The 57,671-nt window shown below is 45.2% G+C and carries 54 protein-coding genes and 1 tRNA gene (1 of these 55 only partly in view); 21 read left to right on the forward strand and 34 right to left on the reverse strand.

Features of this window, described 5'->3' with window-relative positions; all coding sequences use genetic code 11:
* Positions 1 to 49 precede the first annotated feature (49 nt).
* The 5 genes from D0C36_RS08005 to D0C36_RS08025 all read left to right on the forward strand — a co-directional run bounded on the left by D0C36_RS08005 (position 50) and on the right by D0C36_RS08025 (position 5,537).
* The gene (locus D0C36_RS08005; protein WP_117391017.1) at positions 50 to 1,288 is read left to right on the forward strand and encodes a hypothetical protein; all 1,239 of its coding nucleotides are present in this window, start codon (positions 50 to 52) and stop codon (positions 1,286 to 1,288) included.
* 4 nt (positions 1,289 to 1,292) lie between these two features.
* Entirely contained in the window at positions 1,293 to 1,715 is a 423-nt protein-coding gene (locus tag D0C36_RS08010; protein ID WP_117391018.1) for a QcrA and Rieske domain-containing protein, read from the forward strand.
* Between the two features lie 10 nt (positions 1,716 to 1,725).
* The gene (locus tag D0C36_RS08015) at positions 1,726 to 2,787 is read left to right on the forward strand and encodes an imelysin family protein (RefSeq protein ID WP_117391019.1); all 1,062 of its coding nucleotides are present in this window, start codon (positions 1,726 to 1,728) and stop codon (positions 2,785 to 2,787) included.
* A 34-nt stretch (positions 2,788 to 2,821) separates the two neighbouring features.
* Entirely contained in the window at positions 2,822 to 4,216 is a 1,395-nt protein-coding gene (locus tag D0C36_RS08020; RefSeq protein ID WP_117391020.1) for a di-heme oxidoreductase family protein, read from the forward strand.
* 130 nt (positions 4,217 to 4,346) lie between these two features.
* On the forward strand, positions 4,347 to 5,537 hold the full coding sequence (locus D0C36_RS08025) for a fibrobacter succinogenes major paralogous domain-containing protein (protein WP_117391021.1): 1,191 nt from the start codon (positions 4,347 to 4,349) through the stop codon (positions 5,535 to 5,537).
* Between the two features lie 37 nt (positions 5,538 to 5,574).
* Here D0C36_RS08025 and D0C36_RS08030 read toward each other — a convergent pair whose 3' ends face one another.
* Complete coding sequence (locus D0C36_RS08030) at positions 5,575 to 8,208, reverse strand: glycoside hydrolase family 2 protein (protein ID WP_117391022.1); 2,634 nt, start codon at positions 8,206 to 8,208, stop codon at positions 5,575 to 5,577.
* Between the two features lie 98 nt (positions 8,209 to 8,306).
* Positions 8,307 to 9,296: a hypothetical protein gene (locus tag D0C36_RS08035; protein WP_117391023.1), complete on the reverse strand. Its 990-nt coding sequence runs from the start codon at positions 9,294 to 9,296 to the stop codon at positions 8,307 to 8,309.
* 91 nt (positions 9,297 to 9,387) lie between these two features.
* Here D0C36_RS08035 and D0C36_RS08040 point away from each other — a divergent pair, with 91 nt between their 5' ends.
* Positions 9,388 to 10,335, forward strand: coding sequence for a glycoside hydrolase family 43 protein (locus tag D0C36_RS08040; RefSeq protein ID WP_233524448.1), 948 nt, complete (start codon positions 9,388 to 9,390; stop codon positions 10,333 to 10,335).
* Positions 10,336 to 10,415: 80 nt separating this feature from the next.
* Here the strand turns inward: D0C36_RS08040 and D0C36_RS08045 are convergent, their stop codons facing one another.
* Positions 10,416 to 10,946 carry a hypothetical protein gene (locus tag D0C36_RS08045; protein ID WP_117391025.1) on the reverse strand — a complete coding sequence of 177 codons (531 nt, stop codon included), beginning with the start codon at positions 10,944 to 10,946 and terminating at the stop codon, positions 10,416 to 10,418.
* A 150-nt stretch (positions 10,947 to 11,096) separates the two neighbouring features.
* Between D0C36_RS08045 and D0C36_RS08050 the strand changes: the two genes are divergently transcribed.
* Together D0C36_RS08050 and D0C36_RS08055 are read left to right on the forward strand one after the other, a co-directional pair.
* Entirely contained in the window at positions 11,097 to 12,026 is a 930-nt protein-coding gene (locus D0C36_RS08050) for a hypothetical protein (RefSeq protein ID WP_117391026.1), read from the forward strand.
* Complete coding sequence (locus D0C36_RS08055; RefSeq protein WP_117391027.1) at positions 12,023 to 12,706, forward strand: ABC transporter ATP-binding protein; 684 nt, start codon at positions 12,023 to 12,025, stop codon at positions 12,704 to 12,706. Before D0C36_RS08050 ends, D0C36_RS08055 begins: the two co-directional genes overlap by 4 nt.
* A 13-nt stretch (positions 12,707 to 12,719) precedes the next feature.
* On the opposite strand, the gene D0C36_RS08060 is transcribed toward D0C36_RS08055, so the two are convergent.
* On the reverse strand, positions 12,720 to 13,400 hold the full coding sequence (locus D0C36_RS08060) for a hypothetical protein (RefSeq protein ID WP_117391028.1): 681 nt from the start codon (positions 13,398 to 13,400) through the stop codon (positions 12,720 to 12,722).
* A complete protein-coding gene (locus D0C36_RS08065) occupies positions 13,397 to 14,026 on the reverse strand; it encodes a TetR/AcrR family transcriptional regulator (protein WP_117391029.1) in 630 nt (209 codons plus the stop codon). Before D0C36_RS08065 ends, D0C36_RS08060 begins: the two co-directional genes overlap by 4 nt.
* 198 nt (positions 14,027 to 14,224) lie before the next feature.
* On the opposite strand from D0C36_RS08065, the gene D0C36_RS08070 reads away from it, so the two are divergent.
* Genes D0C36_RS08070 through D0C36_RS08085 form a run of 4 tightly spaced genes read left to right on the forward strand, consistent with a single transcriptional unit; the run spans position 14,225 to position 15,635 of the window.
* Positions 14,225 to 14,488, forward strand: coding sequence for a hypothetical protein (locus D0C36_RS08070; RefSeq protein WP_117391030.1), 264 nt, complete (start codon positions 14,225 to 14,227; stop codon positions 14,486 to 14,488).
* Between the two features lies 1 nt (position 14,489).
* On the forward strand, positions 14,490 to 14,693 hold the full coding sequence (locus tag D0C36_RS08075) for a hypothetical protein (RefSeq protein WP_117391031.1): 204 nt from the start codon (positions 14,490 to 14,492) through the stop codon (positions 14,691 to 14,693).
* 48 nt (positions 14,694 to 14,741) lie between these two features.
* A complete protein-coding gene (locus tag D0C36_RS08080; protein WP_117391032.1) occupies positions 14,742 to 15,254 on the forward strand; it encodes a hypothetical protein in 513 nt (170 codons plus the stop codon).
* A gap of 21 nt (positions 15,255 to 15,275) precedes the next feature.
* Positions 15,276 to 15,635, forward strand: a complete 360-nt coding sequence (locus tag D0C36_RS08085; RefSeq protein WP_117391033.1) for a hypothetical protein — start codon at positions 15,276 to 15,278, stop codon at positions 15,633 to 15,635.
* Between the two features lie 49 nt (positions 15,636 to 15,684).
* Here D0C36_RS08085 and D0C36_RS08090 read toward each other — a convergent pair whose 3' ends face one another.
* On the reverse strand, positions 15,685 to 16,578 hold the full coding sequence (locus D0C36_RS08090) for an SDR family oxidoreductase (RefSeq protein ID WP_117391034.1): 894 nt from the start codon (positions 16,576 to 16,578) through the stop codon (positions 15,685 to 15,687).
* 70 nt (positions 16,579 to 16,648) lie between these two features.
* On the opposite strand from D0C36_RS08090, the gene D0C36_RS08095 reads away from it, so the two are divergent.
* A complete protein-coding gene (locus D0C36_RS08095; protein ID WP_117391035.1) occupies positions 16,649 to 17,011 on the forward strand; it encodes a winged helix-turn-helix transcriptional regulator in 363 nt (120 codons plus the stop codon).
* Here the strand turns inward: D0C36_RS08095 and D0C36_RS08100 are convergent, their stop codons facing one another.
* The 15 genes from D0C36_RS08100 to D0C36_RS08170 all read right to left on the reverse strand — a co-directional run bounded on the left by D0C36_RS08100 (position 17,012) and on the right by D0C36_RS08170 (position 36,974).
* Positions 17,012 to 17,740 carry an esterase family protein gene (locus D0C36_RS08100; protein WP_117391036.1) on the reverse strand — a complete coding sequence of 243 codons (729 nt, stop codon included), beginning with the start codon at positions 17,738 to 17,740 and terminating at the stop codon, positions 17,012 to 17,014. It lies immediately after the preceding gene.
* 60 nt (positions 17,741 to 17,800) lie between these two features.
* Entirely contained in the window at positions 17,801 to 18,391 is a 591-nt protein-coding gene (locus tag D0C36_RS08105; protein WP_117391037.1) for an SGNH/GDSL hydrolase family protein, read from the reverse strand.
* 140 nt (positions 18,392 to 18,531) lie between these two features.
* A complete protein-coding gene (locus D0C36_RS08110; protein ID WP_147321960.1) occupies positions 18,532 to 18,855 on the reverse strand; it encodes a hypothetical protein in 324 nt (107 codons plus the stop codon).
* Between the two features lie 60 nt (positions 18,856 to 18,915).
* Positions 18,916 to 21,102: an IPT/TIG domain-containing protein gene (locus tag D0C36_RS08115; RefSeq protein WP_117391039.1), complete on the reverse strand. Its 2,187-nt coding sequence runs from the start codon at positions 21,100 to 21,102 to the stop codon at positions 18,916 to 18,918.
* Between the two features lie 20 nt (positions 21,103 to 21,122).
* Entirely contained in the window at positions 21,123 to 24,440 is a 3,318-nt protein-coding gene (locus D0C36_RS08120) for a TonB-dependent receptor (protein WP_233524449.1), read from the reverse strand.
* Positions 24,441 to 24,471: 31 nt separating this feature from the next.
* A complete protein-coding gene (locus D0C36_RS08125) occupies positions 24,472 to 25,476 on the reverse strand; it encodes a fasciclin domain-containing protein (RefSeq protein WP_117391040.1) in 1,005 nt (334 codons plus the stop codon).
* A 4-nt stretch (positions 25,477 to 25,480) separates the two neighbouring features.
* Complete coding sequence (locus D0C36_RS08130; RefSeq protein ID WP_117391041.1) at positions 25,481 to 26,758, reverse strand: fasciclin domain-containing protein; 1,278 nt, start codon at positions 26,756 to 26,758, stop codon at positions 25,481 to 25,483.
* A gap of 13 nt (positions 26,759 to 26,771) precedes the next feature.
* Entirely contained in the window at positions 26,772 to 27,860 is a 1,089-nt protein-coding gene (locus tag D0C36_RS08135) for a fasciclin domain-containing protein (RefSeq protein WP_117391042.1), read from the reverse strand.
* 35 nt (positions 27,861 to 27,895) lie between these two features.
* Complete coding sequence (locus D0C36_RS08140; protein WP_117391403.1) at positions 27,896 to 29,110, reverse strand: hypothetical protein; 1,215 nt, start codon at positions 29,108 to 29,110, stop codon at positions 27,896 to 27,898.
* 32 nt (positions 29,111 to 29,142) lie between these two features.
* Complete coding sequence (locus D0C36_RS08145; protein ID WP_117391043.1) at positions 29,143 to 30,843, reverse strand: DUF4397 domain-containing protein; 1,701 nt, start codon at positions 30,841 to 30,843, stop codon at positions 29,143 to 29,145.
* On the reverse strand, positions 30,843 to 34,274 hold the full coding sequence (locus D0C36_RS08150) for a TonB-dependent receptor (RefSeq protein ID WP_117391044.1): 3,432 nt from the start codon (positions 34,272 to 34,274) through the stop codon (positions 30,843 to 30,845). The genes D0C36_RS08145 and D0C36_RS08150 overlap by 1 nt, the downstream gene beginning before the upstream one ends.
* A gap of 321 nt (positions 34,275 to 34,595) precedes the next feature.
* Positions 34,596 to 35,624, reverse strand: coding sequence for a FecR family protein (locus tag D0C36_RS08155; protein WP_158557092.1), 1,029 nt, complete (start codon positions 35,622 to 35,624; stop codon positions 34,596 to 34,598).
* A gap of 170 nt (positions 35,625 to 35,794) precedes the next feature.
* Positions 35,795 to 36,394 carry an RNA polymerase sigma factor gene (locus D0C36_RS08160; RefSeq protein ID WP_117391046.1) on the reverse strand — a complete coding sequence of 200 codons (600 nt, stop codon included), beginning with the start codon at positions 36,392 to 36,394 and terminating at the stop codon, positions 35,795 to 35,797.
* Positions 36,395 to 36,538: 144 nt separating this feature from the next.
* A complete protein-coding gene (locus D0C36_RS08165) occupies positions 36,539 to 36,817 on the reverse strand; it encodes a hypothetical protein (RefSeq protein ID WP_117391047.1) in 279 nt (92 codons plus the stop codon).
* 83 nt (positions 36,818 to 36,900) lie between these two features.
* A tRNA-Asn gene (locus tag D0C36_RS08170) sits at positions 36,901 to 36,974 on the reverse strand.
* An 86-nt stretch (positions 36,975 to 37,060) separates the two neighbouring features.
* Here D0C36_RS08170 and D0C36_RS08175 point away from each other — a divergent pair.
* Positions 37,061 to 37,975 (forward strand): PfkB family carbohydrate kinase, encoded by a 915-nt coding sequence (locus D0C36_RS08175; RefSeq protein ID WP_117391048.1) that lies wholly within the window; start codon positions 37,061 to 37,063, stop codon positions 37,973 to 37,975.
* A gap of 79 nt (positions 37,976 to 38,054) precedes the next feature.
* On the opposite strand, the gene D0C36_RS08180 is transcribed toward D0C36_RS08175, so the two are convergent.
* From D0C36_RS08180 to D0C36_RS08195, 4 genes are all read right to left on the reverse strand, one after another.
* Positions 38,055 to 39,056, reverse strand: coding sequence for an ABC transporter ATP-binding protein (locus D0C36_RS08180; protein ID WP_117391049.1), 1,002 nt, complete (start codon positions 39,054 to 39,056; stop codon positions 38,055 to 38,057).
* A gap of 128 nt (positions 39,057 to 39,184) precedes the next feature.
* Positions 39,185 to 39,991, reverse strand: coding sequence for a porin family protein (locus tag D0C36_RS08185; protein ID WP_117391050.1), 807 nt, complete (start codon positions 39,989 to 39,991; stop codon positions 39,185 to 39,187).
* 21 nt (positions 39,992 to 40,012) lie between these two features.
* On the reverse strand, positions 40,013 to 40,798 hold the full coding sequence (locus tag D0C36_RS08190) for a hypothetical protein (RefSeq protein WP_117391051.1): 786 nt from the start codon (positions 40,796 to 40,798) through the stop codon (positions 40,013 to 40,015).
* Positions 40,788 to 41,360: an RNA polymerase sigma factor gene (locus tag D0C36_RS08195; RefSeq protein ID WP_317126761.1), complete on the reverse strand. Its 573-nt coding sequence runs from the start codon at positions 41,358 to 41,360 to the stop codon at positions 40,788 to 40,790. The genes D0C36_RS08190 and D0C36_RS08195 overlap by 11 nt, the downstream gene beginning before the upstream one ends.
* A gap of 172 nt (positions 41,361 to 41,532) precedes the next feature.
* Here D0C36_RS08195 and D0C36_RS08200 point away from each other — a divergent pair, with 172 nt between their 5' ends.
* Together D0C36_RS08200 and D0C36_RS08205 are read left to right on the forward strand one after the other, a co-directional pair.
* On the forward strand, positions 41,533 to 42,852 hold the full coding sequence (locus D0C36_RS08200) for a WG repeat-containing protein (RefSeq protein WP_117391052.1): 1,320 nt from the start codon (positions 41,533 to 41,535) through the stop codon (positions 42,850 to 42,852).
* A 53-nt stretch (positions 42,853 to 42,905) separates the two neighbouring features.
* Complete coding sequence (locus D0C36_RS08205) at positions 42,906 to 43,439, forward strand: hypothetical protein (RefSeq protein WP_117391053.1); 534 nt, start codon at positions 42,906 to 42,908, stop codon at positions 43,437 to 43,439.
* Here D0C36_RS08205 and D0C36_RS08210 read toward each other — a convergent pair.
* From D0C36_RS08210 to hemC, 8 genes are all read right to left on the reverse strand, one after another.
* Complete coding sequence (locus tag D0C36_RS08210; protein WP_199501974.1) at positions 43,423 to 43,959, reverse strand: CopD family protein; 537 nt, start codon at positions 43,957 to 43,959, stop codon at positions 43,423 to 43,425. The two genes, D0C36_RS08205 and D0C36_RS08210, sit on opposite strands and share 17 nt — an antisense overlap.
* 116 nt (positions 43,960 to 44,075) lie before the next feature.
* Complete coding sequence (gene hemE / locus D0C36_RS08215; protein ID WP_117391055.1) at positions 44,076 to 45,101, reverse strand: uroporphyrinogen decarboxylase; 1,026 nt, start codon at positions 45,099 to 45,101, stop codon at positions 44,076 to 44,078.
* Positions 45,102 to 45,190: 89 nt separating this feature from the next.
* A complete protein-coding gene (locus tag D0C36_RS08220; protein ID WP_117391056.1) occupies positions 45,191 to 45,712 on the reverse strand; it encodes a tetratricopeptide repeat protein in 522 nt (173 codons plus the stop codon).
* 9 nt (positions 45,713 to 45,721) lie between these two features.
* Positions 45,722 to 46,426 carry a response regulator transcription factor gene (locus D0C36_RS08225; protein ID WP_117391405.1) on the reverse strand — a complete coding sequence of 235 codons (705 nt, stop codon included), beginning with the start codon at positions 46,424 to 46,426 and terminating at the stop codon, positions 45,722 to 45,724.
* 20 nt (positions 46,427 to 46,446) lie between these two features.
* Entirely contained in the window at positions 46,447 to 47,316 is an 870-nt protein-coding gene (locus D0C36_RS08230) for a sensor histidine kinase (protein WP_117391057.1), read from the reverse strand.
* An 85-nt stretch (positions 47,317 to 47,401) separates the two neighbouring features.
* The gene (gene hemL / locus D0C36_RS08235) at positions 47,402 to 48,709 is read right to left on the reverse strand and encodes a glutamate-1-semialdehyde 2,1-aminomutase (protein ID WP_394339839.1); all 1,308 of its coding nucleotides are present in this window, start codon (positions 48,707 to 48,709) and stop codon (positions 47,402 to 47,404) included.
* 133 nt (positions 48,710 to 48,842) lie between these two features.
* Positions 48,843 to 49,814: a porphobilinogen synthase gene (hemB, locus tag D0C36_RS08240; protein WP_117391059.1), complete on the reverse strand. Its 972-nt coding sequence runs from the start codon at positions 49,812 to 49,814 to the stop codon at positions 48,843 to 48,845.
* A 111-nt stretch (positions 49,815 to 49,925) separates the two neighbouring features.
* Positions 49,926 to 51,500, reverse strand: coding sequence for a hydroxymethylbilane synthase (gene hemC, locus D0C36_RS08245; protein WP_117391060.1), 1,575 nt, complete (start codon positions 51,498 to 51,500; stop codon positions 49,926 to 49,928).
* A 171-nt stretch (positions 51,501 to 51,671) separates the two neighbouring features.
* On the opposite strand from hemC, the gene D0C36_RS08250 reads away from it, so the two are divergent.
* Positions 51,672 to 52,532, forward strand: a complete 861-nt coding sequence (locus tag D0C36_RS08250) for an alpha/beta fold hydrolase (protein WP_147321961.1) — start codon at positions 51,672 to 51,674, stop codon at positions 52,530 to 52,532.
* A 10-nt stretch (positions 52,533 to 52,542) separates the two neighbouring features.
* Here D0C36_RS08250 and hemA read toward each other — a convergent pair whose 3' ends face one another.
* Positions 52,543 to 53,766: a glutamyl-tRNA reductase gene (gene hemA, locus D0C36_RS08255; RefSeq protein WP_117391062.1), complete on the reverse strand. Its 1,224-nt coding sequence runs from the start codon at positions 53,764 to 53,766 to the stop codon at positions 52,543 to 52,545.
* A 166-nt stretch (positions 53,767 to 53,932) separates the two neighbouring features.
* Between hemA and D0C36_RS08260 the strand changes: the two genes are divergently transcribed.
* The 4 genes from D0C36_RS08260 to D0C36_RS08275 form a co-directional block, all read left to right on the forward strand.
* Positions 53,933 to 54,304 carry a DoxX family protein gene (locus tag D0C36_RS08260; RefSeq protein WP_117391406.1) on the forward strand — a complete coding sequence of 124 codons (372 nt, stop codon included), beginning with the start codon at positions 53,933 to 53,935 and terminating at the stop codon, positions 54,302 to 54,304.
* A 90-nt stretch (positions 54,305 to 54,394) separates the two neighbouring features.
* A complete protein-coding gene (locus tag D0C36_RS08265; protein WP_117391063.1) occupies positions 54,395 to 55,921 on the forward strand; it encodes a bifunctional GNAT family N-acetyltransferase/carbon-nitrogen hydrolase family protein in 1,527 nt (508 codons plus the stop codon).
* Positions 55,922 to 55,930: 9 nt separating this feature from the next.
* The gene (locus D0C36_RS08270) at positions 55,931 to 56,761 is read left to right on the forward strand and encodes an alpha/beta hydrolase (protein WP_117391064.1); all 831 of its coding nucleotides are present in this window, start codon (positions 55,931 to 55,933) and stop codon (positions 56,759 to 56,761) included.
* Between the two features lie 73 nt (positions 56,762 to 56,834).
* A protein-coding gene (locus D0C36_RS08275) for an MBL fold metallo-hydrolase (RefSeq protein ID WP_117391065.1) crosses the window boundary here: on the forward strand, positions 56,835 to 57,671 show its 5' portion. It continues 165 nt past the right edge of the window; only the first 837 of its 1,002 coding nucleotides appear in the window; it begins with the start codon at positions 56,835 to 56,837; the stop codon falls past the right edge of the window.

Below are 57,671 nucleotides of genomic sequence, written 5' to 3' on the forward strand. Positions count from 1 at the left end.
TATCCATACTTAATCTAAATAAAGATATATTTGCCGGCAAATTTTCCTTATGCAGTTAAAAAAATTTACGCTCGTTATATTTTTATTTTCAGCGTTTTATGTAAGTAAAGTATCCGCGCAGGTACTCACCCAGGAAGACTCATTATCGGCCGGGTTAATTAACAAGCAGCAAGCCACTGTTATCTCCGGTTACGGCGAGGCCAAATACGGAATTGACACCAAACGCAAAAGTGCCGAAGCCAGTCTTAAGCGTGTGGTTTTGTTCCTTGGCCATAAATTCAACAACAAAATTTCATTATTTACCGAGTTAGAGGTTGAAGATGCATTGGTATCACAATCTGGCGAGGGTGTTGCCGGTAAAGGCGGCGTATCGCTCGAGCAGGCATTTTTAAAATTCAACCTAAATCCTAACACATACCTGGTAGCGGGTTTAATTGTACCGCGTATTGGTATCATCAACGAAAACCACCTGCCTACCACCTTCAACGGCGTTGATCGTCCTTTTTTGGAAGAGCAATTAATTCCTTCAACCTGGCGCGAGGTTGGTGTTGGCCTTTACGGGCAGTTCACCCAAATACCCGGCCTTAACTACAGTTTAGCGGTAACCAACGGATTAAACTCTGAAGGCTTTAGCAGCGATGGCGGTATTACCGGCGGCAGGCAATTAGGCCAGGCCAGCAACGGCATGAACCTTGGCGTAACCGGCGCCCTGCTTTACTATGTAGGCGATTTCAGGATCCAGGCATCAGGCTATATTGGTGGCTCTACAGCAAAAGAACAACGCGTTGCAGATAGCCTTCAACTTAACTCGGGCCCATTTGGTAACCCCGTTAGCTTGGGCGAGATGAACGTACAGTATAACAAATCGGGCTTTGCAGTACGCGCCCTGGGTACCATCATCAACATCAAAAATGCATCGGCCATTAACCGTGCTTTTGCCAATAACACCCCCGAGCAAATGTATGGCGGTTACGGCGAGTTAGCTTATGACCTGCTTTACCCTACCCATAAAGGCGAAAAGGCATTTGTGATCTTTGGCCGGTATGAGTATATCAACCTGAGTGCAAAAGTGCCCTCAAATGGGTTGCAGAATAATGCAAACGAGAAGCAGTATATAGTAGGCGGTTTTACCTATAAACCCATCCGTGGCATAGCCATAAAGGCCGATTATGTTCGCCGCATAACGGGCGAGTTTAACCAGGCGCTTATTGTAACGCCTTTCCCTCAGCAGATACCATATTTCAAAAACAACGGCTTTGTTAACCTGGGCGTAGCCTATAATTTTTAAGCAGATGAGTACACGCAGAAGCTTTATCAAATCGGGATGTGCGGCATGTTTATTAACAGCTTCGGGCATGTCATTTCTCGAATCGTGTTCAACCCCACTACCCATGGTAAAAGCCACCGGCTCAAAACCCGGCCAGGTTGAAGTGCCTTTGAGCAGCTTTACCACAGGTAATATGCTGGTAGTGCGCAATAAACAATTAGAGTACGATGTACTGCTGATAAAAAAAGAGCAAAGCTACAAAGCCCTTTATATGCGCTGCACACACGAGGGGGTTGGCCTTACGGCTGCCGCCAATAAAATATTTTGCAGTGCGCACGGCAGCGTGTTTGACCTGGATGGCAACGTGGTAAAAGAGCCCGCCCTGCGCCCGTTAAAAACTTACTCTACAGAGGTAGTTAATGATCAGATAATTATTCATTTAACATAAACCCACATATATGAAAACATCAAAAAAAACGATTGCGCTTGCCTTGCCATTAATGCTGGCTGCATTCTCATGTTCAAAAAACAACAACGATAATAACCCAACCAATAACACACTGCAAGCCGAAGTGCTGGCAAACATTTCTAACAACGTTTGTACTGCATCATACGAAGATATGTATGCTAAAACACAAACTTTATTAGCCTCGGTACAAACTTTAAACACCACTACCACCGATGCCAACCTTGCCACAGCACGCGCTAACTGGAAAGCAGTACGTGTTACCTGGGAGCAATCTGAAGCCTGGCTATTTGGCCCGGTTGAAGCTGACAACATCGACCCACGTATTGATACCTGGCCTATTGACTTTAATGCTTTTAATAATGCCCTTACCGGCACCGACGAACTGAACGATGCTTTTATTAACAAGCTTGATGATGCGGCTAAAGGTTTCCACCCTATTGAGTTTTTATTGTGGGGACAAAACGGCAATAAAACTGCAGCGCAGTTCACCACGCGCGAGAAACAATTTTTAGTGGCGCTTACTCAAAACCTAACTGCGCTTACAAAAGATGTAAGAGATACCTGGACAAATGGCTACAACAAACAGTTAGCTACCGCAGGCAGCGGCTCAACCGAGTTTAGCACCCAAACTTTAGCATTTGTACAAATTGCTGATGGCATGGCCGGCATTTGTGACGAGGTAGCTAACGGCAAAATGAAAGAACCTTTTGATGCACAAGACCCGGGCAAAGAAGAAAGCCCTTTTGCTAAAAACTCAACTATTGATTTTACCAATAACATACAAGGTATTTTGGCTATTTACCAGGGCCGTTTTGCTACTGATGGTAAAGGCATTGAGGATATTGTTCGTGCCAACAACCTATCATTAGATACGGAGATAAAAAGCAAACATGCTGCTGCCATTGCTGCACTGCAGGCTATTGATAAACCTTTTGGCGAAGCTATACTTACCGAGCAATCAAAAGTGCAAAACGCTATGACCAAGGTTAACGATCTTGCCGAAACTATTGATGGTAAACTGAAACCTTACCTACAGCAATACACCAAATAATTATCCCTGCGAAGAGGGAGACCGATTTTTAGACATGAGAAAAACAACGCTCGCTGTACTTTCTATTTTTGTTGTAGTAATGCTGCTGCAATTTGCCTGCCGCAAGGTTGATAGCCTTACCCCTGTTGATAACCCCGACAGTGAATGGCTAAGCGGCGGCAGCCAAACGGCTTTTGACCAGGGCAGTGGTGCTTTTTCTCATGCTTTTTCATCTTTACCTGCAAACCTTGAGCGCATCCACGAAATTGGCGATGCACAGTTCAATGCTACGTTTGTGTCGGCACCGGCGCCATTGAATCCGGGTTTGGGGCCTATATTCAATAATGTTTCCTGCGGATCATGTCACGTGTCTGACGGGCGTGGTAAAGTACCCGGACTGGGCGAGTCGGCAGCAAATATGCTGTTCAGGCTCAGTATCCCCGGCGAGGGTGAACATGGCAACCCAGTGCCGGTTCCGGGTTATGGCGATCAACTGCAAACCCGTGCGTTATTCGGTAAACAGCGCGAGGGCGATGTAACCATCACCTATACCGAAACCGGCTATAAGTTTGCTGATGGTACAAGCTACAGCCTAAGGGCACCAACTTATACGTTTAACAGCCTGTACATGACCATGCCGGGCAATGTTTTGCTATCACCACGTGTAGCAGCCCCTGTTTTTGGGTTAGGTTTGTTAGAAGCGATAGATGAAAATACCATCCTTACCAATGCCGACCCTGATGATAAAGACGGCGACGGCATTAGCGGCAAGGCCAACATTGTTTGGGATGTGTACAGCCAGAAGAAAGTATTGGGCCGTTTTGGTTGGAAGGCCAATCAGCCTAACTTATTACAACAGGTTGCAGCAGCATACAACGGCGACATTGGTATCACCACCTTCCTGTTCCCTAAAGAGAGCAGCGAGGGACAAACCCAGTTTGATAGCGCCCCTAACAGCAAAGGCTATGAGTTAAGCGATAGTCTTTTATACAGCACGCATTTTTATGTGCGCACGCTTGCCGTACCTGTACGTCGCAACGTAACAGATAGTAAGGTGGTTGAGGGTAAGGCTTTGTTCACTTCGGCCGGATGTATCAAATGCCATAAGGCAGATATGCGCACCGGTGTTGATGTAACGCTGCCACAGGTGAGCAATCAGCTTATACACCCTTACACTGACCTTTTGCTGCATGACATGGGTACCGGCCTGGCAGATAACCGCCCCGATTTTTTAGCCGGCGGCACCGAGTGGCGCACCGCTCCGCTTTGGGGCATAGGGCTTACTCAAAAAGTAAACGGCCATACCAACTTTTTGCATGATGGGCGCGCCCGTAACTTAATGGAAGCCATAATGTGGCATGGCGGCGAGGCTTTATCGGCAAAGAACAAAGTGAACAACATGTCTCAGAAACAGCGGGATGCGCTTATCTCATTTGTTGAATCATTATAACTTTCCTAAAAGTTTTACGTAGAAACAGCCCGGAGCATTGCCTCGGGCTGTTTTGTTTGATAACCAGTTTTGTACATTATCTTTGCACCGCCCTAAAACACTGATAATATTGATTTTACAATTACCCTTAATGAAACATATTGCAAAAGCCGCATTTTTGCTGGCTGTTATGGTAGCATTCTCTGCCTGCCAAAAAACTATCGAATACAAACAGCATCAAACCGCGCTGTCTGACTTTACCTTCCCGGCCAAAACTTATGGCGATGCCGATTTTGAGATAACGCCACCAACATCAAACAGCCCCGAGCCATTCACATATACCAGTAGCAACAGCAATGTGGCTATAGTATTTGGTTCTATTATCAAAATAAAGGGTGCCGGCATAACTACTATTACGGCTACTCAAAAGGCATCAGACCAGTTTACGCAAATGGCTATTTCCGGCGATTTTAAGGTAAGTGCGGTTAAAACAACTTTAAGCAATTTTCCTGCTATCAATAAATTAACAACCGATGCAGATTTTACCTTAACTGCCCCTAAAAGTATCAGCAAAGGTGCATTTACCTACACCATAGCCGACCCCACCATTGCAACCATTAAAGGCGATAAGGTAACCATTAAAAAGGCCGGCATAACAACTATAAAAGCAGAACAAGCTGCAAGTGGTAATTATGCTGCCGGTGCTATAGAAGCCACGCTTACTGTTGAGGCCCCTCCTGCCGCCCCCGGCACCATGGTAGATGTTGACGGCAACGTTTATAAAACTATAAAAATAGGTAACCAAACCTGGATGATGGAGAACCTGAAAGTAACCCATTACAGAGACGGATCTGCCATTCCAAAAATTGAAGACAGCGGAGCATGGCGCCTTACTAATGACGGTGCTTATTGCAGCTATGACAACAGTACCACAAATGCAAAAACATACGGCTTGCTTTACAACTGGTTTGCTGTAACAGATGCCAAAAAACTGGCCCCTAAAGGCTGGCACATACCTACACAGGCCGAGTGGCAAGCCCTTTACAATTACATTGGCGGCACACGTGAAGACGGCGAAAAACTGAAAGAAACCGGTACCACGCACTGGGTAGATGGTTTAAGAGGCTCAAATACCACAGGCTTTACCGGCCTTGGCGGCGGCGGGCTTGTATTTAGCAGCACGGGGGTATTTGACAGTAAAGGCTTTGACGCATACTGGTGGACGGCAACCTCAAAAGATGCTACAAACTCCGTTTATGTAGACCTTTACGTTAAAGGATATTTCGAGTTCCAGACAGGTTATATACGATATGGCCTTTCGGTAAGGTGTATTAAAGACTAAACAAGAAGAGCGACCTTATTCAGGTCGCTCTTCTTGTTTAGTTGATATCGGTGATCTGCTCTGTAACGTTCCAGCCGTAAAGTTGTAGCTGCAGTTTATCTTTTACCCCTTGCGGATAATCAATAGTTACTTTCCTGGTTTCGCCCGGCATAATAGATAGATAATTATCGCTTGCAAAAGCAGGTAATACGCGTTGTTTAGTTGTTGTGCTGATCAAAGCCAGTCTATTAAAGAACGCAACGGGCGCATTGGCGGCGTTGCTAATTGTTACTTCAACTTTGCCTGCTGCTGTTTGCTTTGCGGAAACATTCAGCCTGGCTCTTTTCATTTCCTTTAAGCCTGAGTATTCCCCATCGGTATTGGGCAGCCAATAAAAATTAGTGCTTTGCACCTGTTTATTCTCGTTTAATAATTGCAGGTTCAGGAATACGCCGTCTTTTTTGCGCAGGGCATCAACAGCCCGCTTAACAGATTGTATTCTTTGGTACGAAGATGCACCTATCGAAATAAATGCCTGGCTCAGCAGAGAGTCTTTACCTGCCATATCATACGTTTTTATCACCAGCATCAGGTTGTTGGCGTTGCGGAAGCCATTGTTAATAGTAGTTATGTTACCATCAACCGGATTGTAGGCTATGTGTAAAGGTTCTGAGCCGCTCCTTAATCCATACAAACAGGCATTTGCATCCAGGTAGTAATCGTACATCTGCCCGCGTAGTGCTGTCCATGGGTTTTGGGTTTTCCAGATGATAGAACCGGTATACCACTCCCACATGTGCGCGCTGAAGCCTTCCATAAGGGCGCGGTACTGGTCATAGTTCACCAGTTGGGCTTTCATGGCAAAGTCACGTGCATTCTCCGGTTCGCCGTAAGGTTTCAGGAAATCCTGGTAACCTATGTATTTATGATAATCCCACACAGAATCAACCGTTTCTTTCTTACCATCAAAAGTCGGAACTTTCAAATTGGCCGCCGGGATAAAACGCAGCAGCGATTCATAATCGCCCACCCCTACCGAACCAACTTCCGAATTGAAGGGATAGGTTTTGTGCTGCCAAAAGGTATTGATATCCTGTATACCATAAGGGCCGTCGCCGTTGCCACCCTCGGTATTGTACGACATTTGGCTGGAGTTGGAGTAATCGATAAACCATCGTGTGCCATCAAGTTTTGGCATCAGCACATCGCGCAGTTGGGTAAGGATATCATCGGGCGGGGCTATCTCGTTACCACCACACCATATAGCCAGCGATGGATGGTTGCGCACCATTTTGATCTGGTCTGCCGCCGATTCCAACCAAAGCGAATGGTCGTCAGGATATTTACGACGTGTCCACTGGTCGTCCTTCTTAGCGGGGTCCGTCCAGCGGCCATTAGCATCGCCCGACATCCAGAAATCCTGGAAAACCAGCATCCCATATTTATCGCAGGCGGCATAAAACTCCGGTCGCTCAATCATGGCACCACCCCAGATCCTTATTAAGTTCAGGTTCATGTCGCGGTGGTAGCGTACCTCAGCATCGTAACGCGCATCGGTAAAGCGCAGCATGGCGTCAGAAATGATCCAGTTACCGCCTTTTATAAATATCTTTTGCCCGTTAACTGCTATCTGGCGGCTGTGAGTCAGCTCGTTCCATTTGGTATCTATCTGGCGGATGCCTACCTGCACATTGCGCTTGTCTGATACTGCTTTACCACCTATGATAAACTCAAAATCAGACGGATATAAATATTGCTCACCATAACCGTTTGGCCACCAAAGTTTGGGGTTGTTAACCGTAAGCGCAGGCAAGGCCACCTCAGTGGTACTGTTTGCCGCCAGCGTAACAGCTTTAGTTATCACCTGCCCGTTAATGCAGTATTTCAACATCCCTTGTATAGGTTTTAAGGATGTATTCTGCAGCTCGGCAGTGGTTTTAATGATGGCAGCATCCTGCTTTTCTCCTGGCAAACGCACACCCGGCACCAGCGTAACTACATGCGGTTCGTTGATACGCACGGCTCCGGTTTCCTGAATAGTCACCTTGTCCCAGATACCGGTATTGCGGTCGGCGATGGGTTGTATCCAGTCCCAGCCGGCGGTGTATTGCATACCCACGTTGCGGGCAATGGTGCCATCGCCGCCCTGGCCACCGTTTGGTTTGCCCGCCACCGGTGCAGGATGAACTAAAATGGCCAGTCTGTTGTTGCCGTCAGCTCTTAAATATGAGGTGATATTATGTGATTGGCGAAGGAACATCCCATCGCATGCACTCGCCTTTAGTTTTTGCCCGTTGATGTAGATCTCGCAATTGTAATTTACGCCACGCAGGTTAAGGAACACGGCCCTGCCTGCCGCAGGCTTTTTATAATTGAGGTCTTTTACAAACCAGTAAGTGTAATAAGCATTGCCTTTATCATAAATATCCGGGATCTGCCTGCTATTCATCCCGAAAAAGGGATCAGGCATCTTATGGTTGTTCACCAGAGTGGTTAGTACGGTACCCGGCACGGTGGCAGGCATCCAATTGTTGAGATCGTAGCCTGATGTACTTATCTGGCTGCCTGTTGCCTTTACTTCTTCGGCCTTGCTGCATCGCCAGCCGCTGTTTAACTCTGTCTCGCTTTGCGCCCTCAATAAAAACGGAACAAATAACAATACGAATAATAAACGGCAGGCCTTGTTTTTCATAGCAGATCAGTTTTTCGGCCCTAAGATACATGTGAAGGGGTTTTATTTGCAATGAAGGGATGATAAAAGGGCTATGTAAAAGCAATATTACAGGGCAGCTACAGAGTTGCAGACAAGAAGGCCTCATCCGGCGTAAGCACAATGATCTCTTCATCTCCCTGCACGGCGATCTGTTTTGTATGGCGATTGAATGCAATTGCCGGATAATTATCAGAATTGCCCGTCATAGGCGAACTTTCCAGACTGCCCTTTACACCGGTATCCTCGTCAACAACCTCTCCTGTTTGCACATTTATTATTTTGGGGTACTTGTACATATCCCACACGTAACGGCTACTTATAGCGAAGATGTTTCCAAACTCAGATCTTACTTTTACCGGTTCTGATAGCTTATCTGTTTTCAGGTCCCAAACGGCAATATGTTTAGCAGGAAACCAATTATCCTCTTCGTCCTGAACTTCATCAGATGAGCCGACAACTATTGTGCTGTTATCTATAAAAGAGGCCGTGCAATACTCACCGAAAGGTTTGGGTTCAAGCTGAGGATTATCAAGCATTAACGGATTCCTTAAACAGGCTTCAATATCAAACATCACGGTGCGATATATCGGATGCCAAACCCAACCTTTATCGAGCAGGTACTTCCCGCCGGCGCTAACTTCGAGCCTCGAGTGGAAAAAGTCGTCAGGATTCCTGCCGGAGATATTCGTAACCAGTTCTCCTGTTTCTGCATCTTCAAAATCGAGCTGATTATAGGCAACAGGGCAATGGATGAGATAGGTTCTCGCGCCGATAGTTACAAAGGCTGCCGGATACTCGTATGCGTCTGAGCAATAGTATGGCCTGTTGATCTCTCTTAATAATTTCCCGTTTTTAAGTAACAGCTCTTTTGTGCCGAGCCTTTTATAAACGAAAGCATATTCGCCATTGGCTGAGCATATTGCCCGGTCACCAAAATCTGGCGTATATCCAAAATTGGTTCTCTCGCCCTTTAAATTGTAAGCCGCCCCGGATGCCCAATCAACAATCTTATTATCGTGCCAGCAAATGGTTTTTAAGAAACCGGCGAATATTTTGTCTTTCTTCATTTATCAGATAAAGTTCAGGTTCAGTTAAGACTAATATATCTCATTTATTAAAATTATCTACATTTATCGCACAACCAACCAATTACGTACCGTGAAAAAGACTTTAGCCATATTTCTCCTGCTGATATCATCCTCGTTAAGTATTTATGCCCAGGCCCGCAAAACAGGTGATACCATTTTACTGGCCGACCCAACCATATTTGCCGAAAAAGGTGTCTATTACCTGTACGGAACGGGCAGTAAAGACGGATTTTGGGTGTACCGCTCAACCGACCTGAAGAACTGGACAGGCCCCGCAGGCAAACGTGGCGGCCATGCCTTATTAAAGGGCGACAGCTATGGCACCAAAGGCTTTTGGGCTCCGCAGATCTTTAGATACAACAACAAATATGTAATGGCCTACACTGCCGACGAGCATATTGCTATTGCGGAAAGCGATAGCCCGCTGGGGCCATTTGTGCAGAAGAATAAGGTAGCAGTATCCGGCCCGGGCAAGCAGATTGATCCTTTTGTGTTTAAGGACACTGATGGCAAACTGTACCTGTACCACGTACGCCTGCAAAACGGCAACCGCATTTTTGTGGCCCGCATCAATCCAAAAACATGGGATATTGACGAAAGTACCGCCAAAGAATGCCTGCATGCCGAACTGCCCTGGGAGAATACCGAAAACGCACCATGGCCGGTATCAGAAGGGCCAACGGTAATGAAACGCGGCAGTTTATACTATCTTTTCTACTCGGCTAATGATTTTCATAATATCGATTATGCTGTGGGGTATGCTACAGCTGCCTCGCCTTTAGGGCCATGGAAAAAGGCTGAGGACAGCCCAATCATCAGCCGTAAAAATACCGGCGCAAACGGCACCGGCCATGGTGATTTCTTTAAAGATGCCCAAGGGAACTTGCATTATGTTTTGCATACCCATAACACCAACAGCAAAGTAGATCCGCGTAAAACTGCCATTGTATCGGTTAAATTTGTGGGTGGCAAACCTGTGGTTGACAGCAAGAGCTTCCGCTTTTTACAAGTGAAATAATCTGAGAAATAAAAAGAGCTTAGCAGCATTAGCCGCCAAGCTCCGGTCACAATTTATAGATACTGAAATTTAAAGGCGTTTTAGTCGAAAATGAAGTTTGGCGTAAACTTCTGTTTAAAGCTAAGCGTATCAGAAACAGCCCCCGGGTTATCAACAGGTGTGCGGATGATTTTCGCCTCGATCAACCATACGGCCTGGTCGGCGCGGGCTTTTGGTGTGGTGTTGATGCCTTTAACGTAACCATCGGTAATCACCATTGGGATGCTGAAGCATGTAGGGCAGCCGCTTTCAATAGCTACTTTACCGTTAAGCAAGTCTGTTTTGTTCAGCTCAAATTTATCGCCCTGCATTGGGGTTTTGAGGTAAGCCCTTGTAGTTACACCGGCAGTTGCCCTGTGGTACCAAAACAAACGGTAGTCGCCGGGAATGAAATTAGTTTGCGCGCCCAGGTCAGCATGCTCGGTAAACAGGTACTGGCAGTTGCCGCCAATGGGGCACGAGGTGAGGTTTTTATCCTCAATAAAAGGTTTTTCGGTATTGTTTTTTTTACAGGCAGTAACAAGTAATAAAGCGGCAAGCGCCATTACCAAAGGATAAGGTTTTCTTTTCATGGATTTTTGTTTGTGCTTAGTTTATTACCATTACGCAAGTGTAACACGCTATGCAACAAAACCCTGCATTAAGCTTTTGTTAAGAAATTAAGCATACCAACTCTTTGTGTAAAATCAGCCAGGTTTATCATCGAATACTATATTTGGCAAATGAACGGAGCAATGCCTGCCTATTTCGGGTTGCAGTACAAACGGTTGTTAAGATCAATTAAGGATTTTGGCATGAATCCTTACCTTGGGATGGTATTGGCTGCCTTGCTGTTTTTCTGGCTTTCTAAAACCCTGTTTAGCCGTATTGCTTATTTTCAATACTATTATGCCGCCGCCGCGCTGTTCATGGTGCTGCAGTTGAGTGAGACCCGACGCAACGACTTTCTTAAGAACATTTATACCAAAACCAACTACGCCCGCCTGCGCTTATTGGAGAACCTGCTGCTGGTTTTTCCTTTTGTGATTTTCCTGGTGGTACGCGGCTTTTATATTTGTGCTACGGGCGCAATTACGGGCAGTTTAATTTGTTCTTTTTACAACAAGTTTAGCAGGTCGGCCTTTGTTATTCCCTCGCCTTTTTCAAAACAGCCGTTTGAATTTACCACCGGTTTCAGGAAATATTATCCCGCTTTCATTGTGATATATGCTGTCACCGCGATCGCTGTGGTTGTGGGTAACTTTTACCTGGGTGCGTTTTTGGATCTGCTCTGCTGGCTGGTTTGCATGAATTTTTATTCAACCACCGAACCATCATATTATGTTTGGATACATGCGCAATCGCCAAAAGAATTTCTTACCGGAAAGATAAAAACAGCTTTGCGGTATAGTTTTATCAGTAGTTTGCCTTTGGCCATTGTACTTTGTGCCTGCTTCCCGGCAAAGGCCTGGGTAGTGGCAGTAATATGTTTTTGCGGATTACTGTATATGACTGCCGGCGTGCTTTTAAAATATACCGGCTACCCTAAGCAAATTTCCCTGCCCGCTACTATAATAGCGGGTATCGGTATTATTATCCCGCCGTTATTATTATTCGTTATCCCGTTTTTTTATAACCGTGCTATACAAAAATTAACTTCTACACTTAAATGATCAATATCCAATCGCTTTCAAAATATTACGGCAGGCATAAAGTACTGAGCGACATCGACCTCGTTTTTAATAAGGGCGAAGTTTATGGTATTGTTGGAGAAAATGGCGCCGGCAAAACAACCCTGTTTAAATGTATTGCGGGGTTAGAAGATTTTGAAGGCACCATCAGTTATGACGGCAGCACCCTGAAAAATGTAACCGGCTACCTGCCTACAGAATTGTTCTTTTTCTCAAAGATGACCGGCCAAGAGTATCTGCAACTACTGAGCAACGCCCGAAACCTTACCAATACCGACTTTAAAAGCAGCAACATATTCGACCTGCCGCTTAGCGAATACGCCGAAAACTATTCTACCGGTATGAAGAAGAAGCTGGCTTTAACCGGCCTGCTGATCCAAAAGAATGAGGTATTTATTTTAGATGAGCCTTTCAACGGGGTGGATATCCACAGCAATCTTATTATCAAAGAAATCATCGCTAAGCTGAAACAACTCGGTAAGATCGTTATCATGTCGTCGCATATATTTTCAACGCTGAATGATTCATGCGATCATTTGCATTACTTAAAAAACGGCCACATCAAAGCCAGCGTAGCCAAAGGCGGTTTTGAACAGATAGAAGAAGAAATGAAAGGCGAAAGCGTTGGCAGCCGCCTTATTGATCTGTTAAATTTAGATTGAAGCAGCACTCCCCTTAACACGGGAACCACCACTCCATATAATAAAGTTTGCCCTCTTTAATAAATATGTCTATACGCCCATCGGAGATATTGTTCTTGTCCTCGCGCAGCGTTACTACCTGCAGTTTGCCTTCGCCATGTACATTTAGTACACCTATGTTCTTCACCGCAATTGGGAAGAGCTTCTGAAGAGCGGCAAGCGTAGTTTTGCCATTGAGCACCTCTCCGCGATAAGTAATAAAATCGCCATGAGTAAAGCTGATGCGTTCTATCCCAACTTTACCCTTGCTGGTTTCGTAGACTGATCCGTTTTTATAAAAATATCTGGCCTGTGGGTCTACCTTGCCTTCAGGTTCTTCAAAAATGGTAGTACAGGGTTCCAGGTCGCTTAGTAAGCGGGTGCTATCCGGCTTGCCTAATACGGTCTCAAATTGTGCTGTAGTGAAATAGCGTTTCAGTTTGCCGTTGAGGCGTATCTCATTGGCGTCCATTACCTCGTTAAGCGTATCGGCTTTGGGCGCCTGGCTTATCTCGGCGCTGGTATCCGCTTCAGGTGATGGCGATGCCGCAGGTACTACAGCTAAAGTGTCCGTTACTGAATCAGCTTTGGGTTTATCGGCACTACCGCCGCAGGATGCTAACAGTAAAAGCGTAGCAATGCACGCTATGGGCATAAAAGAATAGATTATTTTCATAGATGCGAGTAGATAGATCTGATCAAAAACGAGAGGGATTTTTTGATCTCGGCACGGCCGGCCTCGTCGTTTACATCGATGCCGCAAAAAGTGGTGCCGTTGTACTTAGAAAAAAGATCGAGGTAATAGGTACCCGAAATAATAACTGCCATTGCCGCACGAAACTGCGCCGAGCGCTCGCCGAAATGCGGATCGGTAATGCCTTGCAATAGCAATTCGCCGTTGGCTTCCTGGGCTTCTATCAGCTTTTTAAGCGCGCCGCGTTCTTCACTCAGGCTCCATAGCAGTATCTTTTGAAAGGCCTCATCCCGGTACACATAATCAAACTGCGAAAGCACCATTTCTTCAACAAATGCGGCCCCGCCATTGTTGATAGGAACAGAGGCCTGTTCGCCTTTAACATTGCTCCAGAAATCCTTTAGTTTAATGTATTCGTCTATTAGCTGATCGCGCCCGCCAAAGTAGTTATAGATCAGTTTTTTATCGAGGCCTGCAACTTTTGCTATATCGTTAACTTTAAGCGCAGCAAAACCTTTGGTGGTAAGTATTTCTCCCACCGCAGCCAGGAATTTCTGCCTGGTTTGCTCCCTGTTCCTTACAGCGCCCGTAGTTTCTTCCTTTTCCATTTATCAGTAGTGGCCGTAGCCCAAACGCTGCAAAAGTAGCATTATTGCAGCGTGCAAACACTGCAGCTCTACAGCTAAAATTAAACAAAGAATAAAAAAATAAAAAAGTTTGTCACCATTTGGTGACTATTTTGTTATAACCCTGTGAGCGGGAGCTGAAGCGGCAGATAATCAGTCAATTTGCTAAAACCTTAAACCATGACTAAAACAGCAATTATCAGCAAAAACCCACTGCATTATGTGTATGCATTAATATGGCTTTCGTTATTCACAGCAATGGCCGTTTACATTTTTACGGGCAAAGCCTTTTTGCCCGATGCCAATAATAAAATAAGCGTGGTAGCCATCCTTATAGCATGGGTTGCAGAGTACCTTACCCAAACCGGTACCGGCATACTCGTTTTATTGATAGGCCTTTTTGTGGCTTATAAAACCATCACCGTAAACCAAAAACAATCATAATATGCAAGTAACTTATTTAATACTGGCTTTTACCAGTTTGTACCTGGGTGGTACTTATTTATACTACAGGCATGCCCGTAAAAAAGGTAACGAGTTTAGGTACAAACCGCTCTTTTTGCTGGCGGTAGGCTTATTATTTCTTTTATCACTATACGGCAGCGTTATGCAAAAGCCCTATAACGAGATATTGCCTTTTATAAGATAACTTTTTAGATGCTTTTGGCCCCTGTGGCCAAAAGCAAACCTTAACCTTATGAAGAACAAATTAAGATTAGCCATTGTAAGCCTTGTCATCCAGTTTTTATACGAGGTGGTGATGCGCAGGTATCCCGAATTATTTTTTACCGGCGATGGCTTTGCCGCAGGTGGCAGGATGGTGCTATCTGTATTGAGTCCGCTGAGTACGTTGGGGTTGCTGCCTTTTTTTATCGGTCTTTATAAAAGCAAAAGTTTTGTTGCGATGATGGATGAGGATGAAAAATCATCTACCCGAAATCCTAAAGACGACAGCTGGCTAAAACATCTATTGATAAGGATAGGGGTAGTTTTTGCCATCATCGCGATATTATTTGCAGCATCAACGTTAGATAGTGGTATGGGCAGCGCGTTCCTGGTGGTATATGGCATAGCTTATACGTTGGGCATCGGCTCCATTTTGCTCATCATCGAGGCTGTTGTGCTTTTCGTCAGAAAATCCCCCTATAAAGCATCGTGCAATATTTTCCTGATCGTTATTGCTTTGACGTTTTTATCATCAATGATGTAACACATCGTTAAACCAAACCTTATGAGTTACGATATCCGCCTGCACACCATCCAGACCCGGAACCTGGAAGAAAGTTCTGATAACGAAGATTTTTTTGATGGCGACGATAACCTGCACCCGTTTACCGATAAACAATTTAATTCGCTTAAGAAGAGCATGGCCGGTTACGGTTATGAGATAGTTACAGAACAACCGCAGCAAATAGAATATCGCCATCCCGATTATAACATCACAGCTTTGCTTACACAGCATGCCTTGTACTTTAACTCGGGCTTTGACCAGGATTCGATATTTGAAGCCGGCATGGCAGCATCAGAACTAACCGACACCGGCGAGTTTGCCAAATACGACCCGCAGGCTGATGGCTGGGAAGATGTTTGAGAAAAAGAAAGCCCCACATTGCTATAGGGCTTTCTTTTAAAATCGGAAATTATTCTGCCGCGTATGCTCCTGCAAATCGCTTAGCAAAATCTTCCAGCTTAAGTAATCCTTTGCTAGCAGGTGCGTGTTTCCAGTAATCTTCCTGCATGGTGCCGTTGGCCAGTACATGGCCCATATCGCGGTACAAACCGGCAAAGCTTTCGTTTATGCCTGCCTGCAATAATCCCTGGTAAGCATCCTCATCAGAGAAAGTAACCCATTGCAGATCAGGCTTGCCGATGGCTGCGCCTAATATAGTTGCAATTTCAGTTGGCTGGCGCTCATCGTTTGAGATGTAGGTGATGGTTGCATCCTCAGTAAACGGAGCTAACAATTGCGCTGTGGCTACTTCGGCAATATGATCTGTATCAACCAAAACCAGCTTCTCTTCGGTATTACCAAAGTTGTTGCCGATGATACCTGCATGTTTAATTAAACCTACCATGCTGTACAGGTTATTAAAGAAGTAAGAAGGGCGAAGAATTTTCACCTTTAAACCTTCAACGGCAGTAAGCATTTCTTCCAGGTAACCCAGCGCATCAATAGGGCCTGCGCCTTTGCGCAGGTGCGCACCAATGCTGCTTAGCAATACAATATTCTTAACACCTGCGGTTTGGATGGCAGCTACATAATTATCGGCCACTACGCGCTGAAATTTGGCGTAATCGGCAATGCTGAAATCATTCGGCACCATCAGGTAAACTGCATCGGCACCTTTAAAAGTATCACTTAAGAAACCAACATCCTTTACCGAACCGATGGCGGCTGTCGCGCCCAAGTCTTCTATTGCTTGTTGTTTATTTGTATTGCTGCTGATAACGGTAACCTGGTTACCGGCTTTGATTAAGTTTTGGGTAACCGGCAAGCTGATGTTGCCTAACGACCCGGTGATAACGTATTTCATATTTTGATTTTTGATACACCAAAGGTATATTTGCACTTACTTTTTTACAAGTACTTACCCCAAAGTATGTATGACAGCAATTAAAGAAAACTCAACCTATAACGCCAACCGCGAGATAGTTTTAAACGAATGTCCTGTTACTTATGTGATGAGTAAAATTGGGGGCCACTGGAAACCTATTATTCTGTATCACCTGCTAAGCGGCAGCAAACGCTACAGCGAAATAAAAAAGGCCATGCCCCACATTACCGAGAAAATGCTCATACAGCATTTGAAGCAATTAGAGGCCGATAAACTCCTTATCCGCGAAGCGAAACCCGTGGTGCCACCCTATGTAACCTATACGCTTACAGAAAGCGGCAAGGGCTTACAAACCGTTATCAGCGCTATGGCTGATTGGGCGTTTAAGGATATGGGGAAAGTGAGAATATAATCACAAATACAAACCTACCATCTTGCGCCAACTCCTCGGGGTGTGCGCGTAACCGTTCCAGGTGTAAAATTGGTGGTGCATGCCTTTCCAGCCTAATATCTCGCTAAACTCGTAGTTATCCTGAATAAAGGGGTCGTTCTCACCGATGGCTAAGAGAATATCTAACCCGCGTATCTGCTGCAACTGCTGCTCATCATGCATGTTGGCCATATACTGCCGGGGCATATTAAAATAAATATCCTGGCTGTGGTAGCCATTAAACAGATCGTAGAAGTATTTTACAGAGCGGGTAAGATCATAGCGCCCGCTCATGCAGATAAGTTTATTGAACAGATGGGGATGCTTGAGGGCGATGTTAGCAGCATGATAAGCCCCAAGACTACATCCGGCAACGCCGAAATCACCGTCGGCATTTTTTGTGCGCATCAGCGGCAGCACCTCATTTAAAATATATTCTTCGTATTGTATGTGGCGGTTTATCTTATCCTGCGGGTGCGCCCAGGTGTTGTAGAGGCTTTCGCCATCAATACTATCCACACAAAAAAGCTGCAGGTAACCGTTATTTATTTTATCGGCGAGGGCGGCCACAATGCCCCAGTTCTCGTAATCGAAAAAGCGGCCCAGCCGCGGCGGAAAAAATAACACCACCCGGCCCGAGTGGCCGAAAACAAGTAACTCCATATCCCGGCCCAAACGCTCGCTGTACCACCGGTGATATTCTCTATGCATCGCCACAATTAAATTTAGCGAAATATCTCCGTTTAATGTTAATTAAGGGTGATAATACGGTTAACTATTTAACGCGCTTTTAACGATGCGCGCCCAAAGCGCATAACCTTTTGGGGTAAGATGCAGACCATCGCTATCGTAGTAAGAAGTGTCGGGCTGGCCATCGGCATTCAGCATGGCATCGTAAATATTTATAAAATGCCAGTTAGGCTGGTTGGCGACAATCTCTTCAGAAATGATCTTGTTGGTAAAATGGAATTGCGGTGCCATGTGCCAGCGCGCCATACTTGGCTTAAGCGATATAAAATAACAAGGCAACGCACCAAAGCGCTTTTGCACCCTTGCAGCCAGCTGCTGAAAAAACAGGAAAACCTCTTCGGGGTGGCGGCCATCGCCAAGGTCATTATCTCCGGCGTAGATAATTAATCGCTGAGGCTGGTAACCTTCCATCACCCTGTCAAAAAACCAGGTACATGCCGCCAGTGTAGAACCACCAAAACCGAGATTGACTGGTGCATGATCCGCAAAATCGTTAGCCAAAGTTTGCCACAGCCTGATAGACGAACTGCCATAAAACAAGGTGGCCGGCTGCGATATGAGTTGGCTTCGCTGCTTTTCTAAACGTTTTATGTCGTCCTCGTACCAAAACATGGGTTTGTGTATTTTTTGTTGTAAACAAAAAAAGCCTCTTAGTTACCTAAGAGGCTTTTGGCTCTCCTTATCGGATGTTGTGAAGCAAATTTATAAAAATCAGGCCTTTCCGTGAGCTTTAAAAAACTTTTTATATAACATTACGTACCGTAACCCTTGTAGCCATTATTTCTATGCAGTTCAAACATCCTGGCTTCGCGGGCTATTTGCCTTTTTAACTCACGCGATTTTACACCCAGGAATTTCACTTTAGCCTTTTCGTACTCTGCAAAATAGGCATCTATCTGCTGTGCTAACTGCGAAACAAAATGATCATAATTGGCCTTCATCTCTATCAATTGCCTGCGATGGTCTGCCGCTTTTTCTATATCTTTTGGTGCGCCCCCCCTATCGTTAAGCACATTCTCTAACTGAAGCAGGGCATCTACTAACTGCCTGTGCCTCGTATCACTAATGCCCTGCATTTTATGATTTTTAATTAAAAAAGCAGGCGCGCCCAAAAGCAAACGCCTGCTTTGACGTTGTTATTTCAATATTACTTTACGTATAGCATTGTTTGCACCATCTAATACGTATAAGCTGCCATCTTTACCTATTGCAAGGTCTTCTATGGTAGCAAACTTTGCTTCTGCCAATGTGCCATCGGTAAAGCCATAACTGGCTTTAAGGATAGTTGTTACAGCAGCTGTAGCCGGGTTAACTAAACGTATTGCCCGGTTATTGCGCTCGCCAACCACTAATTGGTTTTCGCTGTTGTATACAAGGCCCCATACACCATCAAACATCGCAGCCCTGCCTATGCCATCTGCATAGCCACCACTACTATATTGGCCGGCAAACAAAGTTGTACTAACACCCGGGATTGTTCTGTGAATACCGGTACCACCATCTAAGCCATTATCTGAGTAATAAATAGTTCCAGCAGCATCAACTGCCGGCCTTGATGCTAACCAAACCGGGCCATTTACTTTTGTATAACTGCCGGTAGGTGTAACCTTGTTCATGCCGGCGCCAAAGCCTGCAAGGCCCACATACATATTTCCGGCTGCGTCCATAGTTATTTTGCCCGGCTGGAAACCACCCGTAAATACCGTATTTTGCCCTGAAGGGGTTATTTTTCTTACTTGCGAAGCACCTTGGTCTGCCACATAAATATTATCCTGGCTATCTATATAAATTCCGTTTGGAGATGAGAAATGTATATCGGTACCATTTGCCTGCAAGTTAGTTATAGTGCCACCCGGAGTTATCTTCTTAACCAACCCTGTACCGGCATCAGTAGCGTAAACGTTATCATGGCTGTCTACCGCAATGCCTTGTAAGCGGCCAAAAACAGAAGTGGTTGGGCCACCGGCAAGCGTTACTACCCCTGCACGTTTAAATATCTGTGGTGAGGTAGTTTCTAAACCACCTACCGCTACTTTCACTATACCTGTACTCAGGTTTACCGGGGCATCAACCACCAACTGGGTCTCAGTGGCCGATTTAACCGAGGTAAGTACATTATTAAAGTAAACTTTATTTTCAGATGCATTGGTGCTGAAACCGGTACCGGTAATGGTCACGGTAGTACCTGCCAAACCATTATCAGGCGTAAGCGACGCTATACCTAAAGTTTGATCTTTAAATGCAGGGCCTGTAGTAGCCTGGTCGTTAACCACTACCCTGATATTACCGGAACCCGTACCACCCGGAATAGTAAGCGTAATTGCTGTTGCTGTTACCGATTTTACAGGCACTTCTACATTATTGATATACACCTTATTCTCATCAAGTACAGTACTGAATATATCACCCTGTATGGTCATCTGCGTGCCTTTAGGGCCGCTTAATGGCGATACCGTATTGATAACCGGCTTGCCAACAACTGTAAAGGTTTGACCGGTTATTTTTTGGCCGTTTATGGTTACAGACAAAGGACCGGTAGCCACCCCATCGGGTGCTAAAACCACTAATTGCTTATCTGTACCTTCAACAACGGCTGCAGTTTTACCATTAAAATCAACCTTATTATTTGCTGCCACGCTTTCAAAACCAATACCTGTAAGTACCACGCGTGTGTTGGCGCCACCTGTAAGGGGTTTCATGGTTGTGATAGCCTGGTAGGTAAAGTTGCGGCCGGCAGCTTCTTTACCATCAACTTTAACGCTTATTGGGCCAAAGCCTGCATCTTTTGGCACTTCGGCAACTATCAGCGTATCGCTAACGCTAACCACCAATGCAGCCACGTTATTAATTAAAACAGCAGCCGGGGTGGTTGTGCTCGAGAAACCTTCGCCAATGATCCTTATCTGCGAACCTGCAGGGCCGTTGGCCGGCGATACATCTTTAACCGAAAGATCCTGATAAGTGTAAGTACCTACATCAAAGGTTTTACTGCCCGCTTTAAGGCTTATCTTACCGGTAATACCATCAGCCGGGATACGTAACACCACCGCCTTATCGGTAACGCTGATCACATCAGCATTCTTACCGCTAACGGTTGCGCTGTAATTGTTTATTGATGTGCCGAAACCCTGGCCTTCTACAGTAACCAGTGTACCTGCTTTACCACTATTTGGGTAGTAGCTGGTCACCTTTGCTTCAACATTGGTGCCGCCGCCGTTCTCCTGCTTGTCCTTTTTACAGGCGCTAAAGGTTACCAGGAGCGCCAGCAGCATACATACGCCGGCACTCCATTTTTTGAATTTATTCATTTTCAATGTTTTCATTTATGATATCATTGCGCTTATTAGAAAGTATACCTGGCACCAAACTGCATCTGCATGCGCGATGCAAAGTAGTCTATGCTGTATGGTTTGCCCGGGTTATCAAACGTAAATACCGGCCAGTTGCCGCTGTTTTGCGCCGGCGGGAACAACGTAGGTGTTAAGCCCACGCTGCTGGTTGAGTTGAATGTATTTGGCGAGAAGTACTGGATACCCCAGTTTTTGTTGATGAGGTTAGTGATATTCATCACATCAACCGTAATGCTTACTGACTGGCTCTTCTCTTTGTTTACAAACACATCATGCGACAGGTGAAGGTCTGCCTGCAGGTTCCATGGTGTACGGGCCGTGTTACGTTCAGTGAACTGCCCCCTTCTTGTGCTTAGGTATTTGTTACCATCAATAAAACTATTGAACGCCTGTGCCTGCTCTGCCGCCGTACGCCCGCCGGTTACGTCCTGAAAGTAACGGATAGCCTCATCTCTTTGCGGGATGTAAGCCAGTGATACCTGCTGTGGTAAACCCTGGATACTGTTGTTTACGATACCGTATGTGAATGGGGTGCCTGATTGTGCCGAGAAGAACAGCGTAATATTTGTCCTGCCTGCCGATTTCCACATCTTGTTATAGCTGACAGTTGATACGATACGATGGCGGATATCAAAGTTGCTGTAAGCAAGTGTTGGATTATTAGGCACCAGCGACTGGTTCAACTGCCAGTTACTCTCCATTGAGTTACGTACGCCGTTGCTCAGATCTTTTGATTGGCCGTAGGTGTAGGCTGTAGTAATGTTTACGTTATCGATAGTTTTGGCCACGCTACCGGTGATGCTGTAACGATAACCTTGCCCGGTGTTGCTCAGCAAATAAATATTGGAAAATCTTGAATCTACCGTGCCTTTATAAACCGGCTGCTGCCTGTTTTTATCATAACCGTAATAGAATGGGTTATCCTGCGTGTTCAGTTGTTGGAACATTACATCTTTTACCGTTTTGGTATAGATACCTTCCAGCGTAAACTTCCATTTGTTGGTGGTCTCATAATCAACACCCAGACTGCTGCGCATTACCTGCGGCATAGTAAAACCGTTATCGACCAGATCTACCTGTGTTTTGCCGCTGTTAGGATTATTGATAACGGCGCCGTTCTGCTGCACAAAGTTGCCTATGCCGTTAGGGTTGGGTTTAATGGCATCACTACCCGGTGCAAAGGGTTGCTGATCAGCCTTCTGATCAACCGCACCATAGCTGTTGCCGGTATTGTAGTAAGCGTATGCTAACCACGCGAATGGGATGCGCCCCGTAAATAAACCCACACCACCACGGACGATGAGGCTTCTATCGCCCAATGCATCGTAACGGAAACCTACTCTTGGCGATAACTGCACTTTGTTCAGGAATTTATTGTTGATCCTGTTCAATGGAGCGTAGGTATAGGTGTTGCCAAAATAAGGATCGGCTTGTATGCTCCTGATCTTGTCGCTCAGGGAAGGCATATCCGGCAACGAGGCAATATCTGCACGCAAGCCCGGGGTTATCTGCAGTTTATCGTTCACTCGTATCTCATCCTGCACGTAGGCGCTGTACATGTTCACGTTGAACTTTGCCGCCGGGTTAGCCAGAATGTATTCACGGGTGTTATTGATGTAGTTATATGAACCGCGTACCCGGTATGGGTTGTTATCCAGAAAATCCTGGATGCTCAGGTAATCTACCCTGCCGTTCCAGCCGTTCACAAAGCCGTAGTTGATATTGTACAGCTCGTTATGCGTACCGAATAAGAATTTATGGCGACCAGTCACATAATTCAGGTTGGCGGTTACTTCCCATGTTTTTTGTTTCATGTTAAAGATACTTGCTTCCCTGTCTGTACCCAGGTAGATGGTGGTACCCGGCGTGTTACCCATGATCTGTACCTGTGGCAAACTTGGATCGCTCAGCGGATCGCGTTTATCATTTACCTGGGTATATCCTACGACAACGTTCCCTGATAGCGAATTGCTGAAACGACTTTTCAACTCGGCAACTGTACTGCTCTGGTTATTGGTTTGCTCATAAGCCATGCTGCTGAAACGGAAATCTTGCTGATCCCTGTCCATCACTGTAGCTTTACTAAAGATGGTGTTGTTACGAATAGCTAACTGATGCTTATCGCTAATGTTCCAGTCCAGCCTGTTGAAGAACTTGGTCGACCTGCTTTTATTAACATAAACACCGGCAGTACCTACGTCGAATATATCGCCATAACGGCTCCTGGCAGCATCGCTTATTGCGTTGGCATCTGCTATGCTCAGGATGTGGGCTGTTTCCTGTGTTCCTACGTAAAGCTGCGTTGGGTCTTGCCTGCGGGTAATCTCCTCGTTACTAAAGAAGAACAATTTGTTTTTGATAATTGGGAAACCCACGCGGAAACCGGCCTGGTAATCCTCAAACTCCTTGTTCATTTTACCCAACGAGCCTACCCTATCGTTGCCGGTTACGGCAGCATTACGGCCAAAACCATAAACCGAGCCGGTTACTGTGTTGGTACCGCTGCGGGTTACGGCGTTTACAGAACCACCCGTAAAGTTACCTATCTTCACATCAAACGGCGCCAGGTATACCTGGATGTCTTCTACTGCGTCTAATGATAATGGGTTGGTACGTGTTGAGCTACCAGCCATACCAGAGGTACCGGTTTGCCCGCCTAATGATGGCGAGAACCCTATTGCATCGTTATTGATGGCACCATCAATGGTTACGTTATTGTACCTAAAGTTGGTACCACCAAAGCTATTGTCTTTACTGGCTTGTGGGGTTAACCTCGTCAGATCGGTAATGCTGCGGTTTACCGTTGGGGTGTTGCGCACTTCGTTAGCCGTAATGTTGCGGCCTGCCCCTGTGGTGTTGGCGCGCGGACCACGGGCTACTTTGGCCGTTACGTTTACCGCACTTAGTTGCTGTGCATTATCCTGAAGGGTAAAGTTAAGTACCTGTGTGCCGCCCAGGCGTACGTTGATATCGGTGCTGTTCTCCGTTTTCATCCCCGTAAATGAGGCGGTTACCGTATAGGGACCACCGATACGGAGGTTGTTTAAAAAATAGCGCCCGTCGCCGTCGGTGGCTATGGCATAGCGTGTGCCCGATGGTGTGTGTAAAGCTACTACTGTGGCGCCCGGTAAAGTGCCGCCTTTTGCGTCTTTTACCTGACCCGATAACGAGCCGCTTGTTTCTTGCGAAAATGCGCGCAAACTGCTCATCAGCAGCAAGCATAACACGAGTACTTTTAAGCCTGCTTTAAGCATGGAGCGCCCACGCAGCGCCTTTTTTTGGCCCGGCCTTTCTTGTATATCTGTTTTCATTTCTTTTTGTCTTTTTTGTGTGGGAGATGCTTTACTGGGTAATTTTCAACACTCCGTTTATCACATGCAATACACCATTACCGGTTAAAATATCCTGCTTCACAACGCTTACATCGCTGGTATTGCCAATACCGCGCAAGGTTATGCCGTTGAAAGTTCCGGGAGCAGAAAAATCGGGGGTAAGGGTTATGTTCACCAGGTTATCATTTAACATGGCCTGGCGGCTGGCGTTGGTAGATCCGGTGCTTAGTACATAATCGTTTATAAAACGCCTGTCGCGCACAATATGATAGTTAACCAGCTCCTTTAAAACAGCTGGGCTGGTTTGGCTCACCTGCTGTACCGTTTGGTAACCCATGGTACGCATAGCTGCGTTATTGGGTGCAAAAATGGTGTATGGCCCGGCGCCGTTTATTGTTGCCAGTACGCCCGATGTTTGCAAAGCCTGGGTAAACAGTGTTACTTCGCTCTCGGCAGCTACAGCATCGCCAAGCTTATCGTGCACATAAGGAGTAAGCACCCTGTTTATTACCTGGATAATACCGTTTGATGTAGGCAGGTTCTCTGCCACTACTCTCGATCCGTTAAGCGTTAATATGGTATCTCCGTTCTTTATCCAGTGGGTAGCAAACATTTTTCCCCCGCGCGAGCGCAACTCCTGGTTAAACAGAAATGGCAATTTGTTTAGCTCATACTTACCATCAAAAATATGGTAACGGGCCATAGGTGCAATCACCGACGGACTTGCCGATAACACAGCCTTTGCATCGGCATAACCAGCGGTGGCAAAAGCAGCATCAGACGGGGCCATTATAGTGTAAGGGCCTGCACCTTGCTGCAACTCTTTATCTAAAGTACTTAACCTTAAAGCTGCACTAAATGCTGATAGGTTAAAGTTATCGGCAATTACCAGGTTTATTTTGTTGTTATCTACAGATGAAACCTTATCATCCTTTTTGCAAGACGTAAATGATGTTACAGCAAGCAACACCAGCAGCCCGGCGGTAATTTGTTTTGATATATTTTTTTGCTTCATCTGTTTATTTCATTTTAAAATCTTTGGGAACAAGCAGCCTGTCAACCACGTGGATAGGCCCCATCAGGGTGTTGATGGTTTCTGTTACGGTAGCCGGTGTAGCGGCAGAGCCTTTTATCTGCATCTGCACCTTACTATCGGCAGTTGTTGTGAAAGTGTAAGGCATCAGGTACTTTACATAATTCACATCGTAGTTAATGAGGTAATTGCCCAGTAGGTCATTCCTCAGATCGTTGCTAAAAAATAAGGTTGGCTTTGGTGCGGGGTCTTTACCCATGTTGGTATAAGGCAAATTTTGACGGCCAAAGTCCCAGTGGTAATTTAAAACCGTATCGCTCGGGAAACCGGCATCGGTAGGTTCACCAATGTTCCAGTCAAACTCCATTGGTTTAGCACGCTTGTTCCATTCCAGTACATCCTCAACCGTATTAAAACCTGCTGCTTTAAAAGCATCGTTGGTTGGCGCAAACATCATGGTTATTGGTACCGATACTCCGGGCCTGATATCGAACTCTGTAGGATATAGCTTGCGGCGGTAATCATCACCAGGCTCAAAGCCGTAATTCTCCATATACAGATCATTGTATTGCTTATTGTGCTCCAGATCTGTGCGGCGCGTTACTTCCAGGAACATGCTGAAGCGCTGATCGGCCTCAAGTGCGCCCACAAAACTTTTGGTTGGCACAGGGATAAGCCGGCTGATAGGAAATACCGAGCCATTTGTTGCCTCGATAGCCGCATCGGCATCGCCCGATGGTATACTATTTACCAGCAACTTATTACCATCAATACCCAGGTAGTGGCGATAGTAGTACGGAGCGTTATAGTTTACCGTGCCATCCTTAGTTAACAGATCTGCCCGTGGATGCAGGGATACGCCTTCTAAATTAGCGCCGTTAAGTTGCAGATCGGCCTTGGTAAGTTTTACTCTTATGGTATAATAAGATACAAGGCTATCCACATCATTAACAGCCATTTTACTGATAGCATCAGCCGTGTAACCGGCAGCCTGCATTACTGCATCGGTAGGTACAAGCAAGGTGTATTTTGCGTTTGTTTTAACCGGTGCTTCGGCAATGGTACTCCGTTTCCAGGCCGCGTTAAAAATGGTATACGGTGACTGGCTCAATACCTGGTTAAGGTCTTTATTAACCTCGGGGTTATAAGGTATCTTCTCTCCTTCGGCCGGGGGGATAAATTCCGTTTTTTGGCAACCTGCAAACAGTAGCACTAATACTAATGCCGGCAGGGTGCGCTTTATAAATGTGTTTATCTGTTTCATTTAATACAGTTTTTTAGTTAGCAGCCTGCTGCGGCAATAGCATTAAACCGGGGATATCATGCACTATGCCGTTCTCTAAGCGGTGGTCAAACCCTGCAATTGCAGGTAATAAGGAAATGTTATTGTAAGGGGGCCAATACCTACCCATCAATGTTAAACCATACTGCCCGTTAGGGTCCATCAGATCCAGTTGCGGATAAGGGATCCGGGCGTTGTAGCCTTCGTCTGTACCAAAGCGTACCAGCCAGGTATCATCGGGGATATTTATAGAGTAGATATACTCGCTGCTTTTAAACACGTATTTATCTGATATAAAAAAGTGTTTCTGGCGCATAATGTAAGCGCCAAACAACCTGCGCCCGTTATATTGGGCGGTGTTAAGGGCCTCAATATCTGCTTTGGTAATGTTATTGGCTTTAAACGCACTATCGGTTGGGGCAAAAACCGTAAAGGGCCCCTGCCCTGCCAGATCATTCCATAAACCAAATTTTTTAAGGCCGGCAACATAGATGCTGTAACGGGCGTTACCTTCAAGAAAATTCTGCACGTTTATACCTTTATGATACTTCATCATTTTGTTAAGCACATGCAAAACGCCGTTGGCCAGAGTAACATCCTGGCGGGTAACCATGGCACCATCAAAGAAATACCTATCATCGGCAGTAACCGAAGAGACGTATAATTCATCGCCAGACATGGTTTGCAGGCGAAGGTCAACCGCGTTGGTTGGTATATCGCCCACAAGCAACCTGCGGCCTTTAAGTATGTGATACTGCAGGTTACGGCGAAGGGTGTCTTTATTAATTTTCTGAATATCAGCTACCGTTCTTATCCCTTCCTGGTTAAAGGCAGCATCGGACAGCGCCAGGATAGTAAAGGGGCCCGTAGCATTAAGCTCCTGTGCCATGCCGGTATACTCTAAGGCGGCGTAAAAGAGTTTAAAATCGTAGTTGTTTTTAATAAAATCTCCGGCCGGCCTTATGTTGGCATTAGGCTCGGGGATCTCCAGGTTCTCGTGTTTGCAGGAACTGAATAAGGCTGCAAAGCAAAGCATTGCCAGCATCATTAAGCTACCTGTGTATTTTGTTATCGCTTTATTCATGTTTAAGCTTTTTTGTTTGATAGTTTTGATGATGCTTAATACTGCGGTGCTGGGTATTTGCGCTGTATGGTCATGAGATAAGCCGCGCCGTTAACCACCTCTATGGTATTTACCGAAGCAAACGACTGCGGATTATTTACGCCCGAGTGGATGTTAATGACCGTATTTGGCAAACGTTGCCCAATGTTACCATTCACGTACACCTGCCCATCGGCTATACAGTTGATAGTACCCCAGTTGCCCTGGGTATCATAATCTGAAAAGTAATAGGGGCTGTTTGTAGGGTTGGTACCCGGCGAATAGAAGTCAAAAACCTGCCAGCTTTTTGTTGTAATATGGCTGGCTGCTTTATCAGGAAACAGCGGGTAGCTCACATAAGTAGCCGGCGTGCCCAATGTGGTACTGCGCACCATGGTGGTAAGGTATTGGCCGTTGAAACCCTTTACCTCTCTGCCCTGCAAATTACGGGCGTTTGCATCCTCATCCTGGTTGGGGTATATGGTAAGGTAAACATCCATACGATCCCTTATCCCATACATCAGGTTGTTAACGTTTATGGGTTGCTGCTTTTTGCTGTTGTCTGCTTCCACAAAACCTTCGGCGCTGTAATTGTAAAAGTTTACGTAGTTAAGTGAGTCTGACAATGGCAGCTTTTGAAAATTCTCCTGCCTCAGCAATACTTTATTGCTTTTTGAGTCGGTATATTTTTGTTGAAGCAGGTGCATGGTATACACTTCTTTGGCCGAAAAATCGAGCGTGGTATCTACCATCACATCGCCTATCAAAGCGTTCTCCAGCTTAAAATATGGCACTGTGTTTTTAGGCCTGTACAAGAACATCACCCGCAACTTGCCCGATGGGATCTGCGCCCAGCTGCTTAAATCGTACCCGTTAAGGATAGGGCCAACCAGCACGTTCTCTTTACCGGGGTACTCGGGATTGTTTACCGATGTGCTGCTACCGATGTGCGATGGATATGGCGGCGCATAAGGTTCGCGCGTATCCAGGAAATCGCCTACTATCTGGCCGCCGCTAACTTTGCCAGAGGCATCAAAAGTTGGATTGATGATCATGCAGAAGAAGGGTACTTTGGCATCCTTAACATCAAGCGAGCGCGTGTACGGCAGATCATTAAATACGCGCAGATATGCCGGCGAATCGATCTTGGTGTAATCAACCTTAACGCAGCCGGTAAACAGCAGCGTGCCTGCCATTATTATGGAGAATAAGAGTAATAACTGCTTTTTCATCTGTTTTTTGTTTTTATGGTCAGATGGTTTCATTATTTATTATGCTTTAGGATGATCATGCGGGCCTTGTTGGCTGTTGTAGCACCAGTGCCCGTTTTACCTATCAGCGCCACCGTAAATATGCCCGGCTCATGTGCCGGCAAGGCGCGCCCTGCGTTTGTGTAAAGCGCTTTGTTGGCAATAAACTGATCGCTGGTAAGCACCGGGATATCATCGGCCCATACACCCGGCACCACATTTGGCGACGAGCGGTAAGCCATCAGATCGTACTTTGCCTGCGAAAACTGGGTTGACACATAGGGGTTCTGCAACAGCGGCTGGCCCGGCTGCAGGTTTATGCCTGATGGGTTACCATTATCTGTAGTAAAAGTGATATATGGGTTTCCCATTGAAAGGTTCAGATACCGTTTAAAGAAGAAATATTTAAACTGGAAGTAGGCATAAGTACCGTCTTCTTCGGCATTGTTAAACCGCGTGCCGCTAAGGTCATTAGCCACTAACAAGAGCTTGGCATTACCGGCGGCATCGGGATACAGCCACACAGTATAGTTTTGGGCTGCGCGGAAGTTTGCAGTAGTTGTCGCAATAACTTTACCGTTTGCATCTGTCGCCTTTACCTCTTGAGTACCGTTTATCATGGTAGCATAATCACCGGTTTTACCAAAAGCAAGCCCGTTACCTAATGATGTACCGCCCACGCTGAAACTTACCTGATTATCGGGCATGGCATTTACAGCCTGTACCCTGCAATAAGTGAGATTGGCCGATGGGCTGTTATCGCTTATAACTTGGAAAGTATTTTGTACAATATTGCTGGTTTCATCAACCTCATTAATAAAGTATTTAGCTATTTGCGGGCTTATCACAATAGTGTATATACCGCCCGGCTGATAAGTTTGAATTGGTGCATAAGTAAGGTTACTTTGCGTTGTTTGCCTGATAGCGATAGTTGATGTGGGCGGGTCAAGAATAGTCAGCTCGTTGATATTACTGCCGGTTCCGGGTATTTGCCTGCCGTTGGCGGTAAGTACCTTAAACTGGTAAGTACCGTACGGCACTTCAACATATTCAGACGCTTTTTGTACTCCTGTAACATTAGTGGTTTGTGTGCTAACGGGTGTGCCATCAGCATAAGCAAGGGTTACAGGGCCATCAAGAGCTTCCTGCATGCCACTACCATTTACTGACAGATTATTGATGTGGCCTGAAAAATTTACTATCCTTATCTTAAAGTGATCTGGTTTTGATGGTGCGGTTATAGCACGCGGCAGTACCTGGTATTGCGGCAGGTCGGTTGTATATTCCTTGTTCAGCAGGTAAACATCCTGCGGGTTGTTCACATCATACTGCAGGTTAATAAGCGCCCCTAAATTAAGATCGGGGTTGTAATCGTAAATACCCAAATCCAGGGCTATCTTATGCTGCGCATTAAACAGATCCTGAGGAATGGTCCAGGTTTTACCCAATTGCCCGTTTGTTGGAAAATAGCGGGTACCGGGAAGGTTAGGTATTTCGTTAGGGCCAAATACCTTAAAATTTGTGAGCGTATCGCCATTGGCAATTACCTGGCTAAAGCCGCCAAGGTTTACCACACGTATGTTTGATGATTGCTGATTATCTGTAGTAAAACGATTATCAATAACCGTGTTAAGCTTATCCTTTTTACAGGCAACCTGCAGTAAGGCTATCAGTAACAGGCAAAGCAAATTGTATGTATATATTCTGTTCTTCATTACTTTATCAGGTTATATGAAAAGCCTATCATGATCTCGGCACCACGCTGGTATGAGCGGTTAATGTATTCGTTGCCATACCATTTGCCACCGGTTTGCGGGTTGGCATATACCGTTTTTATGGCCGGGTTAAGTATGTTTTTGGCGTAGCCTTTAAAAGTTAAGCGGCTGTTTAATCGCTGGCTAAAAACAAAGTCGACATAGGGAACCGGGGTGGTGTAAAGGTCGGGTTCGCCGGTTAGGTTTATCTGTACAAGGCGCTCGCCTACCTGGTTATAGGTTAAGGTAAGATCAGTCCCCCATTTGGTGTTGTTGTAGTTTAACCATGCGTTTATAGAGTACGGTGCCTGCTCAAACAAAGGGCTATTGCGTGGTGTAAACCTGTCTAACGATCGGTTGGCCTCATAGCGCTCAGGCGTTTTCTTGATCTCGCTTTGCGCCAGCAATAAGTTTGAGCCGATGAAGAAGTTTTTAAGCGGGTCCCACATTTTACCCAGATTTTTCACCACCTCTAACTCAATACCCCAAACTTTACCTGTGTTAGGATCATTCTGGAACTGGATGGTTGGAAATTCAGGATAAGTGGCTGCAAGGCCTGCCGTTTTTAAGCTGAATACCTTTACCAACTGGTTTTGGATACGTTTACCAAATGCTGATACGGCAAACACTTCTCCCTTATCGGGGAACCATTCCCAACGGAAATCGAGGTTCTCAGTACGCTGGTTGATAAGGTTGGGGTTACCTACTACCAAACCGCCCTGGAAAACATCAAACTCAAACACATTGGTTATTTCACGCAACTCGGGGCGGGCCAGCGTGGTATTAAATGCAGCCCTAAAGTTCATGTTCTCTTTTAGCGTGTATGTAGCGTTTACGGAGTAATAAGGCTTGTACTTAGTTTTGTAAACCGAATTTGGATTGATAGGGTTAAGTGGCACCCTGCCGCTGCCTGTGGTAAGCGCCGGATCTAAGAACACGCCGGCAGTATCCACTTTAGAGCCAATATCCGTCATCTCGAAACGTACACCGCCCGCTACACGAAAGTCATCTGTAATTTTCAGATCCAACATGCCATAAAGCGCATTGGTTGCGTAGTAACCTTTGTAGTTGTTAGGCGATTTCTGGCTGTTGTATAAATAACCGGTAACAGGAGCCATACCCTCGCCCTGGCTGCCGGTAGGTGCTTTTATACCTATCATTTGGCTACCCACCAGTTTGTTCAGGTCGCCCTCAACATCCTGCAGCGGAATAAAGCCGTTGCCCGTAAAGTTTGAGCCCGGTATAAACAACTGGTTCTCATTAAAACTACGGTCTCTGAAAAGGTAGTTCACACCGGTTTTAAACTGCTGTTTCTCGCCCAAAAACTTAAACGGAATGGTAACATCAGCCTTGTAATTGTAGTTGGTTTCATCAAGATGTCTCCATCTGCGGCCGTTTGGCTCTGCCTGGATGATACCGTAGCTACCAAAACCATTCACATAACCCGATGTAAGCGCATATAAATGCTTAGTGTAAGTACGCGTGTCTGCGCCGTTCTGTTCGCCAATTGCCGGGTGCAGATAATAACCGCCGCCCCTTGGCATATAATCGGCAAGGTTAGCAAAACGGAAATCGGGATCGTTTTGGGTTGATTTTGAAGTGGCTACGTTATAGCTTAAACGTGGCGAGTATTCTCCTTTCAGAAACTTGTGCTCGCCCTGTAAGTTAAAGGTATTAAGGTTACGGTAAGTTTGCTTAAGCGAGTAAACGGTGCTGTTAACATCGCCGGGTAAAGCAGTATACTCATAGCGGCCGTTAAGGTTGGTTGCCGTATTTTCGCCACCCCAGCTGCCCAGGTACTGCATGCTTATCTCGTGGCGTGGGTTAAAGCGATAGGTTAAACCTAACAAGGCGCCATAGTTAAGCGTTTCGGTACCGGTGTTTTCTTTATAGGTTTGGTATTTACCCATATATAAGCTGTTAGGCGTGATATAGTTGGGTATACTACGGCGACTGTAAATATTAGGGTTGCCGGTAACCACACCCTGGTAAATACTGTATTGGGTTAGGTCGCCACCGTATATATCGGTAGTGCGGCGGTAATAGTTTAAACCCGCAACCAAACCCAGTTTGTGCTCTTTAAAAAGCGTAAAGGTGTTACCGTACGTAGCAGAGTACAGCTGGTTTAGCGGCGCGCTCTTATATTGGGTGGTCATAACCGGGTCAAAGCGTTGCATAATGCCGTTGATCCGGTTAACCTCGTTATATGCCGTTGTACTGTTGTTGCTGTTGGCTATCATATTCTGGATAGATGATAAGCCATTTGGATACTGCTGTGCAAGGGCTTTAAAATCTGCAGGAAGATCTTTCCTGTTGATTTTGTTGCCGAAGGTGCCCATATCGCTGTTCCAGAAACTATTGTAGTTGCCACCCAAACCAATGTTTGAGTTAAAGCCCGCTTGCATAGTAATATCAAACGTCTCCTTATCAGGTACCGATTTGGTTTTCAGTTCCACAATGCCCGCAGCAGCATCGGCAGGTTTATCAGGCGTTACTGTTTTGTAGATGGTAATGTTATCCAGCAAAGCGGCCGGAACAAGGTCAAGCGGGATGGCACTACGGTCAGGGTTTGATGATGCCAAACGCACACCATTCAACTGGCCGATAACGCTCCTATCACCCAGGCCGCGGATAGCCACGTATTTATCATCAGACACCGTAACACCAGATACACGCTGCAAGGCCTGTGTGGTGGTGATACTTGCCGTACGTTCAATTTGCTGGGCCGAAATTGCATCCTGTATAACCGATGCTTTTTTACGCTCATCTAATACAGCCAGCTCGGTACGGGTATTACGGCGGGCCTGCACCACAACCTCGTTCAATAATTTGCTGGATGGCTTAAGTTTTATTACTATCTGTTGCGAACTTTTGCTTACAGCAACCTCTTCGGTCTCGTAGCCCATGTAACTGAATACCAGTGTAGCACTTTCGGCAGGTATAGTGATAGAGAAAGCTCCGTTAACATCAGTTAACGCACCGGCCTGGCCATTCTTTATCCTTACAGATACACCAGGTAACGATTCGCTTGTTTTGGCATCGATAACCTTACCATATATGCGCACAGGTGCCGGTGCGACTTCGATAATCACATAACCCTCTACAAGCTTATATTGCAGGCCGGTATGGGCTAAAACATCATCGAGTATATTCTTAACGGTCTCGTTACGGGCGTTTATGGTTACGCTTTTAAGAACAGCACTAACCAACTTCTCGCGAACGGAGAACTTTACTGACGAATTGGTTTCGATAGCGGATAGACTTTGAGCAACGGTAGCGTTGTTTAACGATAGCGTTACCTTTTCCTGGAGCGACTGGCCATCTACCTTATTTGCCAGTAATACACCGGCAAAAGTAAGATGAAGTACCAGCACTAAAATCGAGCATCTCATTATAAAAAGAATCTCTTTTTTGCACCACCGATCAGCTCTTGAAGCATTTAAAACTGTATCGGGGTAACTATCATATTTATTTTTACAAGGACTTTTATTTGATCCTTTTTGCATATTTTTGATTGTTACTGATTTAACCCTGGCAACAGGGCTGCATCTGTTAATTAAAAAGGGAGCAATCCCCGGTTCTTTGTGCTGCCCCGACCTGAGAAATCTGGCGGCACACCGAATTCAAAATCATGTTCGTTCGCTACTGCAAAGTGGCGGACGTTTCTTTTTTTAGGTAGAGTAGGTTTATCTATATATCATTCCTTTCTTTTTTTATTTAGAGAATACCGTAACTTTTTGACCCTCAATTTTATATTGAAAACCCGCTGTTGCCGCCAATACGTTCATGGTGCGGTTTAGCGGCCACCTGCCGTTAAGCGTAACCGATATTTTCTCGTTAGCGCCGCTCAGCTTTTTGCTGTCAATAGTTACGTTATAGGCACGCTCAAGCGCAGCGAGTATGCGGCTTAGCTCCTGGTTATTAAAAATGAGTTTATTGTTTGCCCAGGCAAGGGTTTCCAGTATATCGCGTTTGTCTGTTGTGGGCTGGCCTTTAAACCAACTGATATGGTCGCCAGGTAACATGGTGGCCAGTTGCTTTTTCTGTCCGTTAACCAGGCTGCTTACGCGTACTTTGCCGGTAACCACACTTACCTCAAGCGGGTCATTCTTAAATGCATCTATCTTAAACGAGGTACCCACAACGCGGGTCTCCAGTTCATAAGAGTGCACAGTAAAAGGTTTTTGCGGATCTTTGGCGACTTCAAAAAAGGCCTCACCCTGCAGGTAAACATCTCTTCTGTTACCGGCAAAACTTTCGGGATAGCTCAGCTTACTATCAGGGCCAAGTGTTATGGTTGAACCATCTGAAAGACTAAGTGTGGCACGCTGGCCGCGGGCCGTTTTATAATCAATCAGTTTAACAGATGTGGCCGAAGATGCCATTTGCTGCTGCGCCTTGTTATTTCTATTGCCGATAAAATAAAATCCGGCTCCGGCTATCAGCACTAAGATGGCTGCATAACGGGCAATACTTCGCCACAGCGAGATTCTTATCACCGGCACCACAGGCTCAATATTATTGCGTTGCTTAAATAGTTTTAGCTTATCATCAACAGAACCGTCTGTTTCGGCTTGCGGGTCGGCTTTAAATTCGCCGCCTGTTTCGTCCATCACCTCATCAAAGCCCTGGCGGCCTTGGGGTGTATTCATTATTTCTTGCACCTCTTCCAGTTCGGCCTTAGAGGCTGTTCCGTTTATCAGTTTCCTGATGAGTTCTTTTTCTTTTTTATTAAGCTCCACGTTAAAATTTTGTTCGTCTGTTAATTGGGTATACACAGTTTTTAAAGGTTACCACCCACGCAGGTGAAACTTTTTTTAAAAAACTTCAAACAAAATTTAAATCAGAACAAAAAAGCCAGTAGCGATAGCTAAGGCCATAGTGGAAAAGAGAGAAAAAAAGAAGGAAACGATTACTGCAAAAAGGGAATAATGAAGATAAGCAAGTGCGAAAGATTAATCTCCTCGAGCGTTTTACGGCAGCTTGCCAGCGATGCCGACATATAATTCTCAACCGTATTGATAGATAGGCCAAGCTTGCTGGCAATTTCAGAGTAAGTAAGGTTTTCCTCGCGGCTCATGCGGAAAACACGCTGGCGTTTTTCGGGCAATTGAGATACCACCTTTTCGTATACCGATGAGATCTCTTCTTCGTGCATCAGCTCATCCGGTGCTTTTGATAACGGCGACGCACTTAGTGGCATGTCATCAAGGCTAAGTAACTCAGGAATCTTGATACGATAATGGTTAAATATGGCGTTTTTAACTGAGCGCAACAGGTATGGGCGGAAACCTGCCGGCGCGTTAATATCTCCATCTTTTTTCCAAACGCGCAGCATTACATCCATCACCAGCTCTTCGGCTACCATATCATCTTTAAGGTTTTTTTGGGCGTAATGCAAAAGGGGGATGTAATATCTTTTAAAAAGCGAGTCATACGCCGTGGTATCGCCATTGCGCCACTGTTGCAACAGTTGCTCATCTGATATAACGATAGCGGCTGAGTATGACATAAGGAGCGGATAGAATAACCGCCCAAAAGTACCGCCACGAGGTAACCGTAATATCAACGATGTATTACCTGATTATTAAATGTCGGAACATGTAAAATAAGGAAATGGAAAGTGTTGGACATTAAGCCTTATAAGCATTTTTAATTAATCAGGTGAAACCAGTTTGACATGCTGGCCCTCTGAGAAAAAACCGGCCGGAAGAAATTCTAAACTAAGCGGCCTAAATACAAATATATCAAAACGAGGATTACCGTTTTCATCAAGCGTTCTTGGAATTTCTACATAATGATAAATGGGTATTCCGCCAAGAACGGAACCTTCTTTCAATTGAAAATCTGCCTGCCCTTCAATAAAACGAGCAAAGATAAAATCACCTCGATTGTGATGAAAATAGTGGCCGATGATCTCAAAATTCCATTCCATTATAATCTCTATATATACCTTGGAAACTAATTTATAGAAATCTCATCAATAAAAAAAGCCTCACATTTCTGTGAGGCTTTCTGCTCCTGAAGCTGGACTCGAACCAGCGACCCTCTGATTAACAGTCAGATGCTCTAACCGGCTGAGCTATTCAGGAGTGTTTTCCGGTTTGGAGAGTGCAAAAGTATGTTTTCTGATCTAATTTCACAATATTTGCACAAAAAAAATTTAAAAATATTTTACATGAGTTTGTTAACCATTGGTACTGTGGCGTTTGACGCAATTGAGACCCCTTTTGGAAAGACCGATAAAATCATTGGTGGCTCTGCTACCTACGCAAGTTTGGCTGCTTCTTACTTTTATGACCAAATAAAAATTGTTGCTGTTGTTGGTGACGACTTCCCGCAGGAAGACATTAAAGACTTCAACGATCATAATATTGATACCGAAGGTTTGCAGATTAAACAGGGCGAGAAATCATTTTTCTGGAGCGGCAAGTACCATAATGACATGAACAGCCGCGATACTTTAATTACCGACCTTAACGTACTGGCCGACTTTGACCCTATTATCCCAGAGAGCTACCAGGACTGCGAATATTTGTTTTTAGGCAATCTAACTCCACAGGTACAGCAAACAACCATTAAACGCCTTAAAAACCGCCCTAAACTGATCGTGATGGACACCATGAACTTCTGGATGGACATTGCTATGGACGACCTGCTGGAGACCATCAAAATGGTGGACGTGCTAACAATTAACGATGCCGAGGCCCGCCAGCTATCAGGCGAGTACTCATTGGTGAAAGCTGCCCGTAAAATTTTAACTATGGGACCAAAATACCTGATCATTAAAAAAGGTGAGCATGGCGCTTTGTTATTCCATGAAGATCATATCTTCTCGGCCCCTGCCCTGCCACTTGCCGAAGTATTTGACCCAACCGGTGCCGGTGATACCTTTGCAGGTGGTTTTATCGGCTATATGGCTAAAGTGGGTACTGTAAATTTCAATAACATGAAAAACGCCATCATCTTCGGATCGGCATTGGCATCATTCTGTGTAGAGAAATTTGGCCCTGAGAAAATCAAAAATCTAAGCGCAGAAGAAATTAACACACGCGTACAGCAGTTTGTTAATCTGTCGTCTTTCGAGATATAAGCCTCACCCAACCCTCTCCTGAAGGAGAGGGCTATAAAAAAACATTCCTTTCTTAAAGTCTCCCCTTTCAGGGGGAGATTTAGAGGGGGCTTAACCACCTTTTTACCTTCACGCCCACTACATCGCCTTCTTTGTAGGTATCGGGCTCGTTGTTTACAGCACGTAGGATAACGCCTTTGTTCTCCAGTATCAGATCTTCATAAGGGCCTTTAAACAGGATTTCTTTTACCAGCCACTCACTTGTTTTAAGCACATTGCTGAGGCGGATCCACTCGGGGTAAACCACTATGGCCTGTTTATCGGTTTTAATGCCGCAGGCTTTGGCTTCGTCCGTATTAAGCACATTGCAGTTGGTAAGCAGCTCGGCGGTATATAAGTTTTGGGGATGATTATATAGTTCTTTCGGATGGCCGGTCTCTACAATCTCGCCTTGTTTGATCACGATGAGTTCATCGGCCATAGAAAGCACCTCGGCGGGGTCGTGCGACACCATTACCACCGTTAGGCCGGTTTCTTTTACTATCTGGCGAATATCGTGCTGCAGGCCCTCTCTGAAAGAGGTATCCACCTGGTTAAAGGGTTCATCGAGTAGTAAAACCTTCGGGCGGGTAATAATGGCACGGGCAATAGCAACGCGTTGTTTCTCGCCGCCGCTCAGGTCGGCTACGCGTTTCAGCGAGAGGTGCATCATGTTCAGCTGGCGCAATACCTGCTCGGTTTTTTCTTCTTTGGCTTTAATATCCGTACTGGGTAGCATGGCGGCTACGTTATCCCACACACGGGCAAACAGGTTAAGATCGTCGGTATGCTGGGTAACCATTTTCATGTCATCGTGGCCGGGTATCAACTTCTCCTCAGGGCCCCAGATGCGTTCGCCCATAAAAGATACCCTGCCTGCATCGGGCGACAATAAGCCATACAACAGGCGCAGCAATGTGCTCTTACCGCTGCCGCTTTCGCCAATAATGGCCGTTATTTTCCCGGGGGTAATATCAAGCGTAATGTTTCGTACACCTGATAGTTCGGTTCCGCCGTATGATCTGCTTACTGCCTCTGCTCTTAAAAATGTTGTATCAGCCATTGCCGCCAAAGATAAGTATTACGGAGACTTTACTGCACACGCTGATCAGGGCTTAAACTTCATTAAATCAAAAAGGGATTTTTATCTTCCTGATAAAAATCCCTTTTTGATACTTTAATTGTTATTTATTACCAGCCTACGCTCATACCAAAGTTAAACTGCCTCAAGCCGTCCTGCGCGGGGCTGTTATCAAACATATTGTTGAAGTAGTATTTAGCAAATACACCGATAGCACCGTAACCTATGCGTGCTGCTGCACCGTAACGGAATTTTGCAAAGTGGTAATCGCCGGTTAGTTTGGTATCACCTTGTTTGCTCTCCTGTTTCAGGCTGCTGCTGATACGGATACCCAGATCAGGACCAACCACAAAGTGGAACCTGCGTCCGTCGGCATCATCATGCGTACGGAAATCAAATGAGATAGGTACGCGGATATAGGTAGCCGATAAACGGTTCTTGGTCAAATCTGTAGTACTCGGGATATAAGTTAAACCAGGGCCGTCACGTTGTATGGTAATGTTATTGCGCAGGCGCAGGTTTGTCCAATCAAAACCACCGGCAACGTAGAACCTGAACGAGCTGCTGAAACGGTAGCCCAGCTGCAGCACATCAAACCCAATACTGCTGCTTCTCCATGAGCGGTAACTCAGAAAATCATTTGCGGGCGATAGCGTAAAGCTGCCATTATCGTTCAGTGTGGTTAAGCCGATATCAAAACGGGTAAACGTAAGCCCGAATGAAAAGCCCGGAGCTTTTGAAGCCGTGTGCGTGGTATCGTTTATTTTAACCTCGGTAACATCATCGCCAAAGCCAAGGCGTATTCGGGTACGGCGGGTTTTAGTTGTATCTGTTTTAACCGAATCGGTTGTAGTGGTTTGGGCAAATAGTGAAGTTGCGGCCAAACATATGATGGTGGTAAAGAAAAGGCGTTTCATATTCTGTAATGTACTTTAAAATTATCTGCTTTGTTTTTTTATTTTAATGAAACCGAGGTTAAGGCCTGTAACGTTCGGTTCATCTTCGTCCTTACTTGAAAATTCAATCAGTTTATCTTTTCGTTTGTCTATTTTACTTACAACGGCATTCAGCAGGTCGCCTATACCGCGTATCTTGTGTTTGCGTGTTGGTACGGCTGCCAGTGTTTTGGATGATTGCTCATCTGTTACTGGCTGCACAGCCACAGTATTAACCGGCATAGGTTCTTCTATCTTCTCAACCAGCGGCGTGGTTTTATTAGGCACCGTAAACTTTATACCCGGTGCTTTCTGTACAGGCAACTGTGCTAATTGCTCGTCTTGTCCGCTTGTCAAAACAGGTTCAGTAATAACTGGTTTGTTTGTTTCTGTAGATTTTACTACAACCTCCTTCACAACAGCTTTACGGGCATGTACAGGTTTTGCTTTCGCGATAGTAAGCTCAGGTGTGATAGCGACAAGCGGCTGTTTAGCTTGTTGCTGATCTGCTTTATCAGCTTTTACTTCTGCTGCCTCGGGCTTATCAATCTTAGGCTTAACTATAGCTATTTGCTGCTTTGGTTTTACTTCTTCATTCCTGGTCAGAAAATATATCCCTACCGTTAGCATCACCAGTAAACTTGCAGCTATGCTAAGGTAAATACCCAATGGCCTGCGTTTGTTACTATCCAGCTCTGCAGAAATGCCTTTCCACACCCCGCGCGATGGCTCAACTTCCAGGTTGCCGAGTTTGTCGCTAAACAAACGGTCAAAATCTTTATCCTGCATAATTGTATGTCTTATTGTCCATTTTTAAAACCTGTTCTTTAAGGATTGCCCTTGCCCGCGACAGCTGCGATTTTGATGCGCCTTCACTAATACCCATTATCTCGGCTATCTCTTTGTGCGAGTAACCATCAATGGCGTACAAGTTAAACACCATACGGTACCCCGGCGATAGGGCTTTTATCAACAACAGCAGATCCTTTGCTTCCAGACTGCTGGCTGCTGCCGCATTTACTGATGGTTCGCTACCTGCCTCATCCAATTCAACCACCTGCATCATTTTATGGTGCTTACGATAGTATTCAATTGAGCTGTGCACCATTATGCGCCTCACCCAACCTTCGAAAGATCCATCGCCCCTATAGTCTGCAATTTTTTGGAACACTTTCATGAACCCGTTCTGCAGCATATCCTCGGCTTCCATACGGTCGGTAGCGTAACGCATACAAACGCCCAGCATTTTTGAGGCAAACTGCTTGTACAGCTGCTCCTGCGCTTTGCGATTGCCGCTTATACAGCGGGCTACCAGTTCATCAATAGTGTGCTTAGGCTCCAAAAACATCATTTATTGGTAAGATGTAAGGTTTGATAAATTGGTTGCATGCCCGTTTGAAAATAATTTAAACACCTGCCCGCGAGGGGGTGAAAACACCCAATTTAACGCTTGCGGGCATAATAATAAGCAAAAGGCTATAATTTTGAATCATTAAAACCTCACACTTTTATTGCAATATCACATGAGCTATAACCTATCCGCAGCAAAATTTATCGTATCACTGCTTATTGCCGGCAGTATTTCATTTAGTTTAAAAGCGCAGATGGCGCCCACCATCACCATGTCGCCCGAGGTGGTGAGCTTTCAGGTAGATCAGTTCAACGATTTCCACGAGGGTCTCGCCATTATTAAACGCGGCACGGCATCATCACTTATTGATAATAAAGGCAACACGGTAGTGCCCTTTGGGAAATACCAGTTGGAGAGTACCGAACTTACCGAAGGTTTTGTGAATGGCTACTGCATTTTCCGAGATGTTAAGACAGGTTTAGCGGGCTTTGTGAACAGCGCAGGTAAGGTGGTCATTAACCCGCTGTATGGTTCGGCAAGTCCGTTTGATAATGAGGGCTATGCTATTGTGAGTGATAAGAACAACGCCACCTTATTTTTTGTGGACAGGAACGGCAAGACCACTCCCTTCCCGAAAGTTTTCTTTTACAGCCGAAAAGCCATCACACCGACGGCTGCCCTCACCGAAGCCAACGGCGTTACCAAAAGCCTGTTCAAAGCCAAAGACCCTCGCGATGGTCTGCCCGCCATATATACAGATTTTACCAGCGGTATAGCCGTTGGCAAAGAGGACGACCAGTTTGGTTACTACACCCGCACGGGCAAAAAAGTGATAGCCAATAAATATGAGTTTGCGCAACCTTTTTCGGAAGACCTTGCCGCAGTGGCCTACAAAAACCAGTACGGCGAAGTTAAGTGGGGCTTTATTGATAAAAGCGGCAACGTGGTTATCGATTTTAAATACAGCAACCAGCCCGGCGATTTTCATAACGGTTACGCGGTGGTTTATCCGGCTGATAAGACAACATTTCAATATGCTTTTATCGATAAAAAAGGTGCGGTATTCTATACCGTGAAAGACAAATCAAAAAACGACCGTAAAGATTTCCAGGGCAGCCTGGCATTTGTAGCGGGCAAGCACGATCTGGATCTGCTGGATGCTGAGGGTAAGGTATCTGAGCTAAGCATCAATACCGGCACAAAAGATAAAAAAGGCAATCCGGTAGTAACCAAATCATTCGATTATGACAACTACATCGATAACGGAAACATCCGCGTAACCATGAAGGGCAAACATGGTATTATCAATACCAAAGGAGATGTTATCGTACCAATAGCTTTTGAGAGCATCTCCTACTTCGACCCCGCATCAAGACTGGCAAAAGCCACTTATAAAGTGCAGTCCAAAAAATCGTCGGAAATTGTTGAGGGCTATGTAAACACGGCCGGCGTATTTGTAATTGTGAGGCAGATAACCAAAACGCAGTGGTGATTTTTGGCTGCGCTGATCATTGGGTCATTCTCTTATTTGGTGTATATTAGGGTATGGAAAATGATGAGGCCCGGACTCAAAATAGTATCTTCCGTGTGCCATCAAAAGGTGGTATCGGGCTAACGCTAATTTTGGGGGTATTTGCTATTATCGGACTATGGCTACTTTCAGCACCAATGATTATGATAATAATCCTGGCCATCGTTATCATCATATTTTTAAGAGTACACGCTATCAAAGAGTATACCTATAGTATATCACTCGACCTGCCCCAAAAGCAGCTAATGTTAATCACTAAAAGTCGTACAAGCAGCCAAACCGAATACTTTTCCTTTAATGACTTATGGTTTATCTATAAAAAACGCGCGGATTACTTTGGAACAAAATCAAGGGTGACCCCTCAGAAAAAAGATATCTTACTAATTGACAGCAAGCGCAAAACATTAGCTTTTCTTGTGCCTGAGCAGGATGGCTGGACACAGAAATTAATATTTGACCTGGCAAAAGAAATGGCCGCTTCGGGTATCGAGCAAAAAATAGACAAATATGATAAGAATGAAATTGTAGTTACTACTTCTTCTCTCTAAAACGCTTATAGATCTTCACGGCCATCATCAGTATAATACTGAAGGCAATGATGCCTACAACGCCGAAGATCCAGTTGAGGGCGCTTTTAAGCACTACAAGGAAAACGATGGCAAATAAGAGTATGGTTGCAAGCTCGTTCCAAAGGCGCAGTTGGGTGGATGTCCAGGAGAATTTGCCTTGCGCCATCAGTTTCATCTTTTTCTGGCAGATAAAATGGTAGACGATCAAACCTACAACAAACAGCAGTTTGATCACTAACCAACCCGGCCATATCATGTACCATTTATGCAGGTGTATCATCAGCGCACCGGCAATGATAACAATGTACATGCTGGGTGTAGCAATTATCCACCATAGTTTTCGCTCCATCACCTCAAATTGCTCAGAGAGAATAGTGCGGGCAGGCTCGGACTTGTCCTGCGCTTCGGTGTGGTAAATAAACAGGCGTACCATGTAGAATAGCCCCGCCATCCAGCAGACTACAAAAATGATGTGTATGGCTAAAACGTATTGGTACATGATGCCCCCTCCGCCCCCTAAAGGGGGAACTTTGATTAGTAAAATCGCCGTTCATTTATGAACAGCGATTTATTATTTTGATTGCCTCCTACTCCCCCTTCAGGGGGCCGGGGGGCTTAATATCTAAACTCTTTTATCACCTCAACCGCATACTTCACGTTATCAAACGGAATATCAGGCATAATGCCGTGACCAAGGTTAAAGATAAAACCATCCTCGCCACGCATGCGCTCGAATAAGCGGTGGATGCGATCTTTGATCACTTTCTTATCGGCATAAAGGATATGCGGATCTAAGTTACCTTGTACGGCAATGCCTTTTGGCAGGCGGTTCTTGATATCTAACAGATCAACATTCCAGTCGATAGAGATCACATCCGGTTTAGCCTCTGCCATTAACGGTGCGAAAACCGAGCTGCCTTTACAGAATGATATAACAGGGATATCTTTTCTATCAAGCTTGCTGATGATCTCCTGGATGTAACGGTGCGAGAACTCGGTATAATCATCCCACGAAAGTGCCTGCGCCCAGCTATCAAAGATCTGGATAGCGTTAACACCGGCAGCTATCTGCAGGTTAAGGTAATCTGCCGTAACCGTGGCAATTTTTGACAGTAACTGATGCGCCATCTCCGGCTCATTGTGCAACATCAGTTTGGCCAGTTTAAAATCTTTTGAAGATCCGCCTTCAACCAGGTAGCTCATTACCGTGAATGGTGCACCTGCAAAGCCGATAAGCGGGATGCTACCGTTTAAGCGTTGCTGAATAACCTTTATCGCGTCAGCTACATATTGCAGCCTGTCGCCTACATTGGTCTCTAAAGCGTCAACATCAGCCTGGGTGCGTACCGGGTTGGCAAATTTAGGGCCTACGCCTGCAGTAAAGCTCAGGTCGCCGCCCATAGCCTCGCCTGTTACCAGGATATCAGAGAATAAAATCGCGGCATCAATACCCAACAGATCAACCGGCAGCATGGTAACATCTGCAGCAATCTCTGGCGTTTTGCACATCTCCAGGAACGAGTATTTGTTTTTGATCTCCCAATACTGCGGCATAAAGCGGCCAGCCTGGCGCATCATCCATACGGGTGGTCGTTCTGTTTTTTCTGAAAATGCGGCTTTTATAAATAACGAATCTTTCATGTTTTTGAGAGAGTCAAGAATTAAGAATCAAGAGTCAAGACTTTCATTTTGTCTTGATTCTTGATTCTAACATCTTGATTCTGTTTAAATCAGTGCTTCTGTACTTCCTGCCTTACTTTCTGGATAACATCCTTCATTTTAGCAGTTATATTGTCTTTGTGTTTTTCTGTTAATTGCAGGTAGGCTTTGGCCTTTTCCCAGTTGCCTTTGCGCACGTTTATGTTAGCTACATGCACCAGCGCTGCTACGTGGTCATTAGCGTTACGGAGCGGATAAAGCGCGGCCAGTTCATAGTGTTGCTCGGCCTCGTCAAAATCCTGCTTCTGCAGACATACGCCACCGTATATGAACTCGTAAAAGCCACGGCGTTTTTTGCTCAGCATATCGGGCTTGTAAACCTGTTTCAGCAAGTCCTCGGCCTTTTCATATTCTTTGTTATGAAAAGCTTTTGCCGCCAAAACTATAGTGCCCTGCTTAAAATATCCATACACCAACGCTACGGCAAACATTAGGGCCGCCGCCGCTAACTGATACACCTGGTACTTAATGGCAACCGCCATCAGTATAACAAACATCCCTATTACTAAAACCCTTGCCCTGTTTGTAAACATGCAGTACTGTTAGTGATTATCAGTAAACTTATAACCTACGCCACGGATAGAGTGGAAATAAACAGGATTTTTTGGATCCGGTTCAAAGTACTTACGGAACGTAAGGATAAAGTTATCAATAGTACGGGTTGACGGGTAAACGTCGTAGTTCCAAACGGTTTCCAGGATCTGCTCGCGCGATACAGCCTCGTTACGGCGCTCTATCAGCAGCTTCAGCAGCATGGTTTCCTTTTTGGTCAACGCAGTGATGCTGCCATCCTCGTTGATCAGTTCGAACGAGTTGAAATGGATGGTTTTATCGCCGATCTTGTAGCTGTTAAACTCTTTCAGGTCGTCGCCTTTAAGGCTGCGTTTGATAAGGTTGTTAACGCGCAATATCAGCTCTTCCAGGTTGAAAGGCTTGGTCAGATAATCGTCAGCACCTTTTTTAAGGCCTGAGATCTTGTCCTCATTTGTATTTTTAGCGGTAAGGAACATAATAGGCACCTCAGAGTTCTCCAGCCTGATGGTTTCAGCAACCACAAAGCCATCAATCTCGGGCATCATTACGTCCAGTATCACCAGGTTAAAGCGCTCTTCTTTAAATATCTGAAGGGCTTTTTTACCGTTATTTGCTGTAGAAACTTTATAACCTTCCAGCTCAAGGTTTAGCTTAATGGCCTCTAACAAGTGCTCCTCGTCTTCGGCTAATAAAATTCTTTTTCTATTTGGCATGTGCTCCATTACATTTAGGTTTATGCAAAAACAACTTCAAAAATACTACCGGCAGGGCGGTTATCTTTAACTTTAATACTTGCCTGGTGCTTATCTAATACCTCTTTAACAATGTATAAGCCCAAACCTGTACCTTTTGTATTACGTGTATCCTCGCTGCCTACACGATAGAACTTATCAAATATGCGATTTTTCTCCGTATCAGCTATCCCGATGCCATGGTCGGCTACCTGGAATATGATACGGTCTTCCTTCTCAAACAATTTCACCACCACCGTTTCGCACGGACTTGAATATTTTACAGCGTTCTCTATCAGGTTAGTTACAACCGATGTTAACGCAAATTTATCTCCTGTTATCTTTATTTTAGGCTCAATCTCTGCCGCTATGATCTGCTGGTTGCAATCGCACTTGCTTATCTGCAGGCGGTTAACAATGCTATCAACCAATACAGATAGATTGAACTCGGCTTTAGGGAAACTGTACGAACGGTTATCAATTTTAGCCGCCAGCAGCATGTTTTCCACCATATCATCCAAACGCTCAACATCCAACAACGATTTATCAATAAAGTTGAGGATCTGCTCTTTGTTAAGGTCGCGTTTCTGGATGGTTTGCAGTAATATTTTTATGGACGCCAGCGGCGATTTAAGCTCATGCGTTACCGAAAGCAAAAAGTTCTTCTGCTGCTCGCGCAGGCGGGATTCTTTATTCAACGATTTATGCAGGAAATAAGCACCTACTAAAAATACCATCACGAACATCATGCCCTCGCCCATTATCATTCCCTTACGGGCCGGGTTAAGCACCACCAGCATGTAGCCCCACCATATCAGCTCCGCAACCGCGTAGATGATGATGGCATAAAATATTACAAGTGTCTTTTTCATTTGTTACCAGTTGGCAGTTTTCAGTTCACAGTTGGCAGCTTATTACAGTTGCGCATTCTGCCAACTGCAAACCATTAACTGCAAACTACTTAAATACTATATCAAGGCTATCAAATATAGCTGTTTTTGTTGTTTCTAAATCGGCGTTTGTGTGGGCCGATGATATAAAGCCTACTTCGTAACCTGACGGGCCCATGTAGATGCCACGGTTAAGCAATTCGCGGTGCATTTCTTTAAATTTCACCATGCTGGCCGGGTCTATTTGTTCTGCAGTACTGATGCGTTCCTGCTCGGTGAATGCAAACCAGAAGATAGAACCGATAGTGAACAATTTTACCGGGTAACCTTTACCATCAACAAAGTCCTGGATATCTTTTACGAAGGCTGCGGTCTTGTTGTTCAGTTCCTGATAGAAGCCGGGTTTTAACAGTTCACTTAGTTGTGCGATACCTGCTGCCATAGCCACCGGATTGCCCGACAATGTACCTGCCTGGTAAACCGAACCTACCGGCGAAATATGATCCATCACCTCGGCCGATGCACCGTAAGCGCCAACTGGTAAACCACCGCCGATAATTTTACCATAGGTGATAATATCCGGCTGGATGCCGTAATGTGCAGCAGCACCTTCAAAACCTACACGGAAGCCTGAGATCACCTCATCAAATATCAGCATGGTACCATTCTGGGTACAGATGTCGCGCAGGTATTGCAGGTATTCCTGGCTTTGTAAAAGCAAACCGTTATTAGCAGGGATAGGCTCAATGATCACCGCAGCAATCTCGCCCTTGAACTCGGCAAATGCACCTTCTAACGCTTTGGTGTCATCCAATGCCACAACGATAGTCTCATTAGCAAATGCATTTGGCACACCTGCAGATGAGGTTTCGCCAAAGGTTACTAAACCCGAGCCTGCTTTAACCAGCAAGCTATCTGAGTGGCCGTGGTAGCAACCCTCAAACTTTAAGATCTTATCTCGTTTGGTATAGCCGCGGGCCAACCTTATGGCCGACATTACCGCCTCGGTGCCCGAGCTTACAAAACGGATCTTCTCAATAAATTTATTGTTGCTCAGTATCAGCTCTGCCAACTCGTTCTCCAGCGCTGTAGGCGCACCGAATGACATGCCTTTCTGCATCACCTCAGTAACCTTCTCGCGAACTGCCGGGTTGTTATGGCCCAAAATAAGCGGCCCCCATGAGCAGCAAAAGTCGATAAATTCATTACCATCGGCGTCCCAGATGTGGCTGCCGTCGCCTTTTTCAATAAAAAGCGGGGTACCGTAAACAGATTTAAATGCCCGCACCGGTGAGTTAACCCCACCCGGGAAATAGGTTTTCGCTTTCTCGTACAGTTCGGCAGATCTTGTTCTGCTGATATCAGGTTTGCTCATTTTATATTTTTCGTGCGTCATTGCGAGCGTTAGCGTGGCAATCCCCGACTTACAGAGCGGCTCTGTATACCGGGGATTGCCACGTCGCTGTCGCTCCTCGCAATGACGCGTTGTATTAGTTCTTAATTCTACCTTACAGCCACTTATTCTCCAACACCTCTTTAGCGTGATAGGTCAGTATCGCGCTGGCACCTGCACGGCGAAGGCTCATGAGCACTTCGGTGATGGCACGTTGATCGTTCAGCCAACCCTTTTGTATGGCCGCTTTTATCATCGCGTACTCGCCGCTTACGTTGTAGGCTGCGATAGGCAATTGGGTGTTATCTTTTAAAAGTTTTATTACATCCAGATAAGGCAAACCAGGTTTTACCATCAGGAAATCGGCACCTTCAGCTTCGTCCAAACGGGCCTCGATCAAAGCTTCCTGCTGATTGGCCGGGTTCATCTGGTAGGTCTTTTTATCGCCAAATTTGGGGGCTGAGTTTAACGCATCCCTGAACGGGCCATAGAACGCACTCGCATATTTTGCCGAGTACGACATGATAGATACGTTGGTAAAGCCATTATCATCCAGTACCCGGCGAATGTAGCCTACCCTGCCATCCATCATATCTGACGGGGCAATAATATCGGCACCGCTTTGCGCGTGGGCCAGGGCCATTTTGCCTAACACTTCAAGCGTAGCATCATTCAAGATCTCACCGTTCTCAACAATACCATCGTGGCCGTCGCTGCTGTAAGGATCCATGGCTACATCAGTTATTACGCAAGCTTCTGGAAACTCCTTTTTTACCGCACGGATAGCACGTAGGTACAAGCTCTCATCGCGGTGACTTTCAGTAGCGTATTTATCTTTAAGCGCCTCGTCAATATTCGGGAACAGGTCGAAAGAATTTAAACCCAATTTAAGGCAGCTTTCTACCTCGCGCAGCAGATTATCAATAGAGTACCTGAAAATGCCCGGCATTGAAGCCACCTCGGTTTTCTGGTTCTCGCCCTCAACAATAAACAGCGGAAATATCAAATTGGCCGCACTAACATGAGTTTCCTGAACCATCTGGCGGATAACTTCACTCTTGCGGTTTCTTCTTGGTCGTTGTAACATAAGCTAATAGTTCATGGTTGATGGTTCATAGTAAACCAGCAACCCAACATTAATACAGGCCATAATAAGCTCGATAAATCACCATGATCTATGAACCATCAACTATGAACCTTAAATCCCAAACACTGCCTCAGCTAAACCTACCTCGTCTGGCGAGAATGGCAATACGTATTTTACACCCATCTCTTCAAACTTTTTACCGGTTGATTTACCTATGGCTATTACTTTTTGTCCGGGCTCAAGCAGGTTGTCGGCAAAATAAGCATCAACGTTACTTGGGCTGGTAAATATCATTACATCTGCGCCGCTTGGTTCTACGTCTTCTTCTAAAACAGTTTCATAAACGGGCAGGTCAATTATCTTGGTCTCAGTAGAAAGGCCTTGATGAATGCTCCTCATCGGATTATCCGCGCCCGGGAACAATACTGTAGTACCGTTTGCCAGTGCGGCAAAATCAGCAGCTACATCAGCGGTATCGGTACTCTCTCCTACAAAGTCAGCAAAGTGACCGTTACGGCGCAGCATATCCTCACTACCGGCACCCATAACCCCAAATTTCACCTTTTTAGGGAACTGTGGCGATAGTTTAAAGAAGTACTCAACGGCGTTTTTGCTGGTGAAAAACACCCAGTCGATGTTCTTCAGAATGTAAGAATCGAAACGGGTAATTACCGGTACAGTACGGATCAGCGAGCGGTCTTCAATAGAGATCTTGTGCTTCTCCAGCGCACGGCGGAAATAGCTTGTAGCCGATATATCTCTCGAGATAAATACTTTAGACGGGAACTTCCTGTCCTTAGCGAATTTGCTCAGGATGCGATCGATAACGCCATCCAAAGTTGGTGTCTCGATGAACAACCTGTCCGGAAACTCATCCTCATCATCAGATTTTGAGGTGAACACCTGGAACTGACCATTCTCTTTACGGCAGTAAACCCCCAATGGCAGGTGACAGCCACCGCCGAATTGCTTTAATACTCCACGCTCTAATGAAAGCTGCTCAGCAACTTCAGGGTGATGCAGTTCCTGCAGGGCATCAAATAAGATCTGGTTATTGTCGCGGATCTGGATAGCCAGTACACCTTGTGCCGGTGCAGGGATAAATTCAGTTGGGGTCAATTCCTCAACGTGAAACTCACTCAGATCGATACCTAAACGACTAACACCAGCTTTGGCCAACATAATGGCATCGTATTTCTCGTCGCGCAGTTTGCCTATGCGGGTAGGTACGTTACCACGCAGGTCTTCTATCTCCAGGTCGGGGCGCAGTGCCAATAATTGAGCTTTGCGGCGGTTTGATGAAGTGCCCACAATGCCACCGTATTTAACCGACAGCTTTTGGCGTACATCAACACAATCCTTCAATATCAGCAACAGTTCAGCCGGGTCTTCCCGTTCTGAAACTGCTGCGATGATGAGTCCCGGCGGATTTTCTGTAGGCAGGTCCTTGTGCGAGTGCACGGCAATATCTATAGTACCTGCCAGTAATTCTTCTTCTAACTCTTTGGTAAAAAAGCCTTTGCCTTCCAGTTTATCCAGGCTGAGGTTAAGGATACGATCGCCCTGGGTTTTGATGATCTTGAGCTCTGCAGGGATGTGCAGTGCCGCAAGTTGATCCTTAACAAAATTTGCCTGCCATAATGCAAGCTCGCTTCCGCGTGTGCCGATAATTACTGTTCTGTCCAAAAGGTTAAATTTTTACAAGTGCAAATTTAATTTTTTAAAGGCAGTAATTAAGTATTAAATAAGGATATGAGAGTGGGCTGACTGTTAGCATAGTTAAACTTTGTTAAAAGCTTAACTCATTTGTTAGCCGGTGCAATTATTCAGTTATCTTTAATTAAACCATTGCCTGCCATGAACCTAAAACGCGTATTCATTATTACACTTTTTATAGCCTTTGTTTCCTGCCAAAACAAAAAGAGCGGCAACGCGCTGCCACCGGTAAACAACAAGGGTGTGAATATAGCTTACACTGATAGTAGTGAAGGCGATACTACCTTACTATTTGTACACGGCTGGTGCATCAACAAAAGTTACTGGCAGGATCAGGTTAAATACTTCAGTAAGAATTACAGGGTCATCACTATCGATCTGCCTGGTTATGGGCAATCAGGAAAGAACCGGACTGAGTTTGACAGCAAAGCTTATGCAGGAGATGTAAAAGCTGTAGTTAACCAATTAAAGTTAAGCAACGTTATCCTGATAGGTCACTCTATGGCAGGTGATATTGTACTAAAGGCGGCTTTAGAGAATCAAAAGGTTATAGGGATAATTGGGATAGATAACTTTAAATCGGTAGGTGTTGCGCCTGCAAATCCGGCGCAAGCCAAAAAGGAATTTGCAGAGGCAATAGCTTTAATGAAGAAGAACTTTAAAGCAGTTGCTTTAAAATATTTTAACGAACAGCTATTCTATAAAACAACAAGCGAAGCGATTAAAAAGAGAATTATAAACGATGTTACCCATGCCGATACCGTTATAGCTGTGAAAAACATGGAAGACGATTGGCCGGATGAGGCTGTACTGCTTAAACAACTCAACAAAAAGCTTTACCTACTAAACAGCGACTATGACCCAACTAATGAATCGGGATTAAAAGCAAAACATTTGCCTTATGACCTCACTTACATACACGCAACAGGCCATTTTCCGATGATTGAAAAACCAGACGAGTTTAATAAACTATTATCGGGAATTTTAAAGAGATTTAAGTAGAGTTCCTCGCTTAGTTATTGATCAATATATCCTTAGCCATTATCATGGGCACGCTGATATATTTTTTCTCCATATAGTTGATCACTTTCTCCAGGATAGCGCGAGATTCTTCGTCGAGACTTTGTACCTCATCGGCAAACACCGTGTTCATTGCATTGCTGCGGATCTCTTTGATCTTCTCGGGCACTTGGCGCATGGCCAGCTCAACTTTGCGTTGTTTAAGCATCACAAAATATTCGGTAATATTTTGCTCTATGATGGCTTCTGCATGTACCAGTTCCTGGTAACGCTCTTGCAGGTTCTTTTTGGCAACTTCATTAAGTGAGTGCACTTCAATGAAGTTAACATCAAACTGCTCTAATACCTCAGGTGCGGTATCGTTAGGGATGGCAAGGTCAACAATAGTTTTCTTACCGGTTTCGCCGTTAAGTAGCGAGGTATAAATTTCAGGAGTGATGATTGGCTCAACTGCAGATGTGCAGGTGATGATAGCATCAAAGCCTTTTTTGTAGTTAGCAAGATCAGCCAATTGGTATGCCTCACCATTAAGATCGGCAGCTAATTGCTCAGCTTTCTCCAGCGTACGGTTAAATACCGCAAAGTTGCTAAACTTATGCTTTTGCAGGTATTTAGATATGTTGCGGTTGGTTTCGCCGGCACCGATAATAAGCACACGGGCATTTGAGCAAAGCTTAAGGTCTTTTAGTTTACGATAAGCTAATGAAACTACCGAAATTGGATTTTTAGAGATATTGGTATGCGTGTAAACCTCTTTAGCTGCCTTTACCACGCACTCCATCACCAGGCGCAGTTTATCGCCGGTAAGGCCTTCTTCGCGGCAATCATCATAAGCTTTGCGCAGCTGGGCCAAAATTTCTTTCTCGCCAACAACCAAACTTTCTAGTGAACATGAGGTACGCAGCAAATGATTTAAAGCTTCTTTGCCCTCAAAGATATTAGCAGCATCAATAAAGGTTTTGGTAGAATTTGGACAAAGCCCGATACGCATTTCTGAAATGAAAGCCTCGGCAAATTCCCTGTTAACTTCTGCTGCTGTAGAAAAAACAAACTCCACACGGTTACAAGTAGATAGATAGAAAATCTCGTCGATACCGAAATGCGCTTTTACCGCCCTGAGTTTATCGGTAAGGTTCTCCTGGCAGATAACCAATTTACCGAGTTCTTTCAGTTCGATCTGTTTATGTGTAAACGCAATAACTTTAAGATACTTCAAAGTAGTTTATTTTTTAACCCAACAAAAGTAACTCACCCCATTGGTTGTAATGTCAATTATTTGTCAAACAGGCGTATTTAGAATGGTTATAAATAATGCATTTTCCGCAATAAAATTTCGTATTTTTATAAATTCTTTAGTTAATCAATCGATTGAACAATTAAAAATGCGAATTTTAAAAAACTTTAGTCTCGTAATTTTAGTGCTCGGATACCTGCTTGCAGGCATCAATCATTTCGTTCATCCCGATGGTTATATCCGCATCATTCCATCTTACATTCCGGCACCTGTTGCCCTCAATTACCTGGCAGGTTTTTTCGAGATCGCATTCTCGTTATTGATGATACGGCCAAAAACGCGCAAGGTTGCCTCATGGGGTATTATCCTGATGTTATCAGCATTTTTACCTGTGCATATCAGTATGTTAATTAATGCACCGCTACAAATTGGCTCGCTTATGGTAACCCCTACCATTGCATGGGTAAGGTTGTTTTTACAACCCGTACTAATGCTTTGGGCATGGTGGCATCGCAAATAAACCACCTTTCGCATCAACGTGACGCCTTAACGGTTGCCGATGTTACGCGCAAATAAAACAATTGTGCAGCAAAGGGGTTAAAAAGGCACTATGGATCTGCAAAGTATTGAATTGCGCAACCTCGAAGCCCAGGATTACCAGGAGCTTAAAAAATCAATGAAGTCGGCCTACCTTGATATGGATGAGGACTACTGGGATTCGGCATCTATCAAAAAACTCATTAAACTGTTTCCCGAGGGGCAGGTATGTGTCACCGTAAACGGCGAGGTGGTAGGTTGTGCGCTCAGCATTATTGTTGATTACAACAAATTTGGTGATACGCACACTTACAAACAGATCACCGGCGATGGCTCATTTAAAACCCACGATGAAAAAGGTGATGTGATGTATGGCATAGAGATATTTGTGCATCCCAAATATCGCGGTCTGCGTTTAGCCCGTCGTTTATATGAAGCCCGCAAGGCACTGTGCGAAAAGCTGAACCTGAAAAGCATCATCGCCGGCGGCCGGATCCCTAACTACCAAAAATTCCAGAACGATCTTACGCCACGCCAGTATATAGATAAGGTAAAATATAAGGAGATCTACGATCCTACGCTGTCGTTCCAGTTGGCTAATGATTTTCACGTGCGTAAAATATTACGCAATTATTTGCCTGAGGATGCACGCTCAAAAGGCTTTGCTACGCTGATTGAGTGGAATAACGTTTATTACGAAGAAGTAAGTTCTGTTATCAATAATAAAACTGTTGTGCGCATTGGTTTGGTGCAATGGCAAATGCGCCCTTACAGCAACATCAGCGAGCTGATGAAGCACGCCGAATACTTTATTGATGCGGTGAGCGATTACCAGTCGGATTTTATCCTGTTCCCTGAGTTGTTTAACACCCCGCTGATGGCCGAGTTTAACCACATGGATGCGGCGAAAGCCATGCGCGAGCTGGCCAAGTTTACCGAACCTATTGTTGAAGCATTCTCTAAACTGGCGGTATCATACAACGTAAATATTGTTGCCGGCAGCATGCCTAAAATAGAGGGTGAACATTTATATAACGTCTCTTACCTTTTCCGCCGCAATGGCAGTATGGAAGAAAGCGTTAAAATACATCCTACCCCTTCAGAGATCAGCTCTTGGGGTATGCGCGGCGGTAACGATCTAAGAGTGTTTGATACGGATGCCGGTAAAATTGGTATCCTTATTTGCTACGATGTGGAGTTCCCCGAGCTATCGCGCATTTTGGCGAGCCAGGATATGCAGATCCTGTTTGTACCTTTCTTAACCGACACGCAGAACGGTTATAACCGCGTTAAATTCTGCGCCCAGGCCCGTGCCGTGGAGAACGAATGTTATGTAGCTATTGCAGGCTGCGTGGGCAACCTGCCTAATGTAAATAACATGGATATCTCCTATGCACAATCGGCTGTATTTACGCCGTCAGATTTTGGTTTCCCTACAAATGGCATCCAGTCTGAGGCTACACCAAACAGCGAAATGATCGTAATTGCTGATGTGGACTTATCGATACTTGGCGAGCTGCACGAATACGGCAGCGTACAAAACTTAAAAGACCGCCGTACAGATCTGTATGGCATTACTTTTAATGGTAAGAAAGTGTAGTTTTACGCTATGATCCTTACCGAGCAATATACCATACCCGGCGCTAAAGGTCGCCCCATTACGGCCGATCTTACTTATGATGATATTGATCCGCGGGCGCCGCTGGTGATATTTGCTCACGGGGTACGTGGTTTTAAGGATTGGGGTGCACATCATTTGGTAGCGCGCCACTTTGCAGAGAATGGTTTTCGCTTTCTTAAATTCAACTTCTCGCACAACGGCACCACGCCAGAGCATTTGACCGAGTTTGCGGATCTGATCGCCTTTGGAGATAACACTTTTTCCATTGAACTGGATGACCTGAAGAATGTGATAGATTTTGCCTGCAGCGGCTCGGCTATCCCTGCTGCTGATGGTGTTTATTTAATAGGCCACAGCCTTGGTGGCGGCGTAAGCGTAGTAAAAACTGCTGAGGATAATCGTGTCAAAAAACTGGTAACCATGGCAGCCATTGCCAATTTTGATAAGCTTTGGCCAAAACAAATTGAAGACCAATGGCGCCTGCAAGGCGTTATCTACATGAAGAATGCGCGTACCGGCCAGGATATGCCTTATCGTGTTACCATGCTTGAGGATCTGGATAAAAACCCTATCCGTTTAAACATCCAGCGCCGTGCGGCAGAGATCAGCCAGCCATGGCTCATCGTTCATGGCGATGCCGATGCCAGCGTACCATTGCAACATGCAGAATTATTGAACGCAGCAAATCTCAACGCTAAGTTATTAGTAGTTCAGGGTGCTGATCATGTGTTCAACGTATCGCAACCCTACTTGGAAAACACTTTATCAAAAGAATTACAAGAGTTTGCAGATGCAGCTATCGCTTTTTTTCAGCGGTAGACAATTAACATCTTAAAGTAAAATCAATACTGACTTTTTTGATTAAATAGTCAAAACATCCTATACTTGCTTCATGAGTTTACCACGGTCGCGTAAAGAAGGCGCAAAATATCAGAATACCATCCCTACAACCGAGGGTGGCTTCAGCGTAATGTTCCCTATGATTAAGGAATATATCAATAACAAAGCTGAAACCGTTCCGAAGAAAAAATTGGGCCCGTTTAAAACTGATCTTTCTGCCTACCAAACACCGCCGGCCCATGGTTTACGCATTACCTGGATAGGCCACTCCAGTTTAATTATAGAGGTAGATGGTATCCGTATTTTAACCGACCCGGTTTGGAGCCAGCGCGTATCTTTTACGCAGGCCATGGGGCCAAAGCGCTTTTTTCAACCACCACTGGCGTTAACGGATCTGCCGCCGATAGATGTGGTAATCTGCTCACATGACCACTACGACCATCTCGACGAGGCCACCATCCGTTTTCTCGCAGGTAAAAATATACCGTTTATTACTTCGCTTGGTGTGGGTAAATACCTGGCATCATGGGGCGTTAAGCCCGAGCTTATCAATGAAATGGATTGGGGTGATAACATCAACATAAAAACCTGTAAAATCACCTCGTGCCCCACAAGGCATTTCTCGGGCCGGGGTATCACGCACCGTAACGAAACTCTCTGGGCATCTTTTGTTATCAAAGGCCCTCAGCATAATATCTATTTCGGGGCTGATTCTGGCTGGTCGCCTGATTTTGAAAAGATTGGCGAAGCTTACGGCCCGTTTGATCTCACCATGCTGGAGATAGGCGCTTACGGCAAATACTGGCCGGATATACACATGGGTCCCGATCATGCATCAAATGCACACATCGCCCTTAAAGGCAAAGTAATGATGCCCATCCACTGGGCT

It is taken from the genome of Mucilaginibacter conchicola (genome assembly GCF_003432115.1).
Lineage (GTDB): Bacteria > Bacteroidota > Bacteroidia > Sphingobacteriales > Sphingobacteriaceae > Mucilaginibacter > Mucilaginibacter conchicola.

Coding starts and splice junctions, on each gene's coding strand:
- D0C36_RS08160 (WP_117391046.1), bottom strand. CDS start 36,394: ATGTCATACTCAGCCGCTATCGTTATATCAGATGAGCAACTGTTGCAA.
- D0C36_RS08015 (WP_117391019.1), top strand. CDS start 1,726: ATGAAAACATCAAAAAAAACGATTGCGCTTGCCTTGCCATTAATGCTG.
- D0C36_RS08265 (WP_117391063.1), top strand. CDS start 54,395: ATGGATCTGCAAAGTATTGAATTGCGCAACCTCGAAGCCCAGGATTAC.
- D0C36_RS08220 (WP_117391056.1), bottom strand. CDS start 45,712: ATGTTTACAAACAGGGCAAGGGTTTTAGTAATAGGGATGTTTGTTATA.
- D0C36_RS08130 (WP_117391041.1), bottom strand. CDS start 26,758: ATGAAACAGATAAACACATTTATAAAGCGCACCCTGCCGGCATTAGTA.
- D0C36_RS08165 (WP_117391047.1), bottom strand. CDS start 36,817: ATGGAATGGAATTTTGAGATCATCGGCCACTATTTTCATCACAATCGA.
- D0C36_RS08090 (WP_117391034.1), bottom strand. CDS start 16,578: ATGAAATACGTTATCACCGGGTCGTTAGGCAACATCAGCTTGCCGGTT.
- D0C36_RS08100 (WP_117391036.1), bottom strand. CDS start 17,740: ATGCATAGAGAATATCACCGGTGGTACAGCGAGCGTTTGGGCCGGGAT.
- D0C36_RS08260 (WP_117391406.1), top strand. CDS start 53,933: ATGCGAATTTTAAAAAACTTTAGTCTCGTAATTTTAGTGCTCGGATAC.
- D0C36_RS08230 (WP_117391057.1), bottom strand. CDS start 47,316: ATGAAAAAGACACTTGTAATATTTTATGCCATCATCATCTACGCGGTT.
- D0C36_RS08250 (WP_147321961.1), top strand. CDS start 51,672: ATGAACCTAAAACGCGTATTCATTATTACACTTTTTATAGCCTTTGTT.
- D0C36_RS08065 (WP_117391029.1), bottom strand. CDS start 14,026: ATGGAAAAGGAAGAAACTACGGGCGCTGTAAGGAACAGGGAGCAAACC.
- D0C36_RS08060 (WP_117391028.1), bottom strand. CDS start 13,400: ATGAAAATAATCTATTCTTTTATGCCCATAGCGTGCATTGCTACGCTT.
- D0C36_RS08055 (WP_117391027.1), top strand. CDS start 12,023: ATGATCAATATCCAATCGCTTTCAAAATATTACGGCAGGCATAAAGTA.
- D0C36_RS08135 (WP_117391042.1), bottom strand. CDS start 27,860: ATGAATAAAGCGATAACAAAATACACAGGTAGCTTAATGATGCTGGCA.
- D0C36_RS08045 (WP_117391025.1), bottom strand. CDS start 10,946: ATGAAAAGAAAACCTTATCCTTTGGTAATGGCGCTTGCCGCTTTATTA.
- D0C36_RS08175 (WP_117391048.1), top strand. CDS start 37,061: ATGAGTTTGTTAACCATTGGTACTGTGGCGTTTGACGCAATTGAGACC.
- D0C36_RS08225 (WP_117391405.1), bottom strand. CDS start 46,426: ATGCCAAATAGAAAAAGAATTTTATTAGCCGAAGACGAGGAGCACTTG.
- D0C36_RS08035 (WP_117391023.1), bottom strand. CDS start 9,296: ATGAAGAAAGACAAAATATTCGCCGGTTTCTTAAAAACCATTTGCTGG.
- D0C36_RS08010 (WP_117391018.1), top strand. CDS start 1,293: ATGAGTACACGCAGAAGCTTTATCAAATCGGGATGTGCGGCATGTTTA.
- D0C36_RS08270 (WP_117391064.1), top strand. CDS start 55,931: ATGATCCTTACCGAGCAATATACCATACCCGGCGCTAAAGGTCGCCCC.
- D0C36_RS08025 (WP_117391021.1), top strand. CDS start 4,347: ATGAAACATATTGCAAAAGCCGCATTTTTGCTGGCTGTTATGGTAGCA.
- D0C36_RS08195 (WP_317126761.1), bottom strand. CDS start 41,360: ATGATGTTTTTGGAGCCTAAGCACACTATTGATGAACTGGTAGCCCGC.
- D0C36_RS08075 (WP_117391031.1), top strand. CDS start 14,490: ATGCAAGTAACTTATTTAATACTGGCTTTTACCAGTTTGTACCTGGGT.
- D0C36_RS08205 (WP_117391053.1), top strand. CDS start 42,906: ATGGAAAATGATGAGGCCCGGACTCAAAATAGTATCTTCCGTGTGCCA.
- D0C36_RS08050 (WP_117391026.1), top strand. CDS start 11,097: ATGAACGGAGCAATGCCTGCCTATTTCGGGTTGCAGTACAAACGGTTG.
- hemL (WP_394339839.1), bottom strand. CDS start 48,709: ATGAGCAAACCTGATATCAGCAGAACAAGATCTGCCGAACTGTACGAG.
- D0C36_RS08030 (WP_117391022.1), bottom strand. CDS start 8,208: ATGAAAAACAAGGCCTGCCGTTTATTATTCGTATTGTTATTTGTTCCG.
- D0C36_RS08020 (WP_117391020.1), top strand. CDS start 2,822: ATGAGAAAAACAACGCTCGCTGTACTTTCTATTTTTGTTGTAGTAATG.
- D0C36_RS08080 (WP_117391032.1), top strand. CDS start 14,742: ATGAAGAACAAATTAAGATTAGCCATTGTAAGCCTTGTCATCCAGTTT.
- D0C36_RS08125 (WP_117391040.1), bottom strand. CDS start 25,476: ATGAAGCAAAAAAATATATCAAAACAAATTACCGCCGGGCTGCTGGTG.
- D0C36_RS08190 (WP_117391051.1), bottom strand. CDS start 40,798: ATGCAGGATAAAGATTTTGACCGTTTGTTTAGCGACAAACTCGGCAAC.
- D0C36_RS08085 (WP_117391033.1), top strand. CDS start 15,276: ATGAGTTACGATATCCGCCTGCACACCATCCAGACCCGGAACCTGGAA.
- D0C36_RS08070 (WP_117391030.1), top strand. CDS start 14,225: ATGACTAAAACAGCAATTATCAGCAAAAACCCACTGCATTATGTGTAT.
- D0C36_RS08145 (WP_117391043.1), bottom strand. CDS start 30,843: ATGAAGAACAGAATATATACATACAATTTGCTTTGCCTGTTACTGATA.
- hemB (WP_117391059.1), bottom strand. CDS start 49,814: ATGTTACAACGACCAAGAAGAAACCGCAAGAGTGAAGTTATCCGCCAG.
- D0C36_RS08120 (WP_233524449.1), bottom strand. CDS start 24,440: ATGAAAACAGATATACAAGAAAGGCCGGGCCAAAAAAAGGCGCTGCGT.
- D0C36_RS08095 (WP_117391035.1), top strand. CDS start 16,649: ATGACAGCAATTAAAGAAAACTCAACCTATAACGCCAACCGCGAGATA.
- D0C36_RS08140 (WP_117391403.1), bottom strand. CDS start 29,110: ATGAAAAAGCAGTTATTACTCTTATTCTCCATAATAATGGCAGGCACG.
- D0C36_RS08185 (WP_117391050.1), bottom strand. CDS start 39,991: ATGAAACGCCTTTTCTTTACCACCATCATATGTTTGGCCGCAACTTCA.
- D0C36_RS08110 (WP_147321960.1), bottom strand. CDS start 18,855: ATGCAGGGCATTAGTGATACGAGGCACAGGCAGTTAGTAGATGCCCTG.
- D0C36_RS08005 (WP_117391017.1), top strand. CDS start 50: ATGCAGTTAAAAAAATTTACGCTCGTTATATTTTTATTTTCAGCGTTT.
- D0C36_RS08210 (WP_199501974.1), bottom strand. CDS start 43,959: ATGTACCAATACGTTTTAGCCATACACATCATTTTTGTAGTCTGCTGG.
- D0C36_RS08105 (WP_117391037.1), bottom strand. CDS start 18,391: ATGTTTTGGTACGAGGACGACATAAAACGTTTAGAAAAGCAGCGAAGC.
- D0C36_RS08180 (WP_117391049.1), bottom strand. CDS start 39,056: ATGGCTGATACAACATTTTTAAGAGCAGAGGCAGTAAGCAGATCATAC.
- D0C36_RS08115 (WP_117391039.1), bottom strand. CDS start 21,102: ATGAAAACATTGAAAATGAATAAATTCAAAAAATGGAGTGCCGGCGTA.
- D0C36_RS08200 (WP_117391052.1), top strand. CDS start 41,533: ATGAGCTATAACCTATCCGCAGCAAAATTTATCGTATCACTGCTTATT.
- hemE (WP_117391055.1), bottom strand. CDS start 45,101: ATGAAAGATTCGTTATTTATAAAAGCCGCATTTTCAGAAAAAACAGAA.
- D0C36_RS08150 (WP_117391044.1), bottom strand. CDS start 34,274: ATGAGATGCTCGATTTTAGTGCTGGTACTTCATCTTACTTTTGCCGGT.